We start from the raw sequence: 57,007 nt of genomic DNA on the forward strand, positions 1-57,007 counted from the left end.
GCTCCCCCGCTTGGCCACAGCCAGCTTGGAAATCCAGTCGCACAGCTCATTCCACTGGGGCAGCACAAGTTCAGGACGCAGGGCATCATCCCCCTGCTTTTTATCCCCCAAAATCCCCCATTCGCTGCCATAGTATACCGCAGGCACTCCAGGCATACCGAACATCAGGGCATAGGCCACGCTCCGGTGTGCCGGGTTAGTGAGCTGGGAAGCTATGCGGCTGACATCGTGGTTATCCAGGAAGGACAGCAGATGACGTCCCTTATAGAGCGTCCACTGCTCCGGTCCAAACTGCCGGGCCAGAGAATGGCCGATCTCAAACATATTCATAGAGTTGAAGCTGGACCACAGCCCCTTGTAGCACTCGTAATTGGTCACCGAGTGGCACAGTTCCTCCCCCATCCAGCGGTTATAATCCCCGTGGAGGGTCTCCCCCATCAGGACAAAGTCCTCCTTGAGGGTGCGGGTAAAGGCCCGCAGCTGCTTTAAATACTCCGGCGGCAGACAGTAGGCCACATCCAGACGCAGGCCGTCAATGTCAAAGTTCTCTACCCAGGAACGGATGGCGGCAAACTGGTGCTCCACCACTGCGGGGTTCCACAAATTGAGCTTCACCAGCTCATTATGGCCCTCCCAGCCCTCATACCAAAAGCCGTCGTTATACTGGGTATTGCCGTCAAAGCTCAGATGGAACCAGTCCTTATAGGGGCTGTCCCACTTCTTTTCCTGCACATCCCGAAAGGCCCAGAAGCCCCGGCCCACGTGGTTGAAGACCCCGTCCAGCATAACCCGAAGTCCCGCCTTGTGAAACCCTTGACACACCTGAGCCAGGTCACCGTTTTCCCCCAGCCGGGGGTCCACAGTGAAATAATCCCGCGTATCATAGCCATGCCGGTCACTGTCAAAAACCGGGTTGAGAAGCACGGTGTCCGCACCCAAGGCTTTTATATGTTCCACCCAGTCCAGCAGGCGCAGGATCCGTGGAGTCTTCACCCCGTCGTTCTCCTTCGGCGCGCCGCACAGACCCAGAGGATAGATCTGGTAAAGTACCGCTTGATCAAACCACATACTTTTGTTCTCCTTTCACCCCCCAAGGGAGGCGTTCTTCATCTATGATACCCCACTTGACCCGTTCATGCAAGATAAATTACTATGCACAAGAAACAGGTGACAAATTCCAAAGATTATGGTACAATAATACCAATTAGAACCTGGATTGTTTGAGCCAAACGTACAATTTTTGGTAAGAAACTAGCCACCATGATTTTGTAGGAGGAGTCAGTCATGGAACGATATGGTATCTCGATTGCAATCAAAAACAAGCCCGTCCTGGACCCTGAATTTATCCCTCTGCTGAAATTTAACGAAGCCTTCCTGGCTGGCGCCACCAAGCCTGTCTCCATTGCTGTGGAGCGCGCCGATGGGCAGATGGCCACCTGCCACACCAAAATTTATGGCACTCCGGAAAAGGCTGAAGCTGACCACTACTACATCAACCGCCTGGTGAAAACCATTTTGTGGATGAAAGGCGGCTTCAAAATCTATGTAGCCGGAGACAAGGATACCTATGATTACCTGAGCCAGGCCTACAGCGCCCAGGGTGAGCAAGCCTTCGACTGGGACTATATGGCCAACATCTTTGAAAAACCCTTTGAGGTGGTGTTTTGTGACCAGGTGCCCCAGGCCAAAGATGCCCCCAAAGCCATGGGCGGCCACCTGGAGGGCTGCCGCATCGGCTTTGACGCCGGCGGCTCTGACCGGAAGGTCTCCGCAGTCATTGACGGCGAGACGGTGTTCTCCGAAGAGGTAGTATGGTTCCCCAAGATCACAGCGGACCCCGACTACCACTATGACGGCATTGTCTCCGCCCTGAAGACCGCCGCCGCCCACATGCCCCGCGTAGATGCGGTGGGCGTATCCTCCGCCGGCATCTACATCAATAACCGCACTATGAGCGCCTCTCTGTTCCTGAAAGTCCCCAAGGACCTCTATGACGCCAAAGTGAAGGATATTTATATCCGGGCGATCACCGATACGTTTGGAGACATCCCCTACGCCGTAATCAACGACGGTGACGTGTCTGCCCTGGCCGGCACCATGAGCCTGGGCGACAACAACGTACTGGGCATTGCCATGGGCACCAGTGAAGCCGTGGGCTATGTGGACGCGGAAGGGCGCGTCACGGGCTGGCTCAATGAGCTGGCTTTTGTCCCTGTGGACGCCGCTCCGGATGCCATGCGGGACGAGTGGTCCGGGGATATCGGCTGCGGCGTGAAGTACTTCTCCCAGGACTCGGTGATCAAGCTGGCTCCCCGTGCGGGCATTGAGCTGGATGAGGGCCTCTCCCCTGCGGAAAAGCTGAAGGTAGTCCAGGGGCTCATGGCCCAGGATGATCCCCGTGCCGCCCAGGTCTATGAGTCCATCGGTGTATATCTGGCCCACACTCTGGCCTATTATTATGACCTTTACTCCTTCAAGCACGTGCTCCTTCTGGGCCGGGTCATGTCCGGAAAGGGCGGAGACCTGCTGCTGGAGACCTGCAAAAAGGTTCTGGCCGACGAGTATCCCGAGGTCAACAAGGTCATCAATCTGGCCCTTCCCGACGAGAAGTTCCGCCGTGTGGGACAGTCCGCTGCCGCTGCCAGCCTGCCCGACCTGGCCAAATAAAGTTCTGAACACAGTAAACCGCCCGGAGCTTCCCATCTCCGGGCGGTTCCTTATGCAAAAAACGCCGCCGGTACACAGACCGGCGGCATTTTTTGTTATTCAGGCTTTTTCTCCTCATCCCCGGCGGGAACTGAGGTATCCTCCGAAGCGGGAGCATCCTCCTGGGGCTTCTCGCCCTCAGCGGGTTCTTCCTCCTGCTTCTGATCCTCTCCATCCTCCAGGGCGGGAGCCTTGATCTCCTCGCTGACCATGTGAATATGCTTGGCGGGCGCCTCGATCACCTCGGGAACAGAGGGACGGAACGCCTTGTCGCTCTTCCGGGTAGAGGCATAGGCATCTTCTACCAGAGCGGGGTCGCGGCCCTCGATGATGGCCACCATCTCGCCGCCGGTAATGGTCTCCTTCTCCAGCAGATAGGCCACCACCTTGTGCATATCCTCCAGGTTCTCCTCAATGACCTTCACCGCATCCTCGTAGCATACGTCCAGGATGGCCTTCACGGCCTTATCCATCACAGCTGCGGTATCCTGGGCACAGTCCAGGCCATAGCCGCCATCCAGATACTGGTTGCGGACAGAGCCCAGAGCCATCATGCCGAACTCCTCGCTCATACCGAACATGGCAACCATGTTCCGGGCGATGTTGGTGGCCTCCTGGATGTCCTGGGAAGCACCGTTGGTCATAGTGTTCATGACTACCTGCTCCGCCGCACGGCCACCCATGGACACGGAAATCTTGGCCATGAGTTCTTCCTTGGTGCGCAGGTTGGTCTTGTCCTCCTCAGGCATAAGCAGGGTGTAACCCAGAGAACCTTCGGTATGGGGAACAATGGTGATCTTCTGCACCGGCTCGGCGTTCTTCTGCTTGTAGGCCACCATAGCGTGGCCCACCTCGTGGTAGGCTACCAGCTTGCGCTCAAACTCGGTGAGGACGGAATTCTTCTTCTCGCTGCCGGCAATGACAAACTCGAAGGAGGCCAGCAGGTCCTCCTGGGTCACCAGCCTGCGGCCGTGGCGCACCGCCCGGAGGGCGGCCTCGTTCACCAGGTTGGCCAGGTCCGCGCCCACCGTACCGGCAGTAGCCAGGGCGATCTTCTTCAGATCCACATCCTCGGCCAGCTTGATCTTCCGGGTATGGACCTGGAGAGTGGCCAGACGTCCGGCCAGGTTGGGACGGTCGATGGTGATGCGCCGGTCGAAACGGCCGGGTCGCAGCAGGGCCTTGTCCAGCACCTCGGGGCGGTTGGTGGCACCCAGGACGATGACGCCCTTACCGGGGTCAAAGCCATCCAGCTCGGCCAGCAGCTGGTTGAGGGTCTGCTCCCGCTCGTCGTTGCCGCCCATGCGGTTGTCACGGGATTTGCCGATGGTATCGATCTCGTCGATGAAGATGATACAAGGGGCCATCTTGCTGGCCTCTTTAAAGAGGTCACGGACACGGCTGGCACCTACGCCCACAAACATCTCCACAAAGTCAGAGCCGCTGATGGAGAAGAAGGGCACGCCGGCCTCGCCGGCTACCGCCTTGGCCAAAAGGGTCTTACCGGTGCCCGGAGGGCCCACCAGCAGGGCGCCCTTGGGGAGCTTGGCGCCGATCTCGGTGTACTTCTGGGGATTGTGGAGGATGTCGATGATCTCCTGGAGAGACTCCTTGGCCTCGTCCTGGCCGGCCACATCCCGGAAGGTGACGCCGGTCTTTTTCTCCACATAGACCTTGGCGTTGGCCTTCCCCACGCCGCCCAGTCCGCCCATGCCGCCCTTACCGCCGATGCCCCGGAAGAGGAACATCATAGCGCCCACCATAATGACGATGGGAAGCAGGGTGGTGATGAGCAGGGAGAGGATATAGGAGGAGGGGTCCACCGGATCGCTTCCGTAGCTCTCTACTCCATACTCATCCAGCATGTTATAGATATCGCTGTCGGTGACCGGCGGGACCGTGGTGACATACTCGGTCTCTTTGTTGTTGTTCATGGGCATCCAGGAGAACATTCCGCTGCCCTGGTGGGTCGTCTCATCCTCCAGGTAAGCCAGAGCTTCCTCCTCTTTGCCCTCTTTCAGGGTGATGGTATAGGTGCTGCTGTCCATCCGGACGGACTCTACCAGGCCGGCCACCACCCACTCCCGGAAGGTGGAGTAGTCTACCTGGACCTGGTTGGCGCTTGCGTAGGAGTTGGAGCAGCTGCGAAACAGCATCGTCAGCACCAGCGCCCATAAAATGATACTGATCAGCCCCAACGCATTTTTCTTGTTGTTTCCTTTATCTGGTTTCAAAGGAGCGTACCTCCAATTTTTTGCCGTTTATCCCTGTTCGGGATATGCTGAATGGTATCATACCACATTTTACCCTTAAAAACAAGAAAAGACCCTGTAAACTTTCTGTGACGCGTTTCTCAATAAATTGACAAAAAAGCACTTCCAACTTTTTTGCGGGTATGGTAGAATGGACTGTAATTTGATTATCATGTCTGAGAGGATGAACGTTCATGAACAAACGTCCCCCCCTGCGCCGCTCCGCTCCCGTGGAGCAGGAGAACGACGGCATCATCGAGGGCCGCAACGCAGTCATAGAAGCCCTGCGGGCCGGCGTTACCATTGATAAAATTTTCATCGCCAAGGGCGAGACCGACTCCACTTTGGGCCACATCGCCTCCACCGCACGGGAAAAGGGCATTGTGGTGGTGGACGCCGACCGGCGCAAGCTGGACGGAATGAGCCGCACCCATTCCCACCAGGGCGTCATCGCTCAGGCCGCGGTGCGGGAATATGCTACCGTGGACGATATTCTAGCTGCCGCACGGGAAAAGGGAGAAAATCCCCTGATCGTGGTGTGTGATGAGCTCTCTGACCCCCACAATCTGGGGGCGGTCATCCGCACTGCCGACGCCGCCGGGGCCCACGGGGTCATTATCCCCAAGCGCCGCTCCGCCGGGCTCACCGCCGTGGTGGCTAAGACCTCTGCTGGCGCGGTGGCCCATGTGCCCGTGGCCCGCGTGCCCAACCTCCCCGCACTTTTGAAAGAGCTGAAGGAGGAAGGGGTCTGGGTCTTTGGTACCGCCGCCCAGGGAACTACCTCCCTCTACAAAGCTGACCTGAAGGGTCCTGCCGCCATTGTCATCGGCAGTGAGGGAGACGGCATGGGACGTCTGGTAACAGAAAACTGTGACTTTACCGTCTCCATTCCCATGTTCGGCAAAATCAACTCCCTCAACGCCTCTGCCGCCGCCGCGGTCCTCCTCTATGAGGCCGTACGCCAGCGCCTGGGCGAGTAAGAATACATTACACTGATCCATACAGAGGTTTGCGCCCATGAGCGACCACGAGAAGAAACTGAATAAGGATGACCTGTCACAGGTCAAGTCGCTGATTGGCGATGCCTCCGGAAAAGACTTTAATCTGGACGACATTCTGGCCGAGTTCGGCGCAAAGCCCTCTTCCCCCAGATCCGTCCCCACCGAGCCCCCCCTCCAGGGGCCCGACCTGCCCTGGCCTGAGGCGCCCAAGCGTCCCCGGACTGAAGGGAAGGTTGTGGCCTTTCCCGGCACTCCCCGCCCTCAACCAGAGCAGGAGGACACGGATGCGCCGGAAGAAGAGGCGGACTGTTTTGATGAGCCTGTCGGCTCTGACGTGAAGCCCACATCTGAGGAGCAACCCGAGGAGGATGGTTCCGAAGATGCCCCCGCTCCGGATGAGGACCTAGATGAGAGCGATGAGGAGGAAGAAGCGTCCACCGCGCAAGTGATCCCCTTCCCTGAGGAGGAGAGCGCCCTGTCCGCCTTTTTGAAAAAGATGGGAAACAAGGCGGATCAATACGCCGATTCCATGTTTGAGGAGGACGAAGCTACCGACCACGAGGAGGTACGAAGGCTGGAGCGCCTGATCCCCGGCACAGACCGGGAAGAGGTAGAAGAAGAGCCTCAGCCTCCCCGATGGCGCCGGCCGAAGAAAGTGGAACCCCCGCCCCCGGACACAGCCCCTCAAAAGCTGGCCCAGCGCTATGCCAAGGGGCGAACCGGACTGCGGGTGCGGTGCCTGCTGGTTTTTTTGCTCACCTTGGTTGCCTTTGCACAGGTCCTGGTCCCCGCGCTGGGCTTTACCTGGCTTGCGCCGCTGGACGATCCCGCTGTACAGGAATGGATTGCCGCTGGACTGTTGGGCGCAGGGATGCTCCTGGGACTGGATTTTATCCTGATCGGCCTGATCCGGGCTTTTCAGGGGAAACTGGGGATGGACACCCTATCTGCCCTTGCCTGTGTCTTCACCATGGCGGATGCCATCGTGTTGGCGCTGGACCCGCCGGAGGAATTTCGTCTGCCCTATGGGCTGGTGTGCCTGGCCGGGCTCTACTTCCAGCTTCACGGGACCTATCATAAACGCTTGGGGCTGCGCATCTCCTGCCGTACTGCCGCCGCCGCCTCCCACCCCTACCGGGTCACCGTGGACGAGGGCAAGTGGAGTGGCCGGGACACCTTTGCCAAATGGCAGGGCACGGCTGAGGGGTTCGGAAGTCAGATTCAATCGGACGACGGCGCCCAGCGGATCTTCCGCACCGTTTGCCCTGTGCTGCTTATTGGAGATGTGGTGCTGGCTCTTCTGGCCTCACTGGGCACTGGCAATCCCCAGCGTCTGTTGTGGTCCCTGTCCGCCCTGTTTACCGTCTCCGCCGCCTTTGGAGGAAGCATTGCCTACGGCCGCTCCTTTCATAAAATCGCCCGCCGTCTCTCCCAGAGCGGCGCCGCCCTGGCCGGCTGGCCGGGAATTGTCCGGGCCAAGAAGGGAGACCGGGTACTCATTACTGACACCGATCTGTTTCCCCAGGGACATGTGGAGCTGAACGGCTATAAGGTCATGCGGGATTTCCCTGCCGAGCGGGTTCTGGCCTACACCGCCACCCTGATTTTAGACTCAGGCAGCGGCTTGGGGCGGCTGTTCCATGACCAGCTTCGCTCTATGGGCGGACTGCTGCGCAAAGCCGAGCGGCTCACCTGCTATGAGGGAGGCGGCCTGTCCGCCAACATCCGGGGAGACCAGGTTCTGGTGGGTTCCGCAGCTTTTATGAATCTGATGGACATCTCCCTTCCCCAGGGGCTCAATGTAAAAAACGCCGTATTTTGTGCCATTGACGGACAATTGGCCGGAATTTTCGCTCTGAACTACACCCTCCACGACACCGTCTTTCCCGCGATGGAGGAATTGATGGGAGAAAAGATTGGGCCGGTACTGGCTACACGGGACTTTAACCTCATTCCCGCTATGCTTCAGCAGCGCTTCAAGCTGGCGGCAGACAAGATGGATTTTCCGCCCGTGGAACGCCGGCGTGAGCTGTCCGATCCGGATCAGCCCCACTGCGAAGTCCTCACTGCCCTGCTGTGCCGGGAAGGGCTTCTCCCCTTTGCTGAGGCTGTGGCAGCCTCCAAGCGCATGTACCGGGCCGCCCGGTTTGGGGGCGCGGTCTGCTGCGTGGGCTCCGTCCTGGGGATGGCCCTGGCTACCTATCTCACCTCCATCGGGGCCTACACCTCCCTGTCCGTTCTGAACCTGATGGTCTATATGCTCACCTGGCTGGCCCCTGTGTGGCTGCTGTCCGGCTGGGCCCACCGCTACTAACAAAGGAGAAACGCCATGATACGACCCGCTTGCCCGGACGATCTGCCCGCCGTAGCCCGGCTCTATGAGGAAATTCTGGACCAGGAGGATCTGCGTCCCGTCTCCTACACCAACTGGCAGCGTGGGAAATACCCCACTCTGGATACAGCCCGCGGCGCTCTGGAGGCCGGCACCCTTTTTGTGGGAGAGGAAGATGGTACTCTTTTTGCCGCGGTCATTCTAAACGGCATACAGCTGCCCGAATACGACCTCATTCCCTGGCAGTTTAAGGCCAACGCTGAGCAGGTCATGGTCATCCACACTTTGGTGGTCAGTCCCCGCTTCTCCGGCCGGGGAAAAGCCAGGGAAATGGTGGCTTTTTGCGAGGAGGAAAGCCGCCGTCAGGGAAAAACTGTTATGCGCCTGGATACCTATGAGGGAAACCTCCCCGCCAACACTATGTACCCAAAGCTGGGCTACCGCTTTGCCGGCCACGCCCGGTTCCTGTTCCAGGGTTTTCTGGACGAGGTGCTCAACTGCTATGAAAAACAGCTTTGAAGGAAGCACGGGCTATGCGGAAAATTCCGTTTGCCCCCTATGATACTGCATAAAAAAGCAGGCGCTTTTCGGAACGCGCCTGCTTTTTTATTTAAAAATTCCACCAGACAAGCCACCCCAGCGCCGCCAGCTGCACAATCAGCAGCACCGGAAACCCAAAGCGGAAATACCAATGCTTTGTCTTGTGGTGAAATACCTTCATCCCCACGGTTCCTCCCAGGGCGCCGAAAAGCACTGCCGGAAGGAACAAAGCCTTTTCCGACAGCCGCCAAGCATCCTTTTTGGCCCGCCGCTTGTCGATCCCCATAACGCAAAATGCCCACAGATTGACCAGGGCCAAATAGAGCAGCAGCATCTGCCAGAGTTCTTTGCGCAAGGTCCTCACCTCCTGTTTCTTGCAAGTGTACTACCTCTCTGAAATCTTGACAACCCATTCTTGCTCATTTTCTCCTTCTTTCCTTTGGTACAGGGGCCAGGTTGGGGAATTTCTTAGTAAAATTTTGTGAAAATCTTGATAAATGTGTTGCAATATTTCTTTCATATAGGTATAATATCATCCGCAGTATTGTCATGCGATGCAAGACTGCATATTGTTTCGATTGCGGCGGCCTCCAGGCGGCCGGGTTTCCGGTTTCACCAGATGTGCCGTCTAAACATGAAGAAAGGAATGAAGTATACAAATGGCAAACAAGTACGTCTACCTCTTCTCCGAAGGCAACGCCAATATGCGTGAGCTTCTGGGCGGTAAGGGTGCTAACCTGGCTGAGATGACCAACATCGGTCTGCCCGTTCCCCAGGGCTTTACGATTACCACCGAGGCCTGCACCCAGTACTATGAGGACGGCCAGAAGATCAACGACGAGATCCAGGCTCAGATCATGGAGTATATCGTCAAGATGGAGGAGATCACCGGCAAGAAGTTCGGCGATCTGGAGAACCCCCTGCTGGTCTCCGTCCGTTCCGGCGCCCGCGCTTCCATGCCCGGCATGATGGACACCATCCTGAACCTGGGCCTGAACGAGGAAGTGGTCGAGGTTATGGCCAAGAAGTCCGGCAACCCCCGCTGGGCTTGGGACTGCTATCGCCGCTTTATCCAGATGTACTCCGACGTAGTCATGGAGGTCGGCAAGAAGTACTTCGAGCAGCTCATTGACAAGATGAAAGAGGAGCGGGGCGTCACCCAGGACGTGGAGCTCACCGCTGACGATCTGAAGGAGCTGGCCGGCCAGTTCAAGGCCGAGTACAAGGCCAAGATCGGTGTGGACTTCCCCTCCGACCCCAAGGAGCAGCTCATGGGCGCCATCAAGGCCGTGTTCCGTTCCTGGGACAACCCCCGTGCCAACGTGTACCGCCGCGACAACGACATTCCTTATTCCTGGGGCACTGCCGTCAACGTGCAGTCCATGGCCTTCGGCAACATGGGCGACGACTGCGGCACCGGCGTGGCCTTCACCCGTAACCCCGCCACCGGCGAGAAGAAGCTCTTTGGTGAGTTCCTGACCAACGCCCAGGGCGAGGACGTGGTGGCTGGCGTCCGGACTCCCATGCCCATCCAGGAGATGGCTGACAAGTTCCCCGAGGCTTTTGCCCAGTTCCAGGACGTGTGCAAGATCCTGGAGGACCACTACCGCGACATGCAGGACATGGAGTTCACCGTGGAGAACGGCAAGCTCTACATGCTGCAGACCCGTAACGGCAAGCGTACTCCCGCTGCCGCTCTGAAGATCGCCTGCGACCTGGTGGACGAGGGCATGATCGACGAGAAGAAGGCCGTGGCCATGATCGAGCCCCGCTCTCTGGACACCCTGCTGCACCCCCAGTTTGACGCTGAGGTGCTGAAGAAGACCCCCGTCATCGGCAACGCTCTGGCCGCCTCCCCCGGCGCCGCCTCCGGCAAGATCGTCTTCACCGCTGAGGACGCCAAGGAGTGGGCCGCCCGTGGTGAGAAGGTGGTTCTGGTCCGTCTGGAGACCTCTCCCGAGGACATTGAGGGCATGAAGGCCGCTCAGGGCATCCTGACCGTCCGCGGCGGCATGACCTCCCACGCTGCCGTTGTGGCCCGCGGCATGGGCACCTGCTGCGTGTCTGGCTGCTCCGAGATCAAGATGGACGAGGAGAACAAGAAGTTTGAGCTGGCCGGTAAGACCTTCCACGAGGGTGACTGGCTGAGCCTGGACGGCTCCACCGGTAAGATCTATGACGGCGCCATCCCCACCGTGGACGCCTCCATCGGCGGTGAGTTTGGCCGCGTGATGGCCTGGTGTGACAAGTACCGCCGTCTCCAGGTGCGCACCAACGCCGATACTCCCCACGATGCCGCTCAGGCCAAGAAGTTTGGCGCTCAAGGCATCGGCCTGTGCCGCACCGAGCACATGTTCTTTGACGAGGACCGTATCCCCGCCATCCGCCGGATGATCTGCTCTGACACCGTGGAGCAGCGTGAGGCCGCTCTGGCTAAGCTGGAGCCCATGCAGCAGAGCGACTTTGAGGGCATCTACGAGGCCATGGAGGGCTGCCCCGTCACCATCCGCTTCCTGGATCCCCCCCTGCACGAGTTCGTTCCCACCGAGGAGGCCGACATTGAGAAGCTGGCCAACGACATGGGCAAGTCCGTGGCCGACATCAAGGCCATCATCGCCGGTCTGCACGAGTTCAACCCCATGATGGGTCACCGTGGCTGCCGTCTGGCTGTCACCTATCCTGAGATCGCTGCCATGCAGACTCGCGCCGTCATCAAGGCTGCCCTGAACGTTCAGGCCAAGCACCCCGACTGGAAGATGGTCCCCGAGATCATGATCCCCCTGGTGGGCGAGGTCAAGGAGCTGGCTTACGTGAAGAGCGTGGTGGTCAAGACTGCTGACGAGATCATCGCCTCCGTCCACTCCGATATGAAGTACAAGGTCGGCACCATGATCGAGATCCCCCGTGCCGCCCTCACCGCCGACGAGATCGCCAAGCAGGCCGACTTCTTCTCCTTCGGCACCAACGACCTGACTCAGATGACCTTCGGCTTCTCCCGTGACGACGCCGGCAAGTTCCTGGATGCCTACTATGACCGCAAGATCTACGAGAACGACCCCTTCGCCAAGCTGGATCAGACTGGTGTGGGCCGTCTGGTGGAGATGGCTGCCAAGCTGGGCCGGAGCACCAACCCCGACCTGCACCTGGGTATCTGCGGCGAGCACGGCGGCGACCCCTCCTCCGTGGAGTTCTGCCACAAGGTGGGTCTGGACTACGTGTCCTGCTCCCCCTTCCGTGTGCCCATCGCCCGTCTGGCTGCTGCTCAGGCTGCCATCAAGGACGCTCAGTAAGTTATGTTTTTCTCCAAAGGCGCGGCAAAAGCCGCGCCTTTGGGCGTTTTCAAAGGAATTTGACGGAATTTGACAAAGGAGGCAGCTTTTGGACATTTTCGACCTTGTTTCGGCCCAGCGCACCTATTATCAAACAGGCGCAACACTGCCCCTATCCGCCCGCCGTGACGCGCTGCGCACCCTGGAGCAGGCTATTCAGAGCCACCAGCGGGACATTGCCGCAGCCTTGGCCGCCGACCTGAATAAATCCCCTGCGGAGAGCTATATGTGCGAGATCGGCATGACGCTTTCCGAGCTTCACTATGTACAGCGGCATCTGAACCGTTGGGCACGGGACCAGTGGGTTCCCACTTCCCTCTCCCAGTTTCATGCCAAAAGTTTCACCGTCTGTGATCCCTACGGCGTGGTTCTGATCATGTCCCCTTGGAACTACCCCTTTCTGCTCACACTGGAACCGCTCATCGGTGCCATTGCCGCGGGTAACTGCTGCGTGGTCAAACCCTCAGCCTACTCCCCTGCCACCTCTGCTCTGATTCGTACTTTGCTCACGGAATGTTTCCCCCCGGAATATGTGTCCGTGGTGGAGGGCGGCCGGGCGGAAAACCAGGCTCTGTTGGAGCAGAAGTTTGACTACATCTTTTTTACCGGCAGCGTGGCCGTGGGCAAAGAGGTTATGGCCAAAGCCGCTGCTCACCTCACTCCTGTTACGTTGGAGCTGGGCGGTAAGAGCCCCTGCATCGTGGACCGGAGTGCAAAGCTGGATCTGGCTGCCAAACGGCTGGTCTTCGGCAAGCTTTTAAACTGTGGACAGACCTGTGTTGCTCCCGACTATGTGCTCATTGACAAGCATATAAAAGATGATTTTATTGCCGCTCTTAAAAAATGGATCTCTGTCATGTATGGCTCTGACCCTCTGGACAACCAGGGCTATGTACGCATGATCAACCGCAAGCACTTTGACCGGGTCATGGGGCTCATAACACCTGACAAGGTGGTTTACGGCGGGAAAGGAGATCCCGATACGCTGAAAATCCAGCCCACCATTCTGGATAATGTCTCTCCGGAAGACCCGGTCATGCAGGAGGAAATTTTCGGCCCTCTCCTGCCGGTTCTCACCTACCACAGCCTGGATGATGCCGTGGAATTCATTAACCATCGCCCCCATCCCCTGGCCCTGTACCTATTCTCAGAGGACAAAAGGGTTCAGGAACGGTTTCTGCGCCGGGTCCCCTTCGGCGGAGGCTGTATCAACGACACGATCATCCACCTGGCCTCCAGCCGCCTGGGCTTTGGCGGCGTGGGAGACAGCGGCATGGGCAGCTACCACGGGAAAAAGAGCTTTGAGACCTTTTCCCGTCGGAAAAGCATCGTGAAAAAGTCCACCTGGCTGGATTTGCCCATTCGCTACGCTCCCTACTCTCCAAAGCAGGAAAAACTCCTGCGCTTCTTTCTGAAATAAAAAATGCCCAGACGGCGTGAGCCGCTTGGGCAAAAAAGAGGTCCATAGGCGATTGCCCATGGACCTCTTACGATTTTATTCGGTGGTGTAGTTATCGAAATAGCCCTGGATATAGACGATAGGCGTGCCCTTGTCCCCGGAACCGGAAGTCAGGTCACACAGGGAACCGATCAGATCGGTCAAGCGGCGGGGGGTGGTGCCCTCAGACACCATCTGGCCAACCAGGTTTCCATCCTTCTGGTGGATACGCTCCTTGATGGCCTCCCGCAAAGCCTCACCGGACAGCTCGGCAAAGTCGTTGTCCGCCAGGTACTTGAGCTTCAGCTCGTTGGGGGTGCCCTCCAGGCCGGCAGTATAGGCAGGAGACACTACGGGGTCAGCCAGCTCCCAAATCTTGCCCACCGGGTCTTTGAAAGCGCCGTCACCATAGACCATGACTTCCACATGCTTGCCGGTCTTTTCCAGCAGCTTGCTCTGGATGGCCTCCACCAGATCCTGGCAATCGCGGGGGAAGAGCTTCACCTGGTCCTCCGTGGACTTGTTGGAACCCAGCAGACCGTATTTCTCATTATAACCGCTCCCATTGACCGGAGCATTGAGGATCTCATCCAGGCCAAAGACCTTCTCCCCACCAGCAGCCTTCAGAAGACGCTTGGTGCGGGCACGGGTATGGATGTCACAGCACAGCACATTTTTGGTATAGTCCAGAATGGCCCGTGGATCATTGGCAAAGATGACCTCCACCTGAGCGCCGCAGTCCTCAATGAGGCCCTGGTAGTACTCCACATAGTCTACACCGGTGAAGGGGTGCTTCTCATAGCCAAAGAGCTCCCGATACTTTTCCAGGGTAAGCACATCCTTGTAGGGATCCACACCCTTCTCATCCAAAGCGTCCAGGCTGACCAGATGGTTGCCCACCTCATCGGAGGGATAGCTGAGCATCAGGACGATCTTCTTTGCCCCCTTGGCAATGCCCCGCAGGCAGATGGCAAACCGGTTACGGCTGAGAATGGGGAAAATAACGCCCACGGTCTCCCCGCCCAGCTTGGCGCGCACATCGGCGGCGATATCATCCACCGAGGCATAGTTTCCCTGGGCACGGGCTACGATGGCCTCCGTCATGGCCACCACATCCCGGTCCCGTACCGAAAAGCCGTCATCGGCGGCTGCCTCCAGCACGGAATTGGTGACGATTTCCACCAGATCGTCTCCGCTGCGAATAATGGGGGCCCGAAGACCTCGGGATACAGTACCGACCATACGGCTCATATTGGAACACTCCTTAACCTTTCAAACTTGTCCATGTTTCTAAATTGGAAACATTTTTCTTTCCAACTCGATAGTATATCAAGATTTGGATGAAATGTAAATATGCAGGACCGATTTTGCATAAAAACCTTTTTGTATATTAAAATGATATAAAGATCTACCTCATCTTTTTGACAATTGGGTTTGCTGTTTTTTATAATCATACAGTATCCTGCAACCCTGTGGAACGAAAGGAGCATCCCTTGCATCTCAACAAACAGCTTACATTGAAAAATCAGGAATCCATGGCAGCCGTTCTTCCCATTACGGCCATTGTTTTTCTGCTGTCCGTCACCATTGCACCACTGGATTCCGGCACATTGGTACTGTTCCTTTTTGGCGCGGTACTGCTGGTGGTGGGCATGGGACTTTTTACCCTGGGGGTAGACATGTCCATGCTCCCCATGGGGGAAGGCGTAGGCAGTGTGGTCAGCCAACATAAAGGCATAGTAATTCCACTGGTCATCTACTTTGTGTTAGGTGTCCTCACCACCATAGCCGAGCCAGATCTGCAAGTCCTGGCCCAGCAGGTGCCCTCCATCGCCAACCTTGTTTTAATCCTCACGGTAGCGGTGGGCGTGGGCTTCTTCCTGGTGGTCGCCACCCAGCGCATCAAAAAAGCCATTGCTCTGCGCAGGTTGCTGGTAATCTTCTATCTCATCGTCTTTGTTCTGTCCTTCTTTGCCCCCAATGATTTTATTCCAGTCTCCTTTGATTCCGGCGGCGTCACCACCGGCCCTATCACCGTTCCCTTCATCATGTCCCTGGGTCTCGGCATCGCCTCCAACCGCAGTGATAAAAACTCCGCCAGCGACAGTTTCGGCCTGATCTCCCTTTGTTCCATCGGTCCCATTTTCTCGGTACTGCTTCTGGGGATTATCTATCAGCCGGTGGGAACCACCCCCTCTGTTTCCACTCTTCCCGAGGTATCCACCACCTTGCAGGCCTCCCAATATTTTCTGGAATCTTTTCCTCAATACTTTGAAGAGGTTGCTCTGGCCCTGCTGCCCATCGCCGGGCTCTTTCTCCTTTTTCAGCTTTTTACCCGGCGTTTCAACACCCACCAACTGCTTCGGATTGCAGCTGGACTCCTTTATACATATCTGGGACTTGTACTCTTTCTGTGTGGAGTCAATGTTGGCTTCATGCCTGCCGGGCAGCTTATTGGTGCCACAGTGGCCTCAGGATCTCAAAAGTGGCTGCTGGTTCCCATCGGCATGCTCATCGGATACTACATCGTCAAAGCAGAGCCCGCTGTGGCTGTGCTCACCAAACAGGTAGAAGAGGTATCAAACGGCTCCATTTCCCACAAAGCCATGGGGCTGGCGCTCTCTCTGGGCGTGTGCGTGTCTGTGGGGCTGTCCATGGTTCGGGTGCTCACGGGACTTAACATTTTTTGGCTGCTTATCCCCGGCTATGTGATAGCACTGAGCCTGTCTTTCTTCGTCCCCAGCATATTCACCGGCATCGCCTTTGACTCCGGCGGCGTGGCCAGCGGACCCATGACCGCCACCTTCCTTCTCCCTTTCGCCCAGGGTGCCTGTCAGGCCCTGGGGGGCAACATCATGACCGACGCCTTCGGCACAGTGGCTATGGTAGCTATGACTCCCTTAGTCACCATACAGATTATGGGGCTTTCCACGGTAGTCCGCCGCCATCTGGCTCGCCGCCGTCTGCGCTATCATATGGGCCGGGTGGAGGATGAAATCCTCTATTTTGACTGAAGGAGGGAAACAAATTGGAAGCAATCAAGTTGGTTGTCTCCATTGTGGAGCGCGGCCAAGGAAAAAGAATCCAAAAGCTTTACCGAAAGCATCACATTCCCCTTCATCTGCAATGTGCCGGACACGGAACCGCAACTTCTGAGATTATGGATATTTTGGGGCTGGGTTCCAGTGAAAAGGACGTCCTGATTAGCTGGTCCGCTGCCTCGGCCGCCGGACACCTCTTGTCCCAGCTTAACGGCGAACTGCGGGGAACCGTTCAGGCCAGCGGCATAGTTTTTACCGTTCCCATATCGGGATTGAACAGTCTGGTAGCCTGTCTGTCTGCCTACCAGGCGGAAAATCTAAAAAAAGAGTTGCGAGGTGACCCACAAGTGGAACGTACTGAAAACAGTGTGATTTTGATCTCCTGCAGCCGGGGCCGCACGGATGAGATTATGTCTACCGCAAAAGCCCATGGAGCCCGTGGCGGTACCGTGGTCAAGGCCCGGCTGGCCGGGCAGGAGGATCTGGAGCAGGCCTATGATATGGAGCTTGAGGAGGAACGGGAAATTTTGGCCATTGTGGTCCCCACCCAGCTCCGGGCCGCTATTATGGATGCGGTCAATACCGCCCACGGTCTGCGCAGCAAAGCCCAGTCCATAGTATGCGCCTTGCCCATTGAGGATATGATCCATCTATAAGCACAAAGCGTACAAAAAGGACTTCGGAACAGCTCCGAAGTCCTTTTTCTTTGTTACACCAGTTTTACCTGTACCCTGTGGTCCTGAGCAGACACTCTCAGTATGCCCCCCTCCTTCAACTGGCCGGACAGCATAAGATCGGCAGCAGGGTCCTCCACCAGGGAGGCTATGGCCCGGCGTAAAGGCCGGGCACCATATTCCCGGTCGCTCCCCTCCCTGGCCAGCAAACGTACCGCTTCCTCCTCTACCTCCATGGCCACCCCCAGCTGCTTCAGGCGCTGTTGGGTCTCTTCCAGAAGCTGCCGGGTAATGGCACTGAGGGTAGTTTCATCCAGAGGATGGAACACCAGTATACTGTCCAGGCGGTTGAGAAACTCGGGGGCAAAGGTTTTTCGGGCATCAGAGCGTACCTCCGCCTCGATTTTTTCCCGCTCCTGTTCCTGCCCCATGGTAAAGCCCAGCTGCTTCCCCGCACGGAAACGTTCCGCCCCCAGGTTGGAAGTCATCACCAGCACCGTATTGCGGAAATCCGTCTTTCTTCCCTGAGCATCGGTGAGCACTCCCTCCTCCATAACCTGAAGGAGTACCGACCACACATCCCGGTGGGCCTTTTCCAGCTCGTCCAACAACACCACCGACCATGGATGGCGCCGCACCCGCTCGGTGAGCTGTCCTCCCTCCTCGTGGCCTACATACCCTGGCGGCGAACCGATCAGGCGGGAGACCGAGTGGGCTTCCATATACTCAGACATGTCAAAACGGAGAAGCGCATCTTCGCTTCCAAAGAGGGTAGCAGCTAAACTGCGGCACAATTGGGTCTTGCCCACCCCGCTGGGCCCCAGGAGGAGGAAGGTGCCCACTGGCCTGCGGGGGTCTTTCAATCCCAGCCGCCCCCGGCGAATGGCTTTGGACACCGCCTCCACCGCCCGGTCCTGTCCCAGCAAATGGCGGTGAAGCTCCTTCTCCAAAGCCGCCAGAGCTTTTTTGTCCGCCTCATCCGGGTCACACACGGGTACCCCTGTCCACTGGGACAACACCTGCTGGACATGCCGGGGTTCCACACAGAACCGCCCTAGCCCAGCCTCCCATTTCTCCCGGTCCCGCTCCAGCTCCTGGCGAAAATCCCGCTCCACATTCCGAAGCAAAGCCGCCTGCTCAAAATCCTGCCGGCGCACCGCGTCGGCCAACTGGCGGCTGGTCTGGGACACCCGGTTCTCCAAACGCTGAAGCTCCGGTGGTGGTGTACGGCCGGACAGGCGGGCCTGGGCGGCTGCCTCATCCACCAAATCAATGGCCTTGTCCGGCAGAAAGCGCTGGGGCAGATAACGAATGGATAGATCCACCGCCGCGGTCAGGGCATCGTCCGAAATGGTGAGATGGTGGTGGGCCTCATACCGCCCCCGCAGCCCCCGCAAAATATTCAGGGTCTCCTCCCGTGTGGGCTCCTTTACCGTGATCGGCTGAAAACGGCGCTCCAGGGCCGCGTCCTTTTCAATATATTTCCGATACTCGTCGAGGGTGGTAGCTCCAATCACCTGAAGCTCTCCCCGGCTGAGCGCCGGCTTTAAAATGTTGGCCGCATCGATAGCTCCCTCTGCCGAGCCCGCCCCTACAATGGTATGCAGCTCATCAATAAACAGGATGATGTTGCCCGCCCTTCGCACCTCCTGGAGCACATGACGCAGTTTCTCTTCAAATTCCCCCCGGTACTTGGTGCCCGCCACCATGGCGGACAGGTCCAGGGCACACACTCTCCGGCCCAGCAGATGGGCAGGGGCTGTGCCATCGGCTATGGCCAGAGCCAGCCCCTCCGCCACAGCCGTTTTCCCCACGCCCGGTTCTCCAATGAGGGCAGGATTATTCTTGGTCCGGCGGGAAAGGATTTGAATGACCCGCCCCAGCTCCTCCTTTCGGCCAATGACCGGGTCCAGCCGCCCCTCCGCGGCCATACGGGTAAGATCCCGTGCACACTGGTCCAGCTGCCGGGTGTCCCCGGAGGGGCGGGATTCGGGCTCTCTTATTCTCGCTCGGGGCGCCGCATCCTCCCCACCCAGAGAGGCACAAACCGACCGGTAGAGCGTCTGTCCATCTACCCCGCAGCCAGCCAGGAGCTGATACGCCTCACTGTTCTTTTCCCCCAGCAATCCCAGCAACAGGTGCTCCGAATTCACCGCCTGCTGGCCCAAACGGCGGCTCTCCCCTACCGCTCCCTGAATGGCCTGGCAACAGTTTGGTGTTAACCCCTGGTGGAGGGACCGGGAGGGCACCCCGGTCCCCACCCGCTGAGCAATGGCGCAGCGAAGCTTCTGGCTGTCAACTCCAGCCCGGCGCAAAGCAATGGCGGCAGGGCTGAACTCTTGGCTGGCCAGCCCCAGCAGCAGATGCTCGCTTCCCACGTAGCTGTGGCCCAGGCGGGCGGCATTTTCCTGGGCTAAACGGATCGCCCCCAGGGCGGTGGATGTGAATCGGCTGTCTGACATGGTTGTTCACCTCGGAAACAAATCTTTTACTATCATTCCCCCAATCCCTAAAATTTAGCATTGCAATTTTAAAAAGATGTGATAGAATGTATGTACATTCTAAGGGAGGTGTACTTATCATGGCCCATGTCATTAGCGATGCTTGCATCAGCTGCGGCTCCTGCGCGGACGCTTGTCCCGTTGGCGCCATCTCTCAGGGTGATGCTCACTATGTCATCGACGCCGGCGCCTGCATTGATTGCGGTGCCTGTGCCGGTACCTGCCCCATGAGCGCGATCTCCGAGGGCTGATTCTCAACCTGAAAAAAACAGCGCCGGTGCTCCGGCGTTGTTTTTTATATTTTTTAATCTAGTTTTTAATATTATATTTAGTCATATTGTATATTGATATTTTTCTGAAAAAAGCATATACTGAACTTGTAATCCATGATACCCCAGAAAGGAGAAATTCCTATGCGTGCCGATGTGTTATCCGCTTCCGCCGCCCCCTTGGCCATTTCCAGGCCAAAGCGCCGCCGGGAAGTCCGCGACCCTTATGACGGCCTGCGCCCCTGGTCGGCCATTACCCATGGAATCGGCGCGGTCTTGGCCGGGGTGGGCACGGTGCTTTTGCTCATCCGGGCCGGGCAGATAGGGAATGGTTCCCTGATGGTCCTCTTTGTGGTATATGGCCTATCCATGTTCTGTCTCTATACCGCCAGCACCCTCTACCACTGTCTGCGCACCTCGGTAGCGGGACGCATTGCCCTTCGGAAATATGACCATTGCTCCATCTACCTGCTCATCGCCGGCAGCTATACCCCTCTGTGCCTCACCGCTTTGCGGGAGAGCGGCGGGATTCCCCTGCTCGTCGCTGTATGGACGCTGGCTGCAGCGGGAGTGGTACTGACCATTGCCAAGCTGGCCATCCCTCGCTGGCTCACCAGTGCCATCTATCTTTTCATGGGGTGGCTGGTCATCTTTGCGATTGTCCCAATTTATGAAGCCCTCCCCTACGACGGCTTTTTGTGGCTGCTGGCCGGAGGCCTCCTCTATACCATCGGCGGAGTCCTGTATGCGGTCAAATGGCCCGGACGCAGCAATCCCCGCTTTGGCTGTCACGAGATTTTCCACGTGTTTATCCTTCTGGGCAGCGCATGCCACTTTGTGCTGATGTATCAGATCGTCCCACAGCTATAACGCATCCCCTATGCCCTTCCCTTCCCGGCGGCAAAGTGTTCTTTGCCGCCGGGTTTTTCGTTTTGTCAGAAATCCAATCAAAAGCCCCGTTTTTTCCGTAAAAATTTTCTTTGGGAAAGCAGTTGGCTTTGACGGCTCTTACAGGTATAATGTAGATTGTATTGTTATATTCCGGCTTTACCTTCCATAGGTCCGGCCTTTATTAAAGTCCGGTTTATGGGACACTTTATCTGCTATTCTGTAAGAGACCAACCACGAGACGGAGGCGCTCCCCATGAACACAACCTATCGCACTTCCACCATCAACAACCGGCGGTATCTGGGCAATAAATATAAACTGCTCCCCTTTATCACACGGGTGGTGGAAGCAGAGTGTCCCCAAGTGGAGACTGTGGCGGACATTTTTTCCGGCACCGGGGCAGTGTCCTCCGCCTTTCAGGATAAAATCCTGATCACCAACGACCTGATGTACAGCAACTACATCTGCAACTTCGCCTGGTTTGGCGCGGAGGACTATGACCCTCAGCGCATCGCGGAGTTTGTCACCGCCTACAACGCCAAAACCGGCTGCGGTGAGAATTATATGACCCGCAACTTTGCCGACACCTATTTCAGCCGGCGGGACTGCGCCAAAATCGGCTACATCCGGGAAGACATTGAGCGCAGCTATAAACGGGGCCTTCTCAACCGCCGGGAGCGTGCCCTGCTGATCACGTCCCTCCTGTACGCCATGGACCGGATCGCCCTCACCTGCGGACACTACGACGCCTACCGGAAGGGGGCAAAGTCCGAAGGTTCCCTGGAGCTGTGCGTCCCCATGGCCCAGGTACATAACAATCCCCTCAACCAATGCTTCAATGAGGACGCCAACAACCTGGTCAAGCGCATCGAGGCAGACCTTGTATATATCGATCCTCCCTACAACTCCAGGCAGTACTGTGACACCTATCATCTATTGGAAAATGTGGCCCGCTGGGAAAAGCCGGAGGTCTTCGGGGTGGCAAAGAAAATGGACCGCTCGGGGATGAAAAGTAAGTACTGCACCACCTCTGCCCCGCGGGCCTTTGAAACATTGGTACAGGACATTAAGGCCAAATACATTCTCCTCTCCTACAACAACATGGCCGAAAAGGGCAACGGCCGCTCCAACGCCAAAATCTCTGATGAGGATATCATGGCCATTTTAGGCAAAAAGGGCAGCGTCAAGGTGTTTGAGGAGAGCTACAAGGCCTTTACCACCGGAAAATCCGACCTGCCGGAAAACGCCGAACGGCTGTTTCTGTGTACTTGCCGGGATGGAGCGTGAGGAAATGGTCCAATCGCCGTTAAATTATACCGGAGGAAAATATAAGCTGCTGCCCCAGATCCTCCCTCTGTTCCCCCAAAGCTCCCGGATCTTTGTGGACCTGTTCTGCGGTGGATGCAATGTGGGACTTAACGTCCAGAGCCAGCAGGTGATCTACAATGACCGGAACCCGGACCTGCTCCACCTCTACCAGACGCTGCACGAACTGGATGGCGAAACCATACTGGCATGGGTCCACGAGATCATTGAACATTACCGTCTCTCCCTGGTCAGCCGGTACGGCTATGCCCACTATGGCTGTGACAGCGGCCGTGGGCTGGGTACCTACAACCGGGAGGGATTTCTCCGTCTGCGGGAGGACTATAACCGCCGCCGGAGAGAGGGGCTGGACGACTCCCGCTCCCACATCATGCTCTACGTCCTCATTGTCTACGCCTTTAATAATCAGATCCGCTTTAACGCCCGCGGGGAATTTAACCTGCCTGTGGGCAAGCGGGACTTCAATCAGCGCATGGAGGACAAGCTGCTGGCCTTTCTGGACCGCATTCACAGCCAAACCTGCACCTTCACCTGCCAGGACTTCCGGGACTTTGACACCAATGGTCTCACCGGGCAGGACTTTGTCTATGCAGACCCCCCCTATCTCATCACCTGCGCCACCTACAACGAAAAGGGCGGCTGGAACGAAGCGCTGGAGCGAGACCTGCTGGCCTTTCTGGACCGGCTCCACGCCCAGGGGGTCCCCTTTGCCCTGTCCAATGTACTGCGCAGCAAAGGGCGGGAAAATACGGTCCTCCTCCAATGGTTGGAACAAAACCGGGGCACCTACCGTCCGGTGCCCCTTCAGTACAGCTATGCCAATTCCAATTACCAGACAAAAGATAAAACCTCCTCCAGTGAGGAGGTACTGATTCTCAATTACTGACGGGAGTGGGAGGTGCGGACATGGTCATCGGAGAAAACCAGATTTTTAACCTGATGGACACAAATGGCAGACGCAGTGATGTACTCAACGCTCTGAACGTATATCTGGAAATCCTGGAGGAGCTGAAAACCGAATATCCCACCGAAAGCTGGAGCCGTTACCCCACCAGTGTAGCTCAGTTTCGTTTTTACGAAAAGGCCCTGGACAAATCGCAAGACGTGTTTAAGGTCCACCGCAACTATGACAATTTCATGTCTGACCTGGGCAAGGACTATGAAGCCTTTCTGCGCAAGGACCGGGACTGGATCGCCCAAACCTTTCCCCGTATGGCGCGTATGCTGGACGAGGCCATTGAAAAGCGCGCCCGGCACTACACCAGCAATTTGGTGAAAATGGGTTTTACCGACGCCCGCAGGAAGATCACCCAAGCAGGCTATTCCTATCTGCGCGGTCTGCTCCAGCCCGACGCGGTAGAGGCCATTCTCCCCCTGGATACCGTCAATCTGGCTCTGCTTCGCCAGCTTTTGAAGCTGAAAGTCTTCTCCCAGCCCGGCCGCGACGGAAAACGCCAATACTACGCTCCCTTCCTCATGGCCCTCAGCCTGCTGCTGAATGGCTCCCCTCTGGACCGGCAGAGCTTTGAACTTGTGGTGCAGGGACTGGGCCCCTACAGCAGCGCCTCCATCAAAGAGGCAGTATTGGCCGGAGCCAGGGCTGAGGTGCTGGAACCCATGATCCGCAGCCGGCAGGTGCCGGTCCCGGATGAGCTTTGGGCGGATGAAGTGCTGGAGTTCGACCACTTCCGGAACTATTTTAAAAGCTCCAAAAAAAGCCAGTCCACTGTGGGGAAGTACTACAACTTCTATCTGGCACTGGACCAGTTTCGCCGTACCCCCTCCCCCGGCTGCTACCAGACGCTGCTTACCTGCCTGGAGGAGGATGGGGACCTGCTTCAAAAGGCCTTTGGTTGGGGGAAGGCAGTCTTTCAGATCGGGAACCGGGGCAGCCGCTATGACCTGGATACCTTTTTGGAGAAAAACAAGTCCCATCCTCTGCTCACCGCCCCCCACTACAACCGGGAGTTTTATGTCACCTTTTCAACCTCCAAGTGGATTGACGGCATTCGGGAATACTCAGACACCACCATCCGCCTGCTCAGCGCCACCGGCCTGTTCAAATTCAAGCGTCTGCCTGAGCTGGCCTTTCCGGATATTCTGCGAATCATTTTCCATGCCCAGGAGCTACAGGAACACATTTTCGGTGAGATGTCCGAGGAGGATTACCTCCAGTATGAACAGACCGAAGACTGCTACTTTTGTCAAAGTCACTCCCTGCTGGAAATTCTGGGCTATCCGCCCCTCCGTACCGACCAGGTATTAGAAGACATCCAGATACTCTTGGGGGTCAGCACCTCCGGAGCAGCCAAGGATTTGCTGCTGAGCAAGAAGTCAGCGGATTTTCTGGCCCACATTCGAGAAAACTATCCTCCAGAACGGGTGATGTCCCTGCTTCCCCTGTTTTCCGACCGGTCCAATGATGATAAAATCAAAAGCGAGGTCAACGATGCCGCCACCGTCCCCACAATTTATGAGTATCTTGTGGGCATCGCTTGGTTCTATCTGTCCGGCGAAGACTTTGACCTGTACACCAGCTTGAACTTAACCTTGAATGCCGACTTTGAACCGGTGGTTCACGCAGGCGGCGGAGAAGGAGACATTGTTATCCAGTATCACGACATGACCGTTATGCTGGAGGTAACGATGATGAACAAACAGGCCCAGAAGAGGGGAGAATGGGAGCCGGTCCTGCGCCACGCTCTCAATCTGAAGGCATCCAGCGACAAAGAGACCTTCACCTTCTTTATCGCCGACGAACTGGACTACAATACCATCAACATCTGGCGTGCGGTGGCCGCGGTTCCTTTGGAGTCTACCAACACCCATCAGCCGGTCAGCGGTGTGGTGATCATGCCCTTTACCAACGCTCAAATGCTCTGCTTCCTGCAAGAGGGCGTAAGCCGTCAGCAGATCATCCAATCCGTTCGCAGTTCCTTCCAAAAAGTCCCCAGAATTACCGACATCCAGTGGCATCAGGAAATCCTATCCACCCTTTTGACATAAAGAAAAACCAGCGGCACAGTCTATGGCTGTACCGCTGGCTTTTTCTTGTCATGTTCCTAGGAAGGGAACCTATGGTTACTCCCCGATCTCACGCATAGGAAGAATTTCCTTATGGTATACCCGCTTTAAAAACAGGGTACTCAGCGTCAAGGAAAAGAGCTCCGCAATGGGGAAGGCCCACCACACGGCCTGCAGACCTCTGAACCGGGAGAGGACGAACGCCACCGGCAGCAGCACCAGCAGCTGGCGCACCACCGAGACGGTCAAGGAAAGTACTCCGTGGCCCAGAGCCTGGAACACCGAGGAGCACACAATCGCAAAACCTGCAAAAAGGAAACTCAGGGAGATAATCCGCAGGGCAGGCACACCGATGGTCAGCATATCGCCGCTGGTCTCTCCCTCCGCCATAAACAGGCCCAGGAACACATGGGGAATCACCTGGAAGAGGATCAGGCCCACAAACATAATGCCCACCGCGTACATTACACTGAGCTTGATGGTCTTAATGATCCGCTCCGGCTTTCTGGCCCCGTAATTATAGGCCACAATAGGCACCATACCGTTGGTCAGGCCGAATACGGGCATAAAAATAAAGGATTGGAGCTTGAAATATACACCAAATACCGCCGTGGCTGTGGCTGTAAAGGAGATCAGAATCTGATTCATACCAAACACCATCACCGAGCCGATGGACTGCATCGCGATGGAGGGGATACCTACGCTGTAAATGCCCAGGATGATAGACTTCTGGGGCCGGAGATTTTTCAGGGAAAGCTGGATATCCGGGTTACGGGTCAGGTTGAAAAACAGGGCCAGCAGGCCGCCGCAGATCTGACCGATGACCGTGGCCAAGGCAGCCCCCGCCACCTCCATGCGCGGGAAACCCAGCAGGCCGAAAATCAGGATGGGGTCCAGGATGATGTTGATGATGGCACCGGTGGCCTGGGTAATCATGGTGTAAAAGGTACGCCCAGTCGCCTGAAGCAGCCGTTCACTGGTGACCGACAAAAACAGTCCTGCGCTAACTCCGCAGCAAATGCTGAGATAGTCCGCGCCATAATCCACAATGGTAGCAATATCCGTCTGAACCGAATAGAAAAGCCGGGAACAGGTCAGTCCCAGCACCGTAAAGACCAAACAGCTGATTGCCGCCAGCAGCAGACCATTCATCGCTGTTTTGTTGGCCCGCTCCTGGTCCTTCTGCCCCAGGCTCCGGGATAGCAGGGCGTTGATACCCACACCCGTGCCCACGGATACGGCAATCATCAGGCTCTGCACCGGGAAGGCCAACGACACCGCATTCAGGGCATCCTCACTGAGCTTGGCCACAAACACACTGTCCACAACATTATAAAGCGCCTGGACCAGCATGGACGCAACCATAGGAAGCGCCATATTGATCAGCAGACGGTTGACGGGCATTACACCCATTTTATTCTCTCTGGCAGGCTCTCCCACCTGGACTCCTCCTTTGTATTTCGCAAATATCTTTCTTTTCTATAGCCTTACTATTATAGGGGATTCATTTTTTAATGTCAATGTCACATTTCCTTCAAAACGACATTTTTTATCATACATCCTTCCGGAAACGGGTTTTTTTCACGTCTCTGGCCCCTTGTCAAGTGATTTGCGAAAATTTTAGTAATTTATTTTTCAAAGGCTATTGACGCAAGCCTCGAATATCTCCGCCGCGGTGTGGAAATTAAATATCTTTCGAGGATAATTATTGACCCATTCCTCGGTTTCCTTTAACGTCGAGGCCGGAATAGTTGCAAAATCCGTCCCTTTCGGGTGCTTGCGGCGGATCATGCCGTTTTGCCGCTCGTTGGAGCCGCGCTCCCATGAGCTGTACGGATGGCAGTAATAGACCGTCGTCCGCTTACCTTTCCGCCGACAAGCCTTTTCCATGCCCGCACAGTCCGCAAACTCGGAGCCATTGTCCACGGTGATAGACCGAAAGACTTTGTAAAAGAGAGGGCCATACTTGCGCTCGAGGGTGTTCAGCGCCTTTACTACGTTCTCCGAGGTGTTGGCCCGTATCGGTATCATAATCTCGTGGCGAGAGAGCCGCTCCGTGAGCACAAGCAAGCGGGGGCGGCTCTTTTTCGTTCCCTCTACGGTGTCCATTTCCCAATGACCGAAAACCTCCCGGGAGTTGATCTCCTCCGGGCGCTGTTCAATGCTCAAACCTTTAGGCGCCCTCGCGGCGGAGCGGACGCGGCGATACCCCCGCTTTTTGTTCGGCTTTTGAGGGAGGTCTTTGTTTGTCACCTCGAGAAAGAGGCCGAGGTCGATATAGCGGTATAGAGTCCTCACGGAGATTTCAGTATCAAACTTGAGGCCCTTTGCCTTGATCTCTCCGAGTGCGGCCTCCGGCGACCTGTTCCCGCCCTTGAGGACGCTCTCGAGGTATTGGGCGAGGCGGTGGTCTTTCCCGATCTTGAGCCCTGGGCCCTTGTCTGGAAAGTGATCCTCATACCGCGCTTGAGCTATGTCCGGGATATAACACTCGTAGTCTATGAGGTCGCTCGTCCGCTGAATACCGAGGCCGCGCTTGATCTCCCGGTAGATGGTGGAGACGTGCCGCCCCAGCTCGTCGGCGATCCGCTGTTTCGACCACCCATCTTTGAGGCGCGTTTCGATGGTGAGGCGTTCTCTCCATGTCAAGTGTTGATACTTCTCTCCCATATTCAAACCCTCCAAATATAGCAAAGCCCCGCCGCGGCCATGTAGACCGGGCGGGGCGTCGTTTTACACGAGTTCTCGGGGGTGTACCCCCAGGGCGTCCGCAAGGGCGAGGGCGTTTTTGAGTGAGGCGTTTTTAATATCCCGCTCCCCGGACTCGAAACTCTGGATTTGCCGGATATTTACCCCCGACTTGTCCGCAAGCTCCTTTTGTCCGAGCCCCCGCTCTACTCGGATCGTCGCGAGCTTGCTCCCTTGGCCCGTGGTTGCCTTTCTCATATCGACCGCCTCCTTGTGTGTTGTGTCTGTATTTTACGCTCTTTTGCTCGTAATGTCAAGCGCAAAAAAGCCGCGGGGATCAGTCCCGCGGCGTGTTCTTGTCGGAGCCTATGATCCAATCGGCGGAGACTCCGAAAATCCTTGTCAGGGCGAGGAGTTCGTAGTCGGTCACGAGCCGGGAGCCGCTCTCGATCCGGCTTATCGCGTCCTGTTCAATGATCGCGCCCTCTATCTGCATTTTTACCGCGAGGGCGGATTGAGACAGGCGGGCCCGGAGGCGTAGCTCCCGGACGCGGTCGCCCGATACGTTCCCTTTGCCCTCAAATTGAAACCTCCTCACGCGCTCGCCCCTTTATGGTAATATCCATTATTTTAACCGATATTAACATAAATTTATCGTTGGCATATGGGAATACTCCATAGATAGGCAAAAAGACAGGCCGGAGGTGCTCTCCGGCCCGCTTGTTTACTTCGTGCCCTCCCGGGCGTCGTGGTACAAAACGGCCACGATAGCGGCCTTGAGCGTCTCCTTGCGGAGGTTGAGATCGGTCGCGCACACTTCCGCGGACGTTCCGCCGTTTACGGCGCCGGAGTCCAGCAGGGCCGCCGCCGCGCCTTTCCAGTATTCCGGGACGTCTTTCAAATCCTTATAGACGGGGTTTTCCTCGTCGAGGACTTCTTTCACGACCTCCCGGATCATGGCCTTTAATTCGTCTTTGCTCATGTCGATTTCCTCCTCATAGGTAACATAGGGGATTTTCCCCCACTTTTTCCACGTCCGGGCATTGTACCCCGACTTTTTCCCGATGTTGGCGACGGCGGTAATCTGCACCCCGTTTTTCCACGAGGGCGTACACTCTACCGCAAGGCCATCTCCGACATAAACCCCAATGTGTCCCGACATCCATACCGCCGCGCCGGGTACGATCCCGGAAAAGTCGGTCGAGACGTCGGAACAAATCGAGATCATACCGTCCGCCGAGACGTCGGGGCAGGCCCCCGCGACGACTTGGCTCATGGTGGGATAGACGGCCCCGCCGTATGCCTTGGAGGCGTCCCCGCTCCACCCCCACAAAAGGGCCTTAATGAGCCCCACGCAATCGAAATAGAAAGCCTTGGGGTCTCCGACGTAGCGGCGGGCGGCGGTGATCCACCCCTTTTCGGTGTTCTTTGCGTATGCCTGGGCGGCCCGCTCGAGGGTGGCCTCGGTGATCGGAGCGCCGAAACCGCCCCAAATATACGAGGTCTTATAATCCCGGGCGACGGAGAGAACCTTTTGCACAAAATCCGCCGCTTTCATTTACTCGCCCTCCTTGCCCGAGGTGCTGTCCACGGCGTCCTGCACCTTTTGGCTCTGCGTCCCGAAATAGAACGCGATCACGACGGCGTAGACCGTCATAAAGTCCTGGGCGATCTTGCCCGCGATAGCAAGATAGGCGAAAACCGCCGTGAGAGTGATCGTAACGATAGACTTTACGGAGATCAAGTTCGCCGCCCGTTTGATAATTTTCTCGTTCATGGTGTTTTCCTTTCCCCGGGGTTAAATCCCGGTATCATCGAATTTGCTTTTGCTGTCAGAGTCGGAGGAGGGCTCCTCTTTTTTGAGGACGGTTTTCAGACATAGCAAGAGGAGCTCCCCGCCGAAAAAGCCCAGGATCACGCCCAGGAGGGCCGCGGGGTCGTTTCCCGTCCTGGACATGATACGGAGCGCGTACCAACTGGCCCCGGTAGCGGCGACGACACAATAGATGATCGTCACCTTTGCGAACAGGTGAGGGATTTTCCCGATACGCTCCGCGAGGCAGGAGAGGCGAGAGGGGCCTTTCCCCTCCCGTTTCCCTTTCATAGCCCCACCCGGGCCAGTATGTAGCCCACCACCGCCGCGACGACGAGGAGCGTCACCTTTTCAACGACGCTTTTCCACCGTTTCCCCGGCTCGGCCTCGATTTGCTCGACCTTTCCGGCGATTTTATCGAGGTTGTCGTTCATGGTGTCCTGTTTGGTCGCCATGACTTCGACGGAGGTCGCGAGGCGGTTTATTGCCTCGGTGCTCTGCTCGAGCTTATCAATTCGGTGGGTGTTGGATTTACTGCGGGCCTCCGTCTCGGCCAGCTTTACGGCCATTTCTTCGCCCGTCATACCGTCACCTCCGTCCACCCGTAAACCCCGGGCTCCCATACGTTGCCGTCGAGGTCGGACGTCCATTTTTTATCCGAGTGCGAGACCTTGTCCCCGGCGTTGTATGCGTCATGGGCCCCGATGGGCTGGGCCCACTTCGGCCACTCCTCGGCGGGGTCTGCGATCTCCGCCCACAAGCTCGCCGCCGCGGGCGGCGTCCAGTCCTCTTGTGAGGTATGAGCCTGGACGCATTGATAGAGGCGCCCCTCATAGAGCCGGATCGCGCCGACTTTGTAGGTGACTGGATAGGCCCACTCCCCAAACTGCGCGGCGTGTTCCGCCGCGGTGGTGGTGTCGATCTGTCCCGCCTCGGCCAGGGCGACAAATACGATAGAGGCCGCCGCCGCGGTCGGGGCCATGCCCTCTACCTCCGCCGCGAGCTGGGGCGTGTGGTCGGTCTCAACGAGGGCGCTCTCGATCTTATACCACCGATAGAAAAACCCGCCCTCGGACGCCTCCCGGAGGAGGTCTCCGACGATCACCTCGTAAACGCTGACTTTGTCCTCCTGGGCCCTTGTGAATGTGACAAGGTCTCCCGTGAGGGCGATCTCCGCGTCCGATTTGATACGGAGATAGCGGAGGCTTTTCCCGGCCTGTCTCGTGGTTCCGATCATGTACTCAAGCATATTGCAAACGCTCCTTTCGCGACGCCTCACGGACGACGCTCTTTATTGTTTTCTCAATGGGCCGGACGTGTTTCTCATAGAGAGCCCACCCGGCACAATGTTTTAACTGCCCCGCCCTGGATAGAATACCCCGGGCCTGTTTAGGTGCTATTTTTCGGTGTGCCTCGATCCGTTTCCGGGCCCTGGTGCATTGTCGTTTCAGACGGAGGAGGTTTTTCTTTCGGATCAGGGTCAAGCCCCGCTTATAGCGGTAGCCGACCGCGTTCACCATGCGCTTTCGGGTGTTGTAGAGTTGCCAATTCTCTTTAAGCCGGAGCCTCATTCTCCCCAAAAACTCCATGATCGCCCGGATCGCCTTGTGTAGTTTCTTTTTGTTTGGGCCGAAAAGAGTCAAGTTGTCGATATAGCGGACGTAGTGGCGGACGGCGCCGCCGAGTTTCTCACGGATAAAATGGTCGAGAGGCTCGAGGACGGCGTTTGCGAGCCACTGGGAGATATAAAACCCGATCTTAATACCGTCCTTGATGATCCTCCAAATGAGATCGAGAAAAGCCGCGTCCTTGATTTTTCGCCGGAGGAAACGCATAACCTCCCGTGGGGACAGGGAGGGTTAGTATTTCTTTATATCCAGCTCGGCGCCGTACTTGGTGCCCTTGGGGTCTTTCTCGAGCCATTTCTCGATAGCTTTCCGGGCTCGGTGCGGCCCTCTGCCCGGTATGCTCCCACAACAATAGTAGTCCATGCCGCGCATAAGGATAGGGGCCAGGACTTGCACAATCATGTGGTGAACGTATTGATCCGGCCATAGGGCGGGCTCGTTGATCTCGCGCCATTTCCCCGCCGTGGAGTCGTAGCGAGGAAATGTCCGGGGCTTTTTCGGGCGGAAATCCCGTAGGAGTTCGCAAAGCTCGTCCGCCCGGGCCTCTTTCGTGCTCTCCACCCATTGAGCCGTTTTATTCTTCTTCCGGGGCTCATTGACTGCCTCGATTGCTAAAAGGGCGTTCTCACGAGTGCAAAGTTTCTCCATGAGATACCCGATCCGTTTTGTATTTTTCATGCTGTGGTCGCCTTTCGGACGTAAATAATTTTTCTTATTCACCTCACGGCCTTTCAAATCCATATCGGGCTTACTTGGCCGTGTCCCTGCGGCGAAATTTTCACCGAGCGGTGAGGAAAAGACTACGCGGAGTTTCGGGTATGGAATAAGTAGCCGCGAGCCGAGGTTGGAGTTCGTGTTGGAGGGCGCGTTGTTGCCGTTGAGGTAGAACGGCCCCGCGTTGGTGCCGTTGTTGTAGTTGCCGCCCACATAGAGCCCACGGACGCCGGAGTTATAGTTGCAATAATCCGGGCCCGGAAAACGGAGACCCCGGTCGCATGGCGTAGCCAGTCCCTAAATTGCGAGGTTTTTTATGGGGGTTGCGACCCCCAAACCCCCGGGCGGCTTACGCCGCCGAGGGGAGTTTTTGAAGCCGCGAGCCGAGGCCGGAGTACGTGTCGGAGGGCGCGTAGTAGCCGTAGAGGTAGAACGGCCCCGCGCTGGTGCCGTTGTTGTAGTAGCCGCCCACAAAGAGCCCACGGACGCCGGAGAGATAGTAGCAATAATCCGGGACGTAGGTCGTGTCGGAGCCGCCGACCGTGTTCGGGTAGATAAAGGAATTATCGGAGGAGTCATGCCCCCACGCCTTGATCCACCCGCCCGAGGTCGCTCGCGTGTTGCTTCTTACGGTGGCGCCTGTGCCGTTGTAGGTGTCAACGAAATTCGCCGGGTTGTTGTAGGTGCAGATATTCGCGCCGGAGAAAATAATTCCGTCGCGCCACTCGAGCACATTTCCCCACCAATTTTCAATATTGCGATACTGGATCGCGACGTTTCCGTCCGTGCCCGCGGCGCGGCCCGTGTGGTAGGTCATGGAGTCGGTTCCGCCCGTATTGATAACGGAGCCGGAGTCCACGTTTCCGCGCCCGATCTTGGTTTGTCCGTTCCAGTTCGCGAACTCGACGAGGTAGAGATACCAAAGCGTGAGTTGCAAGGCGAAATCCGCTTGATAATATCCGGTTCCAAGGGCCTTAATCCCGCTCCTGAACGAGGAGAGGGAGGTATTCACTTTCGGAGACTGGCCCGTCCTGGACTGATAGGAGGAATTGCACTCGTAGCGGCCAATATAGACGACGTCGCGCTCTCCGACGCCGTCACCGCGGTCTCGGTGGGCCGGGGAGACCTGGAAACCGTCTGTCGCCTGGTCTGCGATCTGCACCTTAAAGGGCGAGTGCGTCACCTTTACCCAAAATTTCGGGATTTTTACGAGGGTGTTATTTCCGTCCGTTACCTTTGTCATGCCCGACCACGGGAGGCAGTTATCAAAGGGAGAACTCCCGGCCCCGGTTCCCACCGCGGGGACGGGATCAGCAAAGAGGGCCGAGTCGTCCGTCCTGGTGAGGGCCGTTGTGCTCGAGCCGTCCCAGGTGACGCCGTAAATACGGACAAAGGCCGCCGTCACGTTGCAAGTCTTATTCGCGGGGGCGTTGTGGTTGGTGCCCGCGGAGACCTTGATCGTGATAACCGCGGAGCCACTCTTTTGATTGACGCCGGAAACCGTGACTTTCGTCCCGCTCACGCTGACGGTTGCGACGCTGGTATTACTGGACTCGGCGGAGATCGTACCGTTACCCGCCCGCGTGACGGTGATCGTCCTGGTCGGGTTCGAGCTGTCCAGCGTGAGGGAGGTCGGGGAAATGCTCAGACTGCCCGCGGCCTTGCCGATAGTCCAGTTTACGGACTTCGCCGCCGTGGTTCCGTCGCTCCACTCATAGTTAGAGGTCGGAGTAAAGGTCGCGGCGTAGGTTCCGGCGTTCGTGGCCGACGTCGTCCCGCCGAGCGTCAGTTGTGCCGAATTGTAGTTGTTCCAGTTCGGCGAGAGCGAGGAGCCCGTATAGGTGAGGCTCCCGCTCTGGCTCGGGACTGTGGAGATCACTGCACGGGAGACGGTGACGGGCGTTGTCACCGCCGCCGAGACGCCGTTTTCCGTATATTTCACGGTGACGCTCTGACTCCCGAGGGAGGTAAAGGTCGAGGGGCTCGTCGTGTAGCCCGTTACCGCCGCCGTGCTCCCGTCCGTATAGGCGGCCTTTACGACCATTCCCGCCGCGGAAAACGCCTCTCCGTAGCGATACGCCGTCTTTGTGGGCGGCGTGGTGACTGCAATCGAGACGAGTTTCGGGATCACGGTCACGGCCTGGGAGGCTGTGACGCTCTTTCCGCCCTCGGTATATCGGATCGTGACACTCGTCACGCCGTCCAGTAAAGGCCCGCTCGGCTCCACGGCGTAGCCCGTGGCGGCCAGCTTGGCGCCGTTGGAATAGGTCGCCGTTACCACCATTCCCGCGGGGTCGAAACTCTCGCCGGAGAGGTATCTCGTTTTCGTGGGCGGCGTCGTGACGGCAATCGAGACGAGCTTGATCCCACCTCCGCCGCCGACCATGTTATACACGTTTCCCATATTTAACCCTCCACTTTGATTTTCATAATCGAGACCTTGAGGGCCTCGGTCGGGGCGTCCTCACAATGGAACGTGATCTCGCCGTCTACGGTCACGGTGTCGGCGTAGACCATAGAGGCGGCATAGGCGCCGTAGCTACCCGGGGCCGGGGTAACGATATACCCATAGCCAGCGGCGGCGAGGGCCGCGTTCTGGACGGTTTGGGAGCCATTCGACCACCCGCCCGCGGTGAGCGTCGCGGTGATCTCGTTTGCACCCGGGCCCGCGGGGCCCTGTTTTCCGGGGTCGCCCTGCTTTCCCGTGAGCTCCCCGGAGTCGTATTTCTCTTGGAACGTCTCGCCGTCCGTGAATGTAACGCCGTCCGCCTCCGCGGTCTTGGCCGCCTCGCCGATATTCTCGATCATGGCGGCGTGATCCGCCGCGGTGAAGTTCCTCCCGATCAGCTCTCCCGCCGTCCAGGCTTTCGCGGTGCCCTCTACGCCTCTCGTGCACCCCGAGAGGGCGTTCGCGGTCTTTGCCGTGTAAAGGATGGTCTCGCCGTCCTCGTCGGTCCCGATGGTGGCATAGTTGGGGGCGTCCGGGAACGCCGAAACGTCCGAGACCTTGATAATGGTATCCGCCGCGCCGATATTGTCCGTGAGGGTGGCTTGGGGCGAGAACGGAATACCTTGATACATGGGTTTCATGGGTTGCACCTCCGTCAAACTGTGTTATCGCCGCGAGACTGGATAAAGCCTTGGACGATCAAGTCAATACTGATATAGGCGAGGTCGTCCGGCCTCACTTCCAGAGATAGCCAGCTCCCGCGGGGGATCATGTTGTCCTCTCCCACCAAATAGCCCGTTATATCGAGCTCGGCGTTACGCCCGGAGAAATCCGCCTTTTTCTCCCCGTTGACATAGAGGGAGAAGTTTTGCGGATTTCCAAACTCGAAAATCCCCGGCGTGATCTTGTGCTCGTGGGCCGGGACGGTGACTTTGTGGGAGTGCCCGGGGATCGTGATTTCGTGGGTGTGGGCCGGAATGGTGACTTTGTGGGAGTGGTCGTCGATCTCGACCTCGTGATTATGCTTTGGAATTGTGATCTCGTGGTCGTGCTCGCCGTGGGTGTGGGCGCCGGACTCCACAAAGGTAACGTACCCGTCTATAATGGCGTTTCCGTCCGCGTCCTTGCCGCCATAACAGGCGAGCTTAGCCCCGTCCGGGATTGCGTGGTTGTGCTTTGCGGCGTTATACATGGCGGCCTCTTGCGGATAAATATTCTCCGCCGATAGGATCGTCGCGGTGGCCGTGAGGGTCTTTTTCGCGTCGTAGGTGGTGGAGGTGTAAACTCCGCCGCCCGCCGTTGTCGTGGCCGTTGATTTACCGCCCGACGAGCTCGTCCGGGTCTCCTCGTCGTTAGTGGTTGAGGTAACAACCTTACTTTCCGCCGCCTCCGTGGCCCGGGAGTATGCCCGAAATTTTTTCATCCGCACTTTTACGAGGACTTTGTTCACAATCCGCATTTCAGAGGGGAGGAAAAAATCCATTGTCGCCCCGGAGTCCGGGGCGCTGTTGGCTTGCAAGGCTTGGCTGTAAATCTGCGTCGCGCCCTGGGCGTATGTCTGCTCTATCCTCTGCCGATCCGCCATATCGGCCAGGGAGGCCGCGATAGAGGTCTCCCGGTTGGAGACGGTGATCGTGGACTCCTTGAGGTCGTCCCGTTTTCGTGAGAGTTCGGTTATGTAGGTATCCACCGACTCGCCGATCTCCGGGAAGATGATACGGACGCGCTTTCCGATTGCGGCCTTGTCATAGTCCGAGGTCGTGAGCTCGTGAAATCCCACGGAATACGAGACAAGGGGCTCTTGCAGTTCCGCAAGCATAACCTCCGCCGCCGCCTTGAGTGAGGCCGCGTCCTCATATCTCCGATCCGTCCACACTCTTTCAATAATCCCGTATTTATCGGTGATCTCTTTCGGGCTCTGGATATACGGGACGCCATTATTTACGCCCTTTATGGTGAGCTGGTTTACTCCCTCGCCATAGCCCAGGGGATAGAGGCGGGTCACGATGTTTTGAGGATCGCGTCCCCGGTTGTAGCTCGTCATATTGTGGCGGCGCCGGACGTACATTTCGGGCCGCCCGGTGGTTACGAGTTTTTTTAGAGAGAGCCGCCAGGGGTAAACGGTGGTATCGGTGACGATCATCGGGGAGGAAAGCGGCGAGAGGACGGAGAACAGGGCCGAGAGGAGCGACTCTTGCTCCCAGCCGTATTCAAATTGGTTTTTGAAATCGCACTCGTAGAGCACCCAATTTTTCACGAGTTGGTGGTCGAGGATATATCGGATCACGTCGTCGGTATAGACGCCCAGGTTTCCGACAACATGATAGCCGAAAAGTACGTTGTCAATCAGGGTCGCGAGGACGTGCTCGCATTGATACGCGATCCCGCCCGACTCCGAGACGGAGAGAGTGTCCGGCATGATCCGATAGAGCTCCCCTCCGTCCGGGCGGACGTAATAGAACGGTTGGCAATACTGATTTTTCGTGTCTCCGTATGGGAGGGAGAAATAAAAATACCATACGGAGTTGATTTTCTGCGACTCGGAGACGGAGTAGGCGTTTTCCAGGATCGCCACCCGCCGCCGCGCTTTGTCGAATACCTCAATCATAGAAATCTCTCCGTATAAATGAGCTGTCCCTCAAGTGCTCCCCCGGTGGCGCTTTCCACGATCAGGCGGAGGAGTTCTCGCGAGACGTTGATCCAGTCCCCGGACTGTGCATAGAGCACGTTTTCCCCGTCCAGCATAGCGAGAAAGACGTCACTATCGAGGCGAAGTTCTCCTCCTGGCGGAATGGTGACTTGCACGAGGGCGACCTCCGCCGTCTGCGAGGTTGCGTCCATCATAGCCGTTAAAACGTCCGCCGCGACGAGTGAGGTATAAATATCTTTCGAGGCCCTCATAACGGCCCCTACGGCCTCGTAGGCGGCCAGGATCGCCGGGATATGCTTTGACCCTTGGACGAGCGCCGCGAGGCTGTCCGTTGACGTCAGGGCGGCGGAGAGATTTTTTATCGCCTCTACTTCCGCCGCGAGCTTTTCTCCCGCGGTGAGGCGGGCGACAATGTTCGCCGACATTTTCGCCGTAGATGAGAGGGCCTCGTCCGCCGCCATGGTGGAGACGACCGAGATCGTCCCCCGGGTATACCCTTGGACGGCGTCGGCGTACCGCTCGCGGACGTCTACCGGGATCGCAACGCCCGCGACGGAGTTCAAAACCTCGGAAAAGGTCTCCGTGATCTCGATTGACTTCGTCTCGAGGTTTACGGAGTACCTCGCGAGGCTATATCTCCTCTCAAACATTAGTTAATCCCCACCTCGATAGCGGCCTCGGCAATCGTAGGCATATAGCCTTTCTTGAGCTCCACGGGCTCGACCAGGGCCTTGATATACACAGGCTCGCCGGAGGAGGAGGCGGAGTAAATCGCCGAGTGTGTCCATGTGCCCCACGCGGTCGAGGGGCGGTTGAAAGCGGTCGCGACGGAGTTCCGGGCGATAATTTGGCCGGAGGTCTGCTCCGCGGGGGCTCCAAAGGTGAGCGCCGCCCGGGCGTAGTTATCGCCGGAAAGCTCGGAGCCGCCCGCCTCCGGCGAGCCGTTCCAGAGGGAGAAGTACGGCGCGATACCCTGGATAGATTGGCCCCGGAGGACGTTCAAAACCTTTGTTTTCCACGCTTTCGAGAGGTTTCCCGTGAGGTAGAAAAGCACGTCTCCGGCCAGGAATACAGGAGGCTCGTCCGCCCCGATAACGAGGGGCTCCACGAGCTCGCCTCTGCAAAGCATATTGCCGCCCGTCAGAGAGTCCAAAATTCCGACGTGGGTAATGGTGCCCGCCGCCGTGACGGGAGTCGGAAAAGTAATGTCCTCGAGGTTTTGGACGCCGATACCGCCGTTTGTCTCGGCGGGCGCGGAAAAATCGATCTCGATCCGCTTATAGCCCGCATAGCTTACCTCCGTACCGCTTGCCCCGTTCTCTCCGGGGTCGTTGAGGTAGAGAGCGAGGTAGACTTTCGCGGGGGCGGCAAAGGTGACGCCGCGGAGGACGTTCAAGACGCCGTTTTCCAGATAGTCGCAAGCATACATGATTAAACACTCCTTTTTATGGCTGTAATAGACACGTTGACAACGTCCGTTTCCGATGTGTTGCGGAGAACGATCACACAAGGGGTCTCCGCCGTCCCCTGGTAGGCGATCACGTTTTCGCCGTTGGCGATCTGCTGGGTGATTGTTTTTCCAAAGGCAAAGGGCGGGTTATACGACCATGTGAGGGTAAATTCCCCATACTTGAGGTGTTGCGACATGGGAGGCCCGCCGGAGAGCCGCGCCGTATAGTATTTGTCCGGCTCCTTATCGTAGATCAGGCGCCCGGAGCCGGAGAGCCAATAGGCGATCTCCCGGCACACCTCCGGGACGGTCTTTCCCTCTGGGCAGACGAAAGAGCAAAGAACACTCTCGGCCCGCTCGTCGTAGACCGCTCCGACGTCGTCGTAATACCCGGATCGGCCCGGGATCGTGATTTTTCCCTCCCGTTTCGGCGGGAGGAGTGTCCGGCTCTGATCCTTGGTATAAATCCCGAATTTGCTACTATGGACGCCCTTAAAAGAAAACCCACTCATAGGCTACCGCCTCCTCTCGATCTTTTTTCCCGCTCCGTCATGTAATAGAGCTCTTGCGCGACTCGGCGGACGTCCTCGTCGTCCCGGACTTCCATCTTGTCAACGTGGAATTGGTAAACCGGGGCTCCGGCGTCCTGTTTGCCCGCCGCGGCGGCCACAAGGGCCACGGTCTGTTTTTGCTGTGCGGCGACGGCCTCGGCCTCCGTCCCCTTTGGCTGTCCCCGCTCATACGCCCGGATCGCGGATTGTGCGAGGGACTCATACGTCCGCTCGAGTTCTCCCCGCATTTCCTCGGCTCCCTCAATGTCGCCGCGGATGGTGTTACGACCGTCCTCTTTGAAAACCCGCGACGGGGAGTGAATATCCAACTCCGATTTATAGGCGTTATTGGCCGCCCGGGCGAGGGATCGGTAGGTCGATACCAGGGAGGAGCGCATACTTTCGGCGCCCTCGATATATCCCTCAATGGTGGCGGCGCCCGCGGCCCCAGCCTCCACGGAGACGTCGAGCTCGTCCACGCACCCCTGCATACGCTTTTCAATATCGGCCATTTTGTCGGAGAAATCCGTCTCCATTTCCGCGACGGCGTCTCCGAAAGCGTTTTTACCCTCCTCGACCTTTGCGAGCTGTTCATTCAAGGCCGCGATCTCGTCCTCGCCGCCCGCCACAATGGCCGCCAGGATTTGAGCGGACTCCTCGGAGCCGTCCGAGAGCTTTTTCACGAGGCCCTCGTCTACGCCGAGCTCCATAGCCTTTTGAATGTTGGCCGCGTAGGTTTCCATATAGGAAACTTGGCCCTTGAGGGTTTCGATCAGATTGTCAATGGAGGTTTTCGCCGATCCGTCAAGCTCGTTAAATAGCCCGAGTTGCCCCTCGATACTCTCGACCGCCTTTGCGTGGCTGTCCTCGTATGCGGTTTGTAGGGCCTCCATTTCGGAGATCAGGCCGGAAACGGTGGATTGCATTTCCTGCGTCGCCTGGGCGCTCTTTTCCTGCCATTCCCCAAACTCCGCCGACTCCTCCTCGAGGGCGGCGATCTGCGCTTGGTTATCCTCGAGGGAGGCGGTGAGTTCGTCAATATTGTTTTGGAGCGTCCGGGTATTCCCGGAGCCCGTCTCCTGGGCCTCTGCGAGGGCCGCTTGGGCCTCCTCGAGTCGGGCGGTAATCTCCGCTTGCTCGGTATAAAGTTCGGACAGGCGGGCGACCTGGGCCTCGTATTCCTCTTGGGCCGCCGCGTGTTCGACCAGGGCGTCGAGGGCCTCGGTCGTCATGTTGATAGAGTCTGAGGCGGCGTCGTAGGCGAGGCCGAGGTTTGGGACGTCCTCGTTTAGCTTGGCGACCATTTCGGAGATCGCGGCCTTTTGGGCGGCGGACTTCTCCTCCACCTCAAGGAGAGATTTCAGAGAGTCGGCGGTCGCCGCGGTGGCGGCCTGTTCTTCCTCCATCGAGGCGGAGAGTTCCTCATAGGCCGTTTTCGTCTCCTCGAGGGACTCGGTAAAGGCCCTTGTATCTTCGTCCGCCGCGCCGATGGACAGGCAGAACGCCGCGAGGGCTGCGGTTGCGGCCACGACGCCCGCCACCACGAGGCCGACCGGGTTTGCGGCGAGGACGGCGTTAAAGGCGGCGGTCGCCGCGGTGGCTATTGTGACTCCCGCGGCGAGCGTTCCGATCCCGATCACGAGGGCGGAAATAGCCGAGACGATCCACGGGTTTTCCTCCACAAAATCGGAGGCCCACTCAAACGCCGACGCCCCGGTATTATACAGTTTTTCGAGGGCCGGGTTTAGCTGTGTTCCGATGGTGATTTTCAGATTTTCGAGCGCGGTATTCATGCGCTGTTCCGCAAATTCTGTCGTGTCGGCCATGGTGCCATAGGCGGCGGAAGTTGCCCCGGCGCTGTTCTGCATTTCTCCGAGGACGGAGTTAAAGTTCTCGGCTCCTTTGTTGAAGATAGAGAGGGCTCCGACGCCCGCCTCGGTGGAGCTCCACAACTCATTGAACGCGGTCGCATTTCCTCCGACGCTGTCCCCGAGGATCGCGAGGACGTCGCCCAGGGACGCGCCGCCCGCCATAAGATCGGCGAAAGACTTTCCCGTCTGCTCCTTGAGGACGCCCGCCACGGTGGAGCCGGAGTCTCCGAGCTCGTTCAACATGGCCTTTAAGTACGTCCCGGCCTCCGCCGTTGCTACGCCGTTAGCGGTGAGGACAGCATAGGCCGCGCCGAGATTGTCCATTTCCACGCCATAGGCCGCCGCGAGGGGTATCACTTTACCGACCGATTGAGCCAGGGCGTCAACGGTGGTTTTGCCGAGGTTTTGCGTAGTAATCAGAATGTCGGAGACCCGCTCCGTCTCCTCTACGGAGAGGTCGTAGGCGTTGAGGGCGGTCGTCAGGACGTCAACGGCGGTTTCCGCCTCTGTAAAACCGCCCGCCGCGAGCCTCGTCGCCTTTTCTACAAATTCCACAGCGGAGGCGGTGTCTACGCCCGCCGAGATCGCCGAATATGTGGCCTCTGCGATTGCGGACGCCGATTTTCCCGTCTCGCTGGACAGGGTAATAATTTTCGCTTGGATTTCCTCGAGAGAGATCGAGGACGTGTCCGCAATCGTGGCGACCTTTGCGATAGAGGTCTCAAAGGTTTCTGCCGCCTTTGAACAGTCGAGGAGGGCCTCGGCGATCTCTTTCACGGCGGCGGTAATGCCCGCCGCGGCCAGAGTCGCCGCGAGCTGGTTTACCGCGTCCTTAGACTTATCTCCGAAATCCTTTGACTCTTTCCCGGCGTCCTTGACCTCTTTCCCGTATTTATCTATCGAGGTAGCGCACCCGTCTGCGGACTGTTCGGCCTCGGCGAGGTATTGATTATTTTTTTCGATGGCGTCCGTAGTGTCATTGAGTTCTACTTTCGCCTTGTTTAACTGCTGTTGCCAGTTTTGGGCGCCACGTTCCGCCGCGGCCTGTCCGGCCTGGGCGTTTGCGAGTTCCTCTTTCCATTTCTCGAGCTCCGCGGTGAGCGCCGCCTGTTCCTCGGTCGTGTCCCCGGTGGAGTCTTTCAAATCCGCAAGGGCCTTTTCATACTTCGAGACGTTGGCCTCCGCCTCCGCCACCCGGTCGGCGTATGTGGTTTGGGCCTTTTGGCAGTTTGCGAGGGCCTTTTCCAGTTCGGCGACCTTTTTCGCCTGGGCTGTCTGCATGGCATTAAGGGCCTCACCTTTCGCCGTGAGGGCCTCCATGCTGTTAGCGTTGTTTTTATATTCACTCTGCACCAGGGCGAGGGACGACTTGAGCGTCTTTAGCTCCGAATTGCAAGAGGCGATTTTCTGTTTATACTCGGCCTCGCCCTCGACGGCGAGCTTTGTCGATATTGTTCTAACTGCCATAGAGTGAGGCTCCTTTCGGATATGGGAATAATCAATAAATCACTTGATATTCCCATAAAAACAAGTTATACTTTTCTCGTGAATTGCAATTATTTTTGCTTTGTGGAGGTGTTTCTTGTGAGGAGAGTTTCGCTTTTGGCTTTTACCTTTGCGCTCTGCCTTTGTCTGTCTGCCTGTTCCAGCGGTGGCGAGCCAGCGCCCGCGCCAGAGGAGCCGACGCCCGCCGTCCCGGAGTATAGTCTCATAAGCTCCGACGAGTACGTCCAGGGTGGAGAAACCGGGATCGGGTATCGCGTGGCAATCGGTGACGGAGCCACCGAGGAGGAAATGAGGGCCGTTTTCTCCGACCTTTGCTCCGGCGACGTTTATAGTCTGCACACGGTATGGTTTTACGGTCTCCCCGGCGACGTCGAGGATATAGGCTCTTTTTCGGTCGGTATGCTCGAGGAGGAGTCCAGCGGTAAAGAGCCCGTTTTTACGCCTTGCAATTATGACGCCGATTTAATCGCCGCCTTGAGGGAGAAAGCAAAGGCGCCGGAGGAGTCAGAGGGCGCGGCCCGTAGTATTCCGAGCCCCACTATCAAGCAAGAGGCGCTCGTCGAAAACAACCGTTTCGAGCCCGTGGACGAAATCATTTTCAGCACTCCGGCCAGCGAAAACGGCCTCGGCGATACCCCGTTTTGGGTTGAGGGTGAGGTCGTGTCCCGCTCCGATCTCGGGGGCTACGATACGATCCAGCTCTCCACGGAATACGGCGACCTCTATATCTCCGCCGCGTTTATTGACTTCCCGGAGATCAGCGAGGGGGACGAGGCGACCGTCTTTTTCGTCTATTCCGGCTTTTCTGACGCCCTGGGCGCCCCTTGTGGCGTTTATGTATATCACGAATAACCTCTCACCCTCGGGGGCCGTTGCTGACGAGCGACGGCCCCTTAATCGTCCTTTTGAGGCTTTTTCCCGTGGGCGCGGAGCCAAAGCTCCCACATATCGAACAACTCGCCCGGGGGCATGAGGAGAGACTCTTTCCGCGAGACTCCGCACAAGGCCGCGATCCGCCCGTAGTTGGCGCGGGTCAGGTCGTTTTTTTTTGCGCGTTGAGCTCTGCGAGGCCGAGATCGACCTCGTCGTTATCCTCTACGACGTCGCGGCCATATCCGAGCTCCATAGCGGCGGGGATCGCGAGCTTGAGGGCCGCGATCTCGCCCGGGGTGATGGTGGCTCGGATGGTCTCGGCGTTAATAATCGGCCCTTTGTCGTAGCCCAAATATCGGCGGGCAAGTTCGCCTTGCTCGGCCAGAATGGCCGCCGCCTCACACGCAACGGAGAGCCCCTCCCGGGTATTCTTCCCGATAGCCCCGAGTAGCTCCGCCGCGGTGCCGAATTTTTCTTGCAGTTGGAACATAGCCTCCCCGGTATATGCGAGATATTGCTCTCTCCCGGCGAGGGTGATTTTTACGGCTTTCATGGTATGCCCTCCAAAATACGAAATCAGGGAGGCGGGGGAAATCCCCGCCCCCCTGCGTTAGGTTAGCCTCCCGCCGAGGAGGCGAGCTTTTCCTTGACCCAGGCGAGCGCCTCGGCCTCGGTGGCGAGCTCCTCCGTGATCCGCCAGTCGTCGGAGTTACAGCGGAACACGGTAAAGGTCGTGGAGTTGGTTCCGAAAGTGATAGAGTCGGCCTTGGTGGCGGCGCTATCGTTGCCGAGAATGGCCTTGACGCGAGGGTAGAAATAGCCCTTAAAGAGCTTTACACCCTTACGCATAAGGACTTTGTAATAGGCGAGGCCGCCCATAGGGGCAGAGTCGCCCGCCTTGTAGTGGACTTCCTTTTCCGATACGGTGCACCCGTACACCTTGGAGGCGACGTCGTCCTCCATGTCGTCGGTCTCCATAGCCAGAGACCCGGAGGAAAACTCGTCCACGCTCTCGGCGAGCTCGTCGTCGGCGTAGAGCTTGCCGGAGGCCATGTTGACGGTCAGATCAGCCTTGACGAGGCGGCCAATCTGGACGGGGCCCGTCTCCGCGTAGGTGGGGAGCGCGTTTTCGGGCTCGGTCGCGATAGTGTTAAAATAGGGGCGTTTCGCTCCGAAACTTGCCATAGTAAAACCTCCTGTTGAAAATCATAGTTTCTTGCCGTCCAGGTAGGCGTGATAGACTTTCTCGCCCGCCTCGACGGCCTCTTTTTCTTTCCGCTCGTTTGCGGTCTTGATCGCTGGGCGGGCGGGCTGTCCCCGCTTTCCAAACTCATTCACAAACGCGACCTCGGCGTTACGGGTGCCGCGTTTGTTCTTGCCCTGGGGTGAGACGGTAATTGACTTTTCGAGCCCGGTCTTTTTGACCTTTCCCTTTTTGATGGAGGCGGCGGTGGTGCCCGTGTAATACGGGCCTTGCCACATTCTCGCCGCCTCTGCCCGCTGGGCGGCCTCGATCACGTCGGCCTCTGCATTGAGCATTTGATCCGTCACAGAGTCCGGGAGGCGGGCCAGCTCGTCGAGATCGCCGATCAGGTCGTCCAGGCCGGAAACGGAGATATTTCCCACTACTCGGCCCCCACTTCCCGGACGAGTTGACACTCGAAAACATGGTGTTGACCGTCCTTGTCGGAGGCGTTGGAGTACGCGGGCCACGTCGTCCCCGCCGCGGCGAGGGCTTTTTTGATGGCCCTCCGCTTGTCGATTGTGTCCTCCCCGGTGGGGGCGAACAGGTGGACAGAGATCGAGAAAACCTCGTGATCCGGCTCGTCGTCTCCGAAATCTGCCGGGGTGGAGACATACCCAAACGTGATATAGGTCGCCGCGGTGTCCTCGTAGGTATCGGCCTCCACGGGCGCCACGGGGTCGAGAGCGGCCTTTATAAGGCTGTTGACGCTCATACCTCCGCCCCCTCTCCTCCGCCGTCCTGGGCGGTTTTGGGAGGCGTCGGAGCCTCTTTGCAATTAAGCTCGATAACCTCGCCCGCCCGGGTGTACGATCTCACGACCTCGTAGGGCTTTCCGTCGTACTCAACCCGCGTTTCGCCCTCGTAGTCCATTCCGCGCACTTCCAGCACGAGGGCGATCTTGTCCCCGGCCTGTTTTGCCGCGTAAAACTCGGAACGGGTAGCGGATTTTTTATTGACGAAAACCTCCCGGCGCGTCTCACTTTCGGCTTTATAGCCGTTCTCGTTCACCGTCTTTTTGACCGCGACGAGAGTCGCAATATCCCGCCAGTACATGAGGGTTACACCTCCTCCGGGGGCTCGATGTAGTCCGACGCCATGGAGAGGGCGATCTTTTGGCTCTTGTACGAGGCCCGGTATTTATCCGCGTCCTCGTTATCGAGACCAAACTCCGCCTTGACGTAGGTCGAGACCGCTTGCTTTATCAAGGGATCGGACTCGTCCGCGGCCCGGGCGGGGAGAACGCCGCCGCGCACAAGATCGGCGCGGGCGGCGAGGATCAAGTCCTCGATCTCCCCGTCCAGCTTATTAACGGACGAGCGCACCCGGAGGCGAATATCGGCGAGATACTCCGGCGAGACCTCCGCCGCGGTGGTCTCTGCTGTCGTGCTCTCACTCATTCGCTACGCCCTCCTTTAGGTGCCGGCCTTTTTCTTGACGCGGATAAAGCCGTTTTCGGTGACGACGTTGCCGCCGATCATGGCCTCGCCCATGACCGCGAGCAAGCCCTCGGCGAATTTGTAATCGCGAGAGACTTCCACGGTGTAAGGGCCGAACAGGTCGAGCTGATAGGTGAGGGGCTTACCGTAGGCCATGCAGTAGGTCGTTGCGGCGGTGCCGGAGGCAGACAGCGCGGGAAGATCGTCCACGATACAGAATTTCACCGCGAGGCCGCCCTCCTTGATGGTGCCCGTGGTGGTGCTCTGCTCGGAAAACTTGATCTCATAGATCGCCTTTTTCTCGCTACCGCCGCGGACGTCACCGAAAGCGATCAGGTCGTCCTTGTTCAGCAGAAGAACGCCGCCGCCCTCGACATTCTTCGCGCCGCCGTACTTGAGCGCGATCTTGCGGAGGGTGGTCGCGTCGATGGCGGTAATCTCAATGTCGGTGCCGTCCTGGATCGCGGCCGCCTTGAGAATACCTGTAGGCTCGGGAATATCGGCGGCGGGGTCGCCCTTGACGATCAACGTCCCGGTTTTCGCCCGGAGGGCGTTCAGCGCCCCAGCAGAGACGCGCTCCTGGTAGTTGAGGGGGGTCGTCCGCTGGATATTGCGGGAGACATAGGAGAGGGTCGTTACCAGGGTCGGGGTGATCTTCGCGATCTTGAGGGTCGGGTCGGTGGCGGCGGTGGCGGCGCCGTCGTCCTTTTTGGTGCCCGCGGTCTGTCCGCCGCTCACCTCGTAGGCGACGGAGTCCTCGCCCATGCCGTCCGCGTCAACGACGCGCACCATATCCACGATCCCGGAAACAATGTTCTGACCCGGGTTAATGCCAGAAACGCGGGTCGGCTGGGCGATATTGCCCTCGGACAGGGTCAGAGAGCGGCAAAGGGCCCCGGTAGTGATCTCCATACGGTGCTCGGTTGCGAAACGCTGGGCGCGAGCCTCGACGTCCTCGACGCCGATACCCTGCAAATCGGCCATACGAGCCGCCCGGGCGTCTACGCCAACAGGCAATCCACCGCCCGCAACCTCGCCGCGGGCGGCGCCGCGGCCAGTAATGGGATTGACGGGGCCGGGGGTAGGATCGCCGTTGCCGGAGCCGGGGTCGCTATGGCCGGGGACGGCGCCACCGTTGAGGCGACGGGTGGCGGCCTCGCGGCGGTCGAGCTCCCGCTCCTCCTTGTCCATGTCGTCGAGTTCCCGCTCGAGAGCGTCCATATCGACCTCGCCGTCTCCGTCCAGCAGAGCCCGGATTTCGGCGCGTCGCTTTGCGATTTCCTTACGTTTCTTTTCAAACATGATTTTTTCCTCCTGTTAATCGTCGGTGTGTGGGTAGGTACGGGCGCGAGCTAAAAGCCTACGCCGCCTCGCGGCTTGCTCCAAAGCCTCAACCTCTTTCGAGTGCTCCACCTCGAAAAAGGATCGTGCGGAGAGGGACGTCTCCTCGTATGCGGGAATATCCACCGCGGAGACGTCGTATAGCTTGCGGATTTTAGTAATCGTCCGGGTGTGGGTGAGACTGTCATACTTGGACTCCCGCACCACAAACGAAAAACTCATTTTGTCAATATAGCCGCCGTCGATCTCCTCGTAGAGATCGCGGCCCGCGGCGGTGCCGGAGAGGTCGGCCTCCATTTCGAGGCCCCGGTCGGTGATATTGAGGCTCAAGGTCTTATTGCGGAGGCGAGCGACGACCTTTCCTCCGTGATTGTAGTTGAAAATCACGTCGGACATATCGCACCCGTCGAAAGCGTGGCGGTCGATCACTTCGTAATATTTGACGCCGTCGATCTCATAGAGACAGGTCGGGGAGTTGAATACTACCGCCGTCCCCCGGACACGATAAGCGTCGTTTTCTCCCTCGCGGGGGACAAGGGAAAAGCCTTGCAAAGCGCGATACTCGCGCCCCTTTTTGATAGGCATTTACTGCCCCTCCTTTCCGTTGGTGGGTTTCTTGAGCTCCGGCTCCGCGGGCGGCTCATCGGGAGGCGGGTCTTTCGGGGGATCGTCCCCCTCTTTCCCGGCGCTCCCGAGCTGGTATTTGTCGATGATCTCGGCGTTTACCATGTTCAAGGTCTGCACCCTGCGGGCGCCCTCCTCGCCGCCGATGGGCGGGAAACCGAAAATTTCGAGCACTTGATCCAGAGAGACGGCGCCGATGTTCGTCAAGAATTGGGCCGCCGAGACCCGCTTGTCGAGGGTCTCAAACTGAATACGATCCAGCTCGCAAATGATCTCGTTTCCGAAACCCTGCTCCCGCTCCGTAAAAATCGCGTTTGTCAAGCCCTGGGCGAGTTGCATATAGAACGGGGCGAGCTGTCCGCGATAAAATGCGTCCATCTTCTCGGCGTCGGCCTTGTTTTGAACGATCTCCTCGTTTACGCCGAAATAGTCGTAAATCTCCCGCCGCACAAACTCGAGTTGTCCGACCGGGAGGGGCGTCTCTTTTTGGGTGATCGGGGTATAGTCGTATTTGTTATCAATCACGACCACGCCCGCGCCGTTGTTCTCCATTCGGAGGTTATCTCGGATAAAGTCGTCGCGGCGCTTGTTCAAATCCTCTGTTTTGGTGACGCTGTTCGCCTTGAGTATTCCGCGGATCACAGAGACGAGCTTTGCGAATTTGCTCATACTCTGATTGAACGAGTCCGCCGTCTCGAGGGTTGGCGTCAACGGGCGGTTGTCGTCCCCGAAAATATCGTTGTCGAGGAAATGGCGCCGGAGGTGGATAATCTGCTCGTATGGGACGGTATAAACCGAGCCCGTGGCAAAGGTGAGGCGGGCGTACATTTGGCCCATATACTCCACGAGATCGACCCGGGAGGCGTTGATCGGATAGATCGCCGTCAATTTCCCGCCGTCAAATACCGGGAGTATAAAAGCGTTGTTGTAAACCGCAAATTGTGAGGCCACTTTGTAGTAAAATGCGTAGGCCGTCATATACGGGTTGGGCCGGGTCTGCAAAATGCGGTCGATGTAGTCGGACATATCCTCACGGCGCCCGCCTGTCCGCCTAATGTGCCGGGGCTGAATTTTGGCCGCGTTCCGGGCCCAGGCGTCCACGGCGGCCCGGACAGTCGCAATATCCCAGGCCCGCCCGGAGAACGGCGTAAAACTCGAGTCGTAGGTCGAGAGGAGGCGATACGCCGGGAGGTTACTACCTCCGCCGCCCGCGGGGCGTTTCCCGAAAATGCTTTGAAATAGGCCGCGAATGTTCATTGTTTCACCCCACGTTATACATGAAATCTTCGTAATACTTGACATAGATCGTCCAGGCGTTGAGGAGGGAGACTGCTCCGTCGATCCTGCGCTTTTCGGTGATCTTCACGGGCTGGATATTGTTTAAGCCCGATTTTTTGACGCCCGTATTTGTCAAGCACCATACGAGCATAGGGTTTCCGTTGTAATTGACCTGTTTCCCCTCGAGAGCGGCGCCCATTTCCCGCATAGGTTGGCTCCATGTATAGGGGCCCTGGGCGACGGCCTCCATGTCGAAACCGTTTGATTTCATTTCGTCCACCCAATACCCAGCGAGGGCCCGGTCATAGCCGACTTTGATACAGTCGATCTTGTACTCGTCCCGCATTTGGCAAAACCAGTCCGTGACGTCGGAGTAGTTGACGCGGTTTCCCGGGCAGATGGTGAGGAGGCCGCGGTCGGCCCATTTGCGATACGGGGCCTCGTTGGTGTTCTTCTCCTCGAGGTGTTCGATCCGTTTCTCCGGGAGGAAATATTGTTGCAGGACATAGACGACAGGGTCTCCCGGCTTGCGTATGAGGAGGGTCGCCGCGGTGAGGTCGGTCGTCGCCGAGAGGTCGCAACCGCCGAGGGCGTAGGTGTTATAAACGTCCGCGAGCTCAAATCGGAGGTCGCTCTTGATTGCCTCATAGGAGAGCCATACCGCCGCGGAGACTTCCCGGATATTAAAGTCCTTGCAGAGGACGCCCGGGAGGTCGTCGGGGCTGTTTTTGGCTCTCTGGACGAAATCGGCGAGGGTTTTATACTGCTTGATGGTGCCGAGGCCGGGGTTTGCTTTCTGCCATTTGGTCGGGTCTGTCCATTCCTCCCGGGCGTCCAGCTCGTAGAGGATCGGGAGGAACGTCGGCTCCTCCATTTCTCCGTCTGCGATCTTGCAAGCGATCTCGTAGAGGCTATCGAACACGCTCTCCCGGACGGTGCCCGCGGTGGTAATCATAACAACGAGGGGTTGACGGCGGGAGGACGTGGACTGTTTCATAACCTCGTAGAGGTTGCGGTCTTTGATGGCGTGGAGTTCGTCGATAATGACGGCGTGAGAGTTCAGGCCGTCCAGGGTGTTAGAGTCCGAGGCGAGGGCCTCAAAGGTGGAGGCGGTGGCCGGAAAATAGAGATCGTTCCGCCGCTTTTTCAAGACGGCGCGGAGCTCCGGCGACTGTTTCACCATGTTTATAGCCTCGGTGAGGACTTTTTTCGCCTGATCCTTTTTTGTGGCGACGGAGTAAATCTCCGCCGCGCCCTCATAGTCCGCAATCAGCATATAGAGCGCAATCGCGGCAAGGAGGGTCGATTTGCCGTTTTTGCGGCCCACGAGGAACATTGTCTCGCGGTAACGGCGGAAACCCGTCTCCCGCTCGAGGAAACCGAAAAGGGCTTGTATATAGGCTTTCTGGAAAAGCTCGAGCACGAGAGGGGCGCCGATCACGCCTTGAGACTGTTTGCAAAACCTCTCCGCGAACAGGATCGGGCGCTCGCCGACCTCCTCGTCGAAATAGTAGGGCGAGGCCGGATCGGGCTCGCGGATTTCCCGGGCGAGCCGCTCGTAAACGGCCCGGACGCGCCGGGAGACGACCACTTTCCCGCTCTCGATTGCCTCCCAATACTCGAGGACGTAATTCACCGTCTACCCGCTCCCGTGGGTTTCGTCGCGAAACTCAAGAGCTCCTCTCCGGCCTGTTTTTGGGTTTTCTCCGGGAGGAGGTCGAGGAGGCTTTTCGAGAGGGCGGTAAAGGATTTGATCGTCGTATTGTAGCTCTTGAGGGCCGGAGTCTCCCGGCGTAACTGCTGGGCGCCCTGCTTGAAATCCTCGATCAGGTCGCCCGCGTTGATCTCCTCGACGAGCCGCTCGAGAGTGACGGTCGTAACGGCAAATTGATAGATCAGGCCGTCCGCAAACTGCTTTTTTTCGGGGGGCAAGTCGCGGAAAAGTCGTTGAATTTTCTTCTTTTTTACCTCGATTTTCTCGGGGATAGATAGGCTTTCATAGGAAATTTTCGGTTTTGCCATTAGATGTATAAACCTCCTCTCCGATGAGCTGATACCCCCCCTCATATACACGCCCGGGGGGTCATAAAAGGGAGTGGAAAGCGGTTCGGAGCGGCGCTCCCCCGGGGGTCGAGGTGGGGGGGAGGGCCTCAAGGCCGGAGCCTCGCGCCGTCCATCCAGCACCGCCGCCGCGCCCGTTCTTTTCCTGGCGCCTGACGCCGCCCATGATGGAGGCGGGCCGGGGTGGGGCCGGGAGGCGGAGGCCGTTCATTTGTTCGCATGATCCGCCGCCGCGCTTTGTCGCTTTGTGTCTGCGCTTATGACAAAAGCTCACGCTCGACAAGGTTTCCGTCCTCGTCGAACATGAGGCCGCGGTCTGCTGGTAGGTCGGAGGCGTGGGCGAGGGCGTGACAGTCACGGCAAAGTAACTCGAGATTGTCCTCGCCGAGCGCGATCTCCGGGGTGCTGATATTTTCCGGGGTCAAGTGTTCCTTGTGGTGGACGATCTCTCCCGGGTGGCCGCATTTCACACATAGGCCGTGGTCTCGCTCCACGATGTAGGCGCGGACTCGGCGCCACTCTTTCGAGAGATATAGCTCCCGGGCAAACTCCCTCACGTGCTCGCCTCCAAAAATTTACCGTGTAGGCTATATGTCTACACGGTAATTGAAACACACTTTTTCGGCGTCGTGCCCCCAATCGGGTACACCCTCGAAAATTTATTTTTCACGGCGCCCACAAAGGAAGTCTATCGAGACGTCCAAAGCGTCCGCAATAGCGGCGGCGTCGGTCAGGCTCGGGACTCGTTCTCCCCGCTCATACCGGGATATGGTGTTTTTGCTCAATCCGCACAGCTCGGCCAGCACTCGGCGGCTTATGTGTCGGCGCTCCCGTAGGTGTTGGAGCCGTTTCGAGAAATTGTCCATGTTGCCCTCCTTTCGCCCGTTATCAGTACCCCCCCCCGCCTTGTGGGACTCGTCGAAAATGACGACTCGCGGCGGTTTCATTCCGTCGTGTCGTGGAGGAGGCGGTATGTATATCGACTTTACCTCGTCGTAAATACGGCGGGCCCTGTATGCCTGTCCGCAAGCATGGCAAAAGCGCCCGCCCTTTTTCACACGCTGAAAACAGGTCGGACAATACCACCGCTCGAAAAGGCGGCCTTTGACGATCACGGGGCGAGGCTCTCTCTCGAGGACAGAGATCGCCCTCAAGAGAGCCTCCGTCCAGGAGAGGGCGAGCCCACTCTTTCCGTTCCCGCGCCCTCCCGACATGAGGACTCGGACATTTCTCAAAACCGCCGCCGCCTCTTTGTCTGTCATGCTCATATTGCTTTCCCTCCGTGGCGATACTCCCGTCCGAGGTTGTAGCGGTGCTTTGCCATGACAACGGCGTCAACGTCTACCCCGAGGGCGGCCATGAGGTCGAGGGTGCGGAGGATCACGTCGGCCAGCTCGACGGCGATCCCCTCCGGCTTGCAAGAGCCCTCTTTCTCTCCTCCGGCGTCCGGGTGGCCCACGTTATCGCAAATCTCGTAAAATCTGCAATCCTCCGCCGCGAGAGCACACGTTCCGTAGACAAGAGGATTTCCGTCCCGGTATTCCTCGAGAGCCTCGGACAGCTCGGCATGGATCAGGCAAAGAGCCTCCGGGAGCGTGGGAGGCTTTTCCCACCACCCATGTTTGACCGCGTTCTCGTGGACTTCCTTTGCAAGCTCGTTGATATTCATAGCCCCGCTCGAGGTAGGCGTAGAGGACACCCGCCCGGAACGCGGCCAGCGTTACCAGGATCACGAGCGACCACTCGATCACAGGCCCCGGGTAGATGTAGAGGGCGAGGCCCCGGGCGGCGACTCTGATCGCGCCCTTGCGGTGGCTCCATCTGATATTGATCCGCTCCCGCGGGTGCTTTGTGATATAGAGTTTCAATGGTTTTCCTCCTTTTCTATGTCCTCGACCGTCTCATACTTGCGGAGATCGCACTCCCACGCCGGAATGAGGCGCCGGACGAGCGGGATTTGACGCCACATTTCGAGCCACCAATAACGAAGGCGACGGGCGGGGCAAAGTGGGGAGTCATACTTTTTATGTAGGCTCCGGCATTTTTGGCAGGGCGGAGGGAGCTCCGCCTCCGGGGTTTTGGGCTTGTCCATCATTTCGGCGCCACCTCCCCGAGTCGCTCAAAGGTGCACTCCCGGGCGATCTGCGTCCACCGAGCGCCCCAGCGTTTCGCGGCGGCGATCACGACCTCGTATTTCCTCGGGCCCGTCACCACGACGGCGCCATAGGTCGGGTGAGTTACTCTCCACCGATAAACCGGGCCGCTCATACTATCGGCCCCCTTTCGATAACTTCGCACTCGTTGGAAAACACGCCCACCCGCTCGCCGTTTACTCTAATGAAAAAGAGGTTGAGACCTCTACCGTCGCGGGCCTCTATTTCTTCTACATCGTAGGTCGCGCCCACGGCGGGGCGTATATCCTCGCTTATCGGGAGATTTTTCGTGATCCTGATTTTCAACGGTTTTTCCTCCTTGCCTCTGAAAATAACAAGCATACTCGGGAACGGGGCCGCGTCTCCGGCTTTCCCGTTGACTCGAAAGCGGAGCCGCCCCTTTATGAGCCGAATTTCCGCTTTGTGGTATATGTACTCGTGGAAAGCGAGGGTATCGGTACGTGCCGGGATCAGCATAACGACAACGGCGCCAGGGCGAGAGCCCTCCTCCGCCGCCTTTTTGATCCAGTCCTCTTGACCGGGCTTATCCTTTGTCCGCCGTGAATACGGCGGGTTACAGAAAACAGCACCCCCCCCGGAGCGATCCACGGCCTCGAGAGGCCGTCGTCGTCCGGCGTGAAGTACGTCGGACACTTCGCCGTTTCCGGGAGAGTGCAAGGGTCAAGCGTAAACCGAAACTCCGCGTTGAGTTTCTCGAAAAAGTCGGGCGGTGTTTCCCATTCGTCACAGTTGGAGGATAAAAGGGCTTTGTTCACGTTGCCGCCTCCAATCCTACATAGTTCCTCGTGATCCAGGACTCCGGGATGTCTATCACGATATTTCTATCGTCGATATAGCGGTCGGCGTATACCTTACGGCAATCCCCGCCATACTGAGCGATATTCTCCGGGAGGTTTTCGTTTACGGCGTCAAAGGTTATCCCCTGGGCCGCGCACCACTCCACCGCCGCCGAGAGCTCGGCTCCGTGGCGGCACGTCCAGAGGATAAAGCGGTCTCCGCCGCGCTGGGCGGCCTTGACAAAGTCAATCACGCCCAGGCGAGGGGCTCCTATGGCCGGGTATTCATCGACGCAGAGAGTCCCGTCAAAGTCGATTGCGTAGATCATAGCGTCGCCTCCTCTTTATCAAATAGTGTCCTTTGGCCTCCGTCGAAATTCATCCATAGGACTTCACTCCGCGGAGCTCCCGAGTTTGATCTCCCGACGTGAGCCGTTTTTCTCCACCCGCTCAATTTGTCGTTATACAGCTGATTGTCATATCCCGAAAGGATCACGGGCCCTTTGTGTGATAGCAGGGCGTCGAGTAGTCTCACATGATCCGCCGCGTCCATCATTTCAACTCGATAGAGCCTCTTTTTCCCTCGGGTGTCTCCCAAATATGGCGGGTCTGCGTATATGAGACAGTCGGGATGATTGCAAGCCCTTATCAGCTGTACCGCGTCCGTTTTTTCGATCTGTGCATTTTTGAGCCTTTCCGCCGCCTCGTAAATGACGGGCGGTATTTTGGCCCAAATGGCCGCATTATTGGGGCCCGCGGGCTGTTTTGTGTTTTTCCATCCCACGCGATCCGCGAGTTTGCTCCCAAATCCTTGACAGCACCTCACTAAAAAACGGCGGGCGTCCTCAACACAATCTCCCGTCAGCTGTATTTCCTCGCCCGCGGCGCTTTCTTGAATGGTGAAAAACTCCTCGCGCGAAAATGGGGTTAAGTTTACAGCTCGGGCGAGGTCGTCGGGGTAATCTCTGCAAGCCTTAAAAAAGTTTACGACGAGCCCGTCAAGGTCGTTTATCGTTTCATATTCCGATGGCGCTTTGTTGAAAAATACCGCCCCACTCCCGAAAAATGGCTCGAGGTAAAATTTGTGTTCCGGCATATTCCCGACGATCCACTCGGCAAGTGTCCATTTTGAGCCCGGATATTTCATAACCGCCCGCAAGTCGTCGCCCCCTCTCTCGCCGCGCATGGCGGCGGCATATCGCCCGGGAGGAGTTGCAGGGCGAGGAGTCCGCCCTTTGTTTCTCCCACCTCTCGAAATCCGGCGAGCTTATAGGTATATCCCCACGTTTTGGCCCCGTGTACCATTGTCGGACGTACCTTTCGACGGTCAATAAAAGTCACGAGCCCGAGATCGGGCGGGTCTCCAAAATAAGCTCTCGTAGCGGCCACCGCGTCGCGGATCATTTCAGAGGCGACGCCCGCGCCCTCATTTCGGAACGCCGAGCAAATCCACGCTCCCGCCCAGGCGTGGCGGACATACTGTGCGAACGGGTAGGACGTCACCCAAAACGCCCGCCCGGTCTCGGTTTCCGTGTAGAGCACGAGAGCCCGCCCGGGTGGTACAAATTGCGGAGTCCCGGGTTTCTGCCTGTTATAATGGCGATCTGCGATCTCGCGGGCTCGAGGGTCGGCCTTATAACTCATTTCCCATATCAAGGCGATCTCCTCACTCTCCGTCCTCGAGATCGCAAGAGCGGGTTTCGCTCCGGGAGACCTTGATTTTCCCCTTGCTCGTGATGGAGAATTTCGCCTTGCACCGCCCGCGGACGTTGAGGCTCGCGGAGGAGATCGGGCCCCGGGCGATCATTTCGACCACGTTCTCGAGGAGTCCGACCGCCTCGTCGGGGATTGGCTTAAATCCGAGACTCTCGGCGTCGTCGCCAAAAAGGCGTTGCACACGCTCGCAAGCGTCCTCGACCTGTTCATGGACTCGGCGCTCTTGCCGCGCTGTCGGGCAGTTGCAAACCTCCGAGGCCGTCTCGTCCGCCGCGGCCTGTGACGGGTGGGGCCCGACTTCCTGGATTTGCCCGCAATATTTGCAGGCGCCCGTAGTGATAGCCATAGCGACGCCGACAATCGGGGCCCGGTTTGCTACGGCCTCCTCACAGTCGCAAAGGCGGGTTGCGGCGGCGTCTGCTGTCCGCTGGGTCGGGAAACCGCCCTCCCGGGCCCCCTCGAGGGTGACGCCCCACTCGCGCCCGCAATACTTACACTTTCCGATGGTAAAGGAGCCGATTTCCTCGTCCTCCGCCGCGGCGGCGTTTTCGGTGGCGGCCTCGCCCGCGGGAGGATCAGAGGGAGAAAGCCCCTCGGAGGGCTCCGGTGCCTCCTCGGTGTTGTTTGCCGAGAGGTAGGCGGCAAGCTCCGCTGCCTCCGCCGTAATGCGTTCAATTTCCCTTGTGAGCGAGTCTCGAGTCTCGTCGATTTCTTCTCGTGTGCCGCAAGCGTCCGCGGCCCGGGTGTCAGCGATAGAGGCGGCGAGTTGGAGTTCGCGTTTTTCCAGTTCCCTGAGGAGTTCCCGGGCGTGTTCCTCGATAGTGGGGGCCGGAGCTCCGG

Annotated in this window: 55 protein-coding genes and 1 pseudogene (2 of these 56 cut by a window edge); 14 read left to right on the plus strand and 42 right to left on the minus strand. The window is 57.9% G+C overall.

Features of this window, described 5'->3' with window-relative positions; translation table 11 throughout:
• On the minus strand, positions 1–1,068 hold the 5' portion of the coding sequence (locus ACTQ3R_RS05165; RefSeq protein ID WP_441779046.1) for an alpha-amylase family glycosyl hydrolase. The gene continues 243 nt to the left of window position 1, outside the view; the window shows 1,068 of its 1,311 coding nt (coding positions 1–1,068); the start codon lies at positions 1,066–1,068; its stop codon lies off the left edge, out of view.
• Between the two features lie 216 nt (positions 1,069–1,284).
• On the opposite strand from ACTQ3R_RS05165, the gene ACTQ3R_RS05170 reads away from it, so the two are divergent.
• Positions 1,285–2,667: an ROK family protein gene (locus tag ACTQ3R_RS05170; protein ID WP_441779045.1), complete on the plus strand. Its 1,383-nt coding sequence runs from the start codon at positions 1,285–1,287 to the stop codon at positions 2,665–2,667.
• Positions 2,668–2,762: 95 nt separating this feature from the next.
• Here ACTQ3R_RS05170 and ftsH read toward each other — a convergent pair whose 3' ends face one another.
• A complete protein-coding gene (ftsH, locus tag ACTQ3R_RS05175; protein WP_441779044.1) occupies positions 2,763–4,940 on the minus strand; it encodes an ATP-dependent zinc metalloprotease FtsH in 2,178 nt (725 codons plus the stop codon).
• Positions 4,941–5,152: 212 nt separating this feature from the next.
• On the opposite strand from ftsH, the gene rlmB reads away from it, so the two are divergent.
• From rlmB to ACTQ3R_RS05190, 3 genes are read left to right on the plus strand one after another with little or no spacing between them, the layout of a single operon-like run.
• A complete protein-coding gene (gene rlmB / locus ACTQ3R_RS05180; RefSeq protein ID WP_441779043.1) occupies positions 5,153–5,938 on the plus strand; it encodes a 23S rRNA (guanosine(2251)-2'-O)-methyltransferase RlmB in 786 nt (261 codons plus the stop codon).
• Between the two features lie 37 nt (positions 5,939–5,975).
• Positions 5,976–8,273: a hypothetical protein gene (locus ACTQ3R_RS05185; protein WP_441779042.1), complete on the plus strand. Its 2,298-nt coding sequence runs from the start codon at positions 5,976–5,978 to the stop codon at positions 8,271–8,273.
• A 15-nt stretch (positions 8,274–8,288) separates the two neighbouring features.
• Positions 8,289–8,810, plus strand: coding sequence for a GNAT family N-acetyltransferase (locus ACTQ3R_RS05190; RefSeq protein WP_441779041.1), 522 nt, complete (start codon positions 8,289–8,291; stop codon positions 8,808–8,810).
• Between the two features lie 91 nt (positions 8,811–8,901).
• On the opposite strand, the gene ACTQ3R_RS05195 is transcribed toward ACTQ3R_RS05190, so the two are convergent.
• The gene (locus ACTQ3R_RS05195; protein WP_441779040.1) at positions 8,902–9,186 is read right to left on the minus strand and encodes a DUF1294 domain-containing protein; all 285 of its coding nucleotides are present in this window, start codon (positions 9,184–9,186) and stop codon (positions 8,902–8,904) included.
• A gap of 304 nt (positions 9,187–9,490) precedes the next feature.
• On the opposite strand from ACTQ3R_RS05195, the gene ppdK reads away from it, so the two are divergent.
• Both ppdK and ACTQ3R_RS05205 read left to right on the plus strand, forming a co-directional pair.
• Positions 9,491–12,121, plus strand: a complete 2,631-nt coding sequence (gene ppdK / locus ACTQ3R_RS05200) for a pyruvate, phosphate dikinase (RefSeq protein WP_441779039.1) — start codon at positions 9,491–9,493, stop codon at positions 12,119–12,121.
• A gap of 88 nt (positions 12,122–12,209) precedes the next feature.
• Complete coding sequence (locus ACTQ3R_RS05205) at positions 12,210–13,580, plus strand: aldehyde dehydrogenase (protein ID WP_441779038.1); 1,371 nt, start codon at positions 12,210–12,212, stop codon at positions 13,578–13,580.
• Positions 13,581–13,655: 75 nt separating this feature from the next.
• On the opposite strand, the gene ACTQ3R_RS05210 is transcribed toward ACTQ3R_RS05205, so the two are convergent.
• On the minus strand, positions 13,656–14,849 hold the full coding sequence (locus ACTQ3R_RS05210) for a coenzyme F420-0:L-glutamate ligase (RefSeq protein ID WP_441779037.1): 1,194 nt from the start codon (positions 14,847–14,849) through the stop codon (positions 13,656–13,658).
• Positions 14,850–15,133: 284 nt separating this feature from the next.
• On the opposite strand from ACTQ3R_RS05210, the gene ACTQ3R_RS05215 reads away from it, so the two are divergent.
• Both ACTQ3R_RS05215 and ACTQ3R_RS05220 read left to right on the plus strand, forming a co-directional pair.
• Complete coding sequence (locus tag ACTQ3R_RS05215; RefSeq protein ID WP_441779099.1) at positions 15,134–16,612, plus strand: DUF1538 domain-containing protein; 1,479 nt, start codon at positions 15,134–15,136, stop codon at positions 16,610–16,612.
• A gap of 14 nt (positions 16,613–16,626) precedes the next feature.
• On the plus strand, positions 16,627–17,295 hold the full coding sequence (locus tag ACTQ3R_RS05220; protein WP_441779036.1) for a hypothetical protein: 669 nt from the start codon (positions 16,627–16,629) through the stop codon (positions 17,293–17,295).
• A 53-nt stretch (positions 17,296–17,348) separates the two neighbouring features.
• Here the strand turns inward: ACTQ3R_RS05220 and ACTQ3R_RS05225 are convergent, their stop codons facing one another.
• On the minus strand, positions 17,349–19,775 hold the full coding sequence (locus ACTQ3R_RS05225; RefSeq protein WP_441779035.1) for an ATP-dependent Clp protease ATP-binding subunit: 2,427 nt from the start codon (positions 19,773–19,775) through the stop codon (positions 17,349–17,351).
• Positions 19,776–19,894: 119 nt separating this feature from the next.
• On the opposite strand from ACTQ3R_RS05225, the gene ACTQ3R_RS05230 reads away from it, so the two are divergent.
• The 5 genes from ACTQ3R_RS05230 (at position 19,895) to ACTQ3R_RS05250 (ending at position 25,304) form a co-directional block, all read left to right on the plus strand.
• Positions 19,895–20,065: a DUF362 domain-containing protein gene (locus ACTQ3R_RS05230; RefSeq protein ID WP_441779034.1), complete on the plus strand. Its 171-nt coding sequence runs from the start codon at positions 19,895–19,897 to the stop codon at positions 20,063–20,065.
• Positions 20,066–20,227: 162 nt separating this feature from the next.
• Complete coding sequence (gene trhA, locus ACTQ3R_RS05235; RefSeq protein WP_441779033.1) at positions 20,228–20,953, plus strand: PAQR family membrane homeostasis protein TrhA; 726 nt, start codon at positions 20,228–20,230, stop codon at positions 20,951–20,953.
• Between the two features lie 274 nt (positions 20,954–21,227).
• Positions 21,228–22,259, plus strand: coding sequence for a DNA adenine methylase (locus ACTQ3R_RS05240; protein ID WP_441779032.1), 1,032 nt, complete (start codon positions 21,228–21,230; stop codon positions 22,257–22,259).
• 4 nt (positions 22,260–22,263) lie between these two features.
• A complete protein-coding gene (locus ACTQ3R_RS05245) occupies positions 22,264–23,184 on the plus strand; it encodes a DNA adenine methylase (RefSeq protein ID WP_441779031.1) in 921 nt (306 codons plus the stop codon).
• A 20-nt stretch (positions 23,185–23,204) separates the two neighbouring features.
• A complete protein-coding gene (locus tag ACTQ3R_RS05250) occupies positions 23,205–25,304 on the plus strand; it encodes an AlwI family type II restriction endonuclease (RefSeq protein WP_441779030.1) in 2,100 nt (699 codons plus the stop codon).
• A gap of 75 nt (positions 25,305–25,379) precedes the next feature.
• On the opposite strand, the gene ACTQ3R_RS05255 is transcribed toward ACTQ3R_RS05250, so the two are convergent.
• The 18 genes from ACTQ3R_RS05255 to ACTQ3R_RS05340 all read right to left on the minus strand — a co-directional run bounded on the left by ACTQ3R_RS05255 (position 25,380) and on the right by ACTQ3R_RS05340 (position 42,603).
• Positions 25,380–26,762, minus strand: coding sequence for an MATE family efflux transporter (locus ACTQ3R_RS05255; protein ID WP_441779029.1), 1,383 nt, complete (start codon positions 26,760–26,762; stop codon positions 25,380–25,382).
• A gap of 195 nt (positions 26,763–26,957) precedes the next feature.
• Positions 26,958–27,992: an IS30 family transposase gene (locus ACTQ3R_RS05260; RefSeq protein ID WP_441779028.1), complete on the minus strand. Its 1,035-nt coding sequence runs from the start codon at positions 27,990–27,992 to the stop codon at positions 26,958–26,960.
• A 63-nt stretch (positions 27,993–28,055) separates the two neighbouring features.
• Positions 28,056–28,268: a helix-turn-helix domain-containing protein gene (locus ACTQ3R_RS05265; protein ID WP_441779027.1), complete on the minus strand. Its 213-nt coding sequence runs from the start codon at positions 28,266–28,268 to the stop codon at positions 28,056–28,058.
• 79 nt (positions 28,269–28,347) lie between these two features.
• On the minus strand, positions 28,348–28,608 hold the full coding sequence (locus tag ACTQ3R_RS05270) for a helix-turn-helix domain-containing protein (RefSeq protein WP_441779026.1): 261 nt from the start codon (positions 28,606–28,608) through the stop codon (positions 28,348–28,350).
• A 126-nt stretch (positions 28,609–28,734) separates the two neighbouring features.
• Positions 28,735–29,568 carry a hypothetical protein gene (locus ACTQ3R_RS05275; protein WP_441779025.1) on the minus strand — a complete coding sequence of 278 codons (834 nt, stop codon included), beginning with the start codon at positions 29,566–29,568 and terminating at the stop codon, positions 28,735–28,737.
• The gene (locus ACTQ3R_RS05280; protein WP_441779024.1) at positions 29,569–29,787 is read right to left on the minus strand and encodes a hypothetical protein; all 219 of its coding nucleotides are present in this window, start codon (positions 29,785–29,787) and stop codon (positions 29,569–29,571) included.
• A 21-nt stretch (positions 29,788–29,808) separates the two neighbouring features.
• A complete protein-coding gene (locus ACTQ3R_RS05285) occupies positions 29,809–30,114 on the minus strand; it encodes a hypothetical protein (RefSeq protein WP_441779023.1) in 306 nt (101 codons plus the stop codon).
• On the minus strand, positions 30,111–30,407 hold the full coding sequence (locus ACTQ3R_RS05290) for a hypothetical protein (protein ID WP_441779022.1): 297 nt from the start codon (positions 30,405–30,407) through the stop codon (positions 30,111–30,113). The genes ACTQ3R_RS05285 and ACTQ3R_RS05290 overlap by 4 nt, the downstream gene beginning before the upstream one ends.
• A complete protein-coding gene (locus ACTQ3R_RS05295) occupies positions 30,404–31,072 on the minus strand; it encodes a carbohydrate-binding protein (RefSeq protein WP_441779021.1) in 669 nt (222 codons plus the stop codon). Before ACTQ3R_RS05295 ends, ACTQ3R_RS05290 begins: the two co-directional genes overlap by 4 nt.
• Positions 31,065–31,658: an RNA-directed DNA polymerase gene (locus ACTQ3R_RS05300; RefSeq protein ID WP_441779020.1), complete on the minus strand. Its 594-nt coding sequence runs from the start codon at positions 31,656–31,658 to the stop codon at positions 31,065–31,067. The genes ACTQ3R_RS05295 and ACTQ3R_RS05300 overlap by 8 nt, the downstream gene beginning before the upstream one ends.
• Positions 31,659–31,682: 24 nt before the next feature.
• The gene (locus tag ACTQ3R_RS05305; RefSeq protein ID WP_441779019.1) at positions 31,683–32,378 is read right to left on the minus strand and encodes a hypothetical protein; all 696 of its coding nucleotides are present in this window, start codon (positions 32,376–32,378) and stop codon (positions 31,683–31,685) included.
• A 136-nt stretch (positions 32,379–32,514) separates the two neighbouring features.
• On the minus strand, positions 32,515–34,569 hold the full coding sequence (locus tag ACTQ3R_RS05310) for a bacterial Ig-like domain-containing protein (RefSeq protein ID WP_441779018.1): 2,055 nt from the start codon (positions 34,567–34,569) through the stop codon (positions 32,515–32,517).
• Positions 34,570–34,571: 2 nt separating this feature from the next.
• The gene (locus ACTQ3R_RS05315) at positions 34,572–35,255 is read right to left on the minus strand and encodes a hypothetical protein (protein WP_441779017.1); all 684 of its coding nucleotides are present in this window, start codon (positions 35,253–35,255) and stop codon (positions 34,572–34,574) included.
• A 14-nt stretch (positions 35,256–35,269) separates the two neighbouring features.
• Positions 35,270–37,222 carry a phage tail spike protein gene (locus ACTQ3R_RS05320; RefSeq protein ID WP_441779016.1) on the minus strand — a complete coding sequence of 651 codons (1,953 nt, stop codon included), beginning with the start codon at positions 37,220–37,222 and terminating at the stop codon, positions 35,270–35,272.
• Positions 37,219–37,914, minus strand: coding sequence for a hypothetical protein (locus ACTQ3R_RS05325; RefSeq protein WP_441779015.1), 696 nt, complete (start codon positions 37,912–37,914; stop codon positions 37,219–37,221). The genes ACTQ3R_RS05320 and ACTQ3R_RS05325 overlap by 4 nt, the downstream gene beginning before the upstream one ends.
• Positions 37,914–38,693: a phage tail fiber protein gene (locus tag ACTQ3R_RS05330; protein ID WP_441779014.1), complete on the minus strand. Its 780-nt coding sequence runs from the start codon at positions 38,691–38,693 to the stop codon at positions 37,914–37,916. The genes ACTQ3R_RS05325 and ACTQ3R_RS05330 overlap by 1 nt, the downstream gene beginning before the upstream one ends.
• Before the next feature lie 2 nt (positions 38,694–38,695).
• A complete protein-coding gene (locus tag ACTQ3R_RS05335) occupies positions 38,696–39,226 on the minus strand; it encodes a distal tail protein Dit (RefSeq protein WP_441779013.1) in 531 nt (176 codons plus the stop codon).
• Complete coding sequence (locus ACTQ3R_RS05340; RefSeq protein WP_441779012.1) at positions 39,223–42,603, minus strand: phage tail tape measure protein; 3,381 nt, start codon at positions 42,601–42,603, stop codon at positions 39,223–39,225. Before ACTQ3R_RS05340 ends, ACTQ3R_RS05335 begins: the two co-directional genes overlap by 4 nt.
• A gap of 21 nt (positions 42,604–42,624) precedes the next feature.
• Between ACTQ3R_RS05340 and ACTQ3R_RS05345 the strand changes: the two genes are divergently transcribed.
• Positions 42,625–43,494 carry a hypothetical protein gene (locus ACTQ3R_RS05345; RefSeq protein ID WP_441779011.1) on the plus strand — a complete coding sequence of 290 codons (870 nt, stop codon included), beginning with the start codon at positions 42,625–42,627 and terminating at the stop codon, positions 43,492–43,494.
• A 181-nt stretch (positions 43,495–43,675) separates the two neighbouring features.
• Here the strand turns inward: ACTQ3R_RS05345 and ACTQ3R_RS05350 are convergent, their stop codons facing one another.
• The 19 genes and pseudogenes from ACTQ3R_RS05350 to ACTQ3R_RS05440 all read right to left on the minus strand — a co-directional run.
• Positions 43,676–44,068 (minus strand): hypothetical protein, encoded by a 393-nt coding sequence (locus tag ACTQ3R_RS05350; protein ID WP_441779010.1) that lies wholly within the window; start codon positions 44,066–44,068, stop codon positions 43,676–43,678.
• Positions 44,069–44,130: 62 nt separating this feature from the next.
• The gene (locus ACTQ3R_RS05355; RefSeq protein WP_441779009.1) at positions 44,131–44,700 is read right to left on the minus strand and encodes a hypothetical protein; all 570 of its coding nucleotides are present in this window, start codon (positions 44,698–44,700) and stop codon (positions 44,131–44,133) included.
• Positions 44,701–44,721: 21 nt separating this feature from the next.
• A complete protein-coding gene (locus tag ACTQ3R_RS05360) occupies positions 44,722–45,141 on the minus strand; it encodes an HK97-gp10 family putative phage morphogenesis protein (protein WP_441779008.1) in 420 nt (139 codons plus the stop codon).
• Entirely contained in the window at positions 45,141–45,473 is a 333-nt protein-coding gene (locus tag ACTQ3R_RS05365; protein WP_441779007.1) for a hypothetical protein, read from the minus strand. The genes ACTQ3R_RS05360 and ACTQ3R_RS05365 overlap by 1 nt, the downstream gene beginning before the upstream one ends.
• Positions 45,470–45,814 (minus strand): phage head closure protein, encoded by a 345-nt coding sequence (locus ACTQ3R_RS05370; RefSeq protein WP_441779006.1) that lies wholly within the window; start codon positions 45,812–45,814, stop codon positions 45,470–45,472. Before ACTQ3R_RS05370 ends, ACTQ3R_RS05365 begins: the two co-directional genes overlap by 4 nt.
• 5 nt (positions 45,815–45,819) lie before the next feature.
• A complete protein-coding gene (locus ACTQ3R_RS05375; protein ID WP_441779005.1) occupies positions 45,820–46,158 on the minus strand; it encodes a phage head-tail connector protein in 339 nt (112 codons plus the stop codon).
• A 15-nt stretch (positions 46,159–46,173) separates the two neighbouring features.
• Complete coding sequence (locus tag ACTQ3R_RS05380; protein WP_441779004.1) at positions 46,174–47,499, minus strand: phage major capsid protein; 1,326 nt, start codon at positions 47,497–47,499, stop codon at positions 46,174–46,176.
• A 15-nt stretch (positions 47,500–47,514) separates the two neighbouring features.
• Positions 47,515–48,123 carry an HK97 family phage prohead protease gene (locus ACTQ3R_RS05385; RefSeq protein ID WP_441779003.1) on the minus strand — a complete coding sequence of 203 codons (609 nt, stop codon included), beginning with the start codon at positions 48,121–48,123 and terminating at the stop codon, positions 47,515–47,517.
• Positions 48,124–49,464: a phage portal protein gene (locus ACTQ3R_RS05390; protein WP_441792669.1), complete on the minus strand. Its 1,341-nt coding sequence runs from the start codon at positions 49,462–49,464 to the stop codon at positions 48,124–48,126.
• Entirely contained in the window at positions 49,424–51,076 is a 1,653-nt protein-coding gene (locus ACTQ3R_RS05395) for a terminase large subunit (RefSeq protein WP_441779001.1), read from the minus strand. The genes ACTQ3R_RS05390 and ACTQ3R_RS05395 overlap by 41 nt, the downstream gene beginning before the upstream one ends.
• Entirely contained in the window at positions 51,073–51,462 is a 390-nt protein-coding gene (locus ACTQ3R_RS05400; RefSeq protein WP_441779000.1) for a hypothetical protein, read from the minus strand. Before ACTQ3R_RS05400 ends, ACTQ3R_RS05395 begins: the two co-directional genes overlap by 4 nt.
• A gap of 296 nt (positions 51,463–51,758) precedes the next feature.
• Complete coding sequence (locus tag ACTQ3R_RS05405) at positions 51,759–52,058, minus strand: HNH endonuclease (protein ID WP_441778999.1); 300 nt, start codon at positions 52,056–52,058, stop codon at positions 51,759–51,761.
• A gap of 102 nt (positions 52,059–52,160) precedes the next feature.
• Positions 52,161–52,769 carry a helix-turn-helix domain-containing protein gene (locus ACTQ3R_RS05410; RefSeq protein WP_441778998.1) on the minus strand — a complete coding sequence of 203 codons (609 nt, stop codon included), beginning with the start codon at positions 52,767–52,769 and terminating at the stop codon, positions 52,161–52,163.
• Positions 52,766–53,170 carry a hypothetical protein gene (locus ACTQ3R_RS05415; protein WP_441778997.1) on the minus strand — a complete coding sequence of 135 codons (405 nt, stop codon included), beginning with the start codon at positions 53,168–53,170 and terminating at the stop codon, positions 52,766–52,768. The genes ACTQ3R_RS05410 and ACTQ3R_RS05415 overlap by 4 nt, the downstream gene beginning before the upstream one ends.
• A gap of 595 nt (positions 53,171–53,765) precedes the next feature.
• Complete coding sequence (locus ACTQ3R_RS05420) at positions 53,766–54,308, minus strand: DNA N-6-adenine-methyltransferase (protein WP_441778996.1); 543 nt, start codon at positions 54,306–54,308, stop codon at positions 53,766–53,768.
• Positions 54,308–54,430, minus strand: a pseudogene (locus ACTQ3R_RS05425) (adenine methyltransferase); the annotation flags it as partial. The pseudogene ACTQ3R_RS05425 and the gene ACTQ3R_RS05420, both read right to left, overlap by 1 nt.
• Positions 54,427–54,780 carry a hypothetical protein gene (locus tag ACTQ3R_RS05430; RefSeq protein WP_441778995.1) on the minus strand — a complete coding sequence of 118 codons (354 nt, stop codon included), beginning with the start codon at positions 54,778–54,780 and terminating at the stop codon, positions 54,427–54,429. The gene ACTQ3R_RS05430 and the pseudogene ACTQ3R_RS05425, both read right to left, overlap by 4 nt.
• Positions 54,777–55,610, minus strand: a complete 834-nt coding sequence (locus ACTQ3R_RS05435; protein WP_441778994.1) for a DNA adenine methylase — start codon at positions 55,608–55,610, stop codon at positions 54,777–54,779. Before ACTQ3R_RS05435 ends, ACTQ3R_RS05430 begins: the two co-directional genes overlap by 4 nt.
• A gap of 507 nt (positions 55,611–56,117) precedes the next feature.
• On the minus strand, positions 56,118–57,007 hold the 3' portion of the coding sequence (locus ACTQ3R_RS05440; protein WP_441778993.1) for a hypothetical protein. 799 nt of this gene lie beyond the right edge of the window; 890 of the gene's 1,689 nt are visible here — the last part of the coding sequence; its start codon lies off the right edge, out of view; its stop codon occupies positions 56,118–56,120.

The organism is Lawsonibacter sp. LCP25S3_E2 (assembly GCF_052117285.1).
In the GTDB taxonomy this organism is placed as follows: Bacteria; Bacillota; Clostridia; order Oscillospirales; family Oscillospiraceae; genus Lawsonibacter.

Bases quoted from the DNA above. Each gene is read 5' to 3' on its own strand.
- ACTQ3R_RS05170 (WP_441779045.1), top strand. From the start codon at position 1,285: ATGGAACGATATGGTATCTCGATTGCAATCAAAAACAAGCCCGTCCTG.
- rlmB (WP_441779043.1), top strand. From the start codon at position 5,153: ATGAACAAACGTCCCCCCCTGCGCCGCTCCGCTCCCGTGGAGCAGGAG.
- ACTQ3R_RS05185 (WP_441779042.1), top strand. From the start codon at position 5,976: ATGAGCGACCACGAGAAGAAACTGAATAAGGATGACCTGTCACAGGTC.
- ACTQ3R_RS05190 (WP_441779041.1), top strand. From the start codon at position 8,289: ATGATACGACCCGCTTGCCCGGACGATCTGCCCGCCGTAGCCCGGCTC.
- ppdK (WP_441779039.1), top strand. From the start codon at position 9,491: ATGGCAAACAAGTACGTCTACCTCTTCTCCGAAGGCAACGCCAATATG.
- ACTQ3R_RS05210 (WP_441779037.1), bottom strand. From the start codon at position 14,849: ATGAGCCGTATGGTCGGTACTGTATCCCGAGGTCTTCGGGCCCCCATT.
- ACTQ3R_RS05215 (WP_441779099.1), top strand. From the start codon at position 15,134: ATGGCAGCCGTTCTTCCCATTACGGCCATTGTTTTTCTGCTGTCCGTC.
- ACTQ3R_RS05225 (WP_441779035.1), bottom strand. From the start codon at position 19,775: ATGTCAGACAGCCGATTCACATCCACCGCCCTGGGGGCGATCCGTTTA.
- ACTQ3R_RS05230 (WP_441779034.1), top strand. From the start codon at position 19,895: ATGGCCCATGTCATTAGCGATGCTTGCATCAGCTGCGGCTCCTGCGCG.
- trhA (WP_441779033.1), top strand. From the start codon at position 20,228: ATGCGTGCCGATGTGTTATCCGCTTCCGCCGCCCCCTTGGCCATTTCC.
- ACTQ3R_RS05240 (WP_441779032.1), top strand. From the start codon at position 21,228: ATGAACACAACCTATCGCACTTCCACCATCAACAACCGGCGGTATCTG.
- ACTQ3R_RS05245 (WP_441779031.1), top strand. From the start codon at position 22,264: ATGGTCCAATCGCCGTTAAATTATACCGGAGGAAAATATAAGCTGCTG.
- ACTQ3R_RS05250 (WP_441779030.1), top strand. From the start codon at position 23,205: ATGGTCATCGGAGAAAACCAGATTTTTAACCTGATGGACACAAATGGC.
- ACTQ3R_RS05260 (WP_441779028.1), bottom strand. From the start codon at position 27,992: ATGGGAGAGAAGTATCAACACTTGACATGGAGAGAACGCCTCACCATC.
- ACTQ3R_RS05265 (WP_441779027.1), bottom strand. From the start codon at position 28,268: ATGAGAAAGGCAACCACGGGCCAAGGGAGCAAGCTCGCGACGATCCGA.
- ACTQ3R_RS05275 (WP_441779025.1), bottom strand. From the start codon at position 29,568: ATGAAAGCGGCGGATTTTGTGCAAAAGGTTCTCTCCGTCGCCCGGGAT.
- ACTQ3R_RS05280 (WP_441779024.1), bottom strand. From the start codon at position 29,787: ATGAACGAGAAAATTATCAAACGGGCGGCGAACTTGATCTCCGTAAAG.
- ACTQ3R_RS05285 (WP_441779023.1), bottom strand. From the start codon at position 30,114: ATGAAAGGGAAACGGGAGGGGAAAGGCCCCTCTCGCCTCTCCTGCCTC.
- ACTQ3R_RS05290 (WP_441779022.1), bottom strand. From the start codon at position 30,407: ATGACGGGCGAAGAAATGGCCGTAAAGCTGGCCGAGACGGAGGCCCGC.
- ACTQ3R_RS05295 (WP_441779021.1), bottom strand. From the start codon at position 31,072: ATGCTTGAGTACATGATCGGAACCACGAGACAGGCCGGGAAAAGCCTC.
- ACTQ3R_RS05300 (WP_441779020.1), bottom strand. From the start codon at position 31,658: ATGCGTTTCCTCCGGCGAAAAATCAAGGACGCGGCTTTTCTCGATCTC.
- ACTQ3R_RS05310 (WP_441779018.1), bottom strand. From the start codon at position 34,569: ATGGGAAACGTGTATAACATGGTCGGCGGCGGAGGTGGGATCAAGCTC.
- ACTQ3R_RS05315 (WP_441779017.1), bottom strand. From the start codon at position 35,255: ATGAAACCCATGTATCAAGGTATTCCGTTCTCGCCCCAAGCCACCCTC.
- ACTQ3R_RS05320 (WP_441779016.1), bottom strand. From the start codon at position 37,222: ATGATTGAGGTATTCGACAAAGCGCGGCGGCGGGTGGCGATCCTGGAA.
- ACTQ3R_RS05325 (WP_441779015.1), bottom strand. From the start codon at position 37,914: ATGTTTGAGAGGAGATATAGCCTCGCGAGGTACTCCGTAAACCTCGAG.
- ACTQ3R_RS05330 (WP_441779014.1), bottom strand. From the start codon at position 38,693: ATGTATGCTTGCGACTATCTGGAAAACGGCGTCTTGAACGTCCTCCGC.
- ACTQ3R_RS05335 (WP_441779013.1), bottom strand. From the start codon at position 39,226: ATGAGTGGGTTTTCTTTTAAGGGCGTCCATAGTAGCAAATTCGGGATT.
- ACTQ3R_RS05340 (WP_441779012.1), bottom strand. From the start codon at position 42,603: ATGGCAGTTAGAACAATATCGACAAAGCTCGCCGTCGAGGGCGAGGCC.
- ACTQ3R_RS05345 (WP_441779011.1), top strand. From the start codon at position 42,625: ATGGGAATAATCAATAAATCACTTGATATTCCCATAAAAACAAGTTAT.
- ACTQ3R_RS05350 (WP_441779010.1), bottom strand. From the start codon at position 44,068: ATGAAAGCCGTAAAAATCACCCTCGCCGGGAGAGAGCAATATCTCGCA.
- ACTQ3R_RS05355 (WP_441779009.1), bottom strand. From the start codon at position 44,700: ATGGCAAGTTTCGGAGCGAAACGCCCCTATTTTAACACTATCGCGACC.
- ACTQ3R_RS05365 (WP_441779007.1), bottom strand. From the start codon at position 45,473: ATGAGCGTCAACAGCCTTATAAAGGCCGCTCTCGACCCCGTGGCGCCC.
- ACTQ3R_RS05370 (WP_441779006.1), bottom strand. From the start codon at position 45,814: ATGTACTGGCGGGATATTGCGACTCTCGTCGCGGTCAAAAAGACGGTG.
- ACTQ3R_RS05375 (WP_441779005.1), bottom strand. From the start codon at position 46,158: ATGAGTGAGAGCACGACAGCAGAGACCACCGCGGCGGAGGTCTCGCCG.
- ACTQ3R_RS05380 (WP_441779004.1), bottom strand. From the start codon at position 47,499: ATGTTTGAAAAGAAACGTAAGGAAATCGCAAAGCGACGCGCCGAAATC.
- ACTQ3R_RS05385 (WP_441779003.1), bottom strand. From the start codon at position 48,123: ATGCCTATCAAAAAGGGGCGCGAGTATCGCGCTTTGCAAGGCTTTTCC.
- ACTQ3R_RS05390 (WP_441792669.1), bottom strand. From the start codon at position 49,464: ATGTCAAGTATTACGAAGATTTCATGTATAACGTGGGGTGAAACAATG.
- ACTQ3R_RS05400 (WP_441779000.1), bottom strand. From the start codon at position 51,462: ATGGCAAAACCGAAAATTTCCTATGAAAGCCTATCTATCCCCGAGAAA.
- ACTQ3R_RS05410 (WP_441778998.1), bottom strand. From the start codon at position 52,769: ATGAGCATGACAGACAAAGAGGCGGCGGCGGTTTTGAGAAATGTCCGA.
- ACTQ3R_RS05415 (WP_441778997.1), bottom strand. From the start codon at position 53,170: ATGAATATCAACGAGCTTGCAAAGGAAGTCCACGAGAACGCGGTCAAA.
- ACTQ3R_RS05430 (WP_441778995.1), bottom strand. From the start codon at position 54,780: ATGATCTACGCAATCGACTTTGACGGGACTCTCTGCGTCGATGAATAC.